A 49,082-nucleotide genomic window follows, 5' to 3' on the forward strand; every position below is an offset into this window, starting at 1 on the left:
GGCTACTTTCAGGTCGTGTAAACAAGCAATTAAGAGTTCTTCTTTGCCATTTGGGAAATGATGGTATATCGCTCCTTTTGAAACGTTACAGGCTTTTAAGATTTCATTGAGCCCTACTGTTTTATAACCCTTTTGCTGAAAAAGCATTGTAGCCGTATCAATCATTAGCGACTTTGTATCCAAATTTAATGTTTCCTCCTAAGATACCGACTGGTCTGTTTTTGATTATAACAAATTTTCCACCCCTAATGTAAATGTTTTTTGGATCCCATTTTTTTCACTCGTCATCTTTACAACACAAGTGCCGCCTAACCCTTTATTAAAGACATCTATATTATGTCATTATCCCTACTTATGATACGGTTCCCAGCGCTGTCTGCAACGTCAAGTTTCAAGGCCATCCATTTGCCGGACAGCCCGTTCTGTCTTGAAATCTAATCTTTGCCTGTCAATAGTCGTCTTCCGAGCTGCAGTCTCGCTTCAAGCTCGATCCTTTGTTTGCAGTCTTCACAGCAATGCATTCCTTTACGATTTCGTTTCACGCGGTCGTAAGCTTGAGTTCCCTCGAAGACATCAAACATTCTTCTGCAGCTATAACAGGTCGATTGCAAACGAAATCCGTTGAACTGGCCCTCCACCTAAATCCCTCCCGTCCATCACAACAAGGTCCGGCACTATTGACGTGGTAACCGCGACGCGCTATAACTGAATAATATCTAAATCGCACACTGTGTTATTTATTTTAATGCAGTGTGCTAAATAAAACAAGAGGTGTGAGCCTTGCCGAAAATTGTGGACCACGAACAAAAAAGAAAGCTCATCGCCGAATCGGCATGGAGCATTATTGAAGCAAAGGGGATCGAGCACGCGTCAATCCGCGCCGTCGCCGCTGCGGCCGGGTTATCACCCGGCGCCTTGCGGCATTATTTTTCAACGCAGGACGAGCTGCTGCTATTTATCGTGGATTATTATTTGACGAGAGGAGTCGACCGAGCAGAGGGGCTGGAGATAAGTCGTATTCCGATGAAGGCCGCGAAGGAAGTGATTTTAGAGTTACTCCCTATGGACACGGAAAAACGAACTGCAGTCGGCGTCTGGTGGGTGTTCGCCATCCGCTCCCTCACAAGTTCGGCATTACAGATTAAAAAAGACGAGCTCACGGACGGACTTCACTACCTGACTAAATCCGTCCTCGATCTTCTGACTGGGGCGAAGCTTCTTCCCTCGTCGATAGACATCGAACTCGAAACGCTTAGACTGGCCGCAGTCGTCGAAGGCTTGACGATCCTCGCATTGCTTCGCCCGGAGATCTATGCACCAGAGACCGTGGAGCGAATCGTCGCCTGTCATCTCCGGGAGCTTTGCATGCGCGCCATGAATGAATAAAACGGGAAGAGACAAGCCATGCATCGGCCGATTAGTGTGACTTCTTGCGGGTCATATTTCAATACTTCCTCTCTCGACCAGCTCTCTGCGCATCAGATATCTAAGAGGACGCCTTCCTGGTTTGCAGTTCATTACGGAAACGCCGGATGTCCCTGACCGGAGGATGGCCATACATACGCGCGTATTCGCGACTAAAATGCGAGGGGCTTTCATAGCCGACCTGGAACGCCGCATCAGCCGCTTCTATTGCTGTTGAATAGAGCAAACGGCGCGCCTCCTGAAGCCTGAGCTGCTTCTGATATTGGACCGGGCTCAATGCCGTTACTTCCTTGAAGTAATAATACAAGGACGAGGCGCTCATACCGGCCTCCACGGCTAATTCTTCAATGGGCAAGGGCATCGCGAAATCGCGGTTCATCCGCTTGATCACCTTCGCGATACGCTGCGCATGGCTGCCTATCAAAGCAAACTCTTTGAGGGCGGCGCCCTGTTCATCCTGAAGAACCCGGTAAATAATCTCTCGTATCGCATACGGCGCAAGTACCGGAATGTCGCTTGGTGTATCTAACAGCCGGACAAGCCGCAATAAGGCATCATGCAGCGTATCGCTCATATCGTTTATGTACAGTCCGCGCCGCCCGGATTCGGGCTTGGGCCTCTCGACTGTAACGGATGCCTGGATAACCTCAAGAATTTGGTCCATGTCAAATTGCAACTGAAGGCTTAAATACGGCGTTTCCGGTTCAGCCTCCAGGACCTGTCCGGTAATCGGCAAATGTACGGAAGCCACCAAATAGCCGTTTGGATCATACCGGTAACTCTCTTGCCCCAGCATGACGAGCTTCGAGCCCTGGACCACAACGCACAGAGAGGGCTCATAGACCGAATAGACCGGCTCGGATGCCAGGGACGAACGAATGAAACGCAAGGCGGGAATCAACGTCTCCTGTGTGCCGTCTTGTTTTGCGAACCGCTCGACCACTTGCGCTAAATCTTCTTTCCGCTTCACGGACCTTTCATCCATTTGATCGCCTCCCCTTTATTCGATTAACCCACTCAACTTTATACTATTTTGGAGAATTAGGCAATTACAGCGAACCATCCGGCTACCGCCCCGCTTTCGATTCGGTTCATAATGGAGTTGTGGCTATGTGCTCCAATTGGAGGTTATGGCATTGCGTGCCAGCCACCATTCAAACGTGGAAGGAGAGAGTGAAATGAATACCGAACATGTAGATTCGCATCCCTATGCCGGCATGTGGGTGACCGCGGACGGCTATATCCGGCACGAGCTGCTGCCGAACGGAAGGTACGACGAAGCCCGCGGCGGCCGCAAGAGCGCTTATCAAGGAAGATATACCATCGAAGGCGATCATATCGAATATGTGGATGATACAGGTTTTACGGCCGATGGCGATTTTGTCGACGGGGTGCTGTACCATGCAGGTATGGTGCTTTATCTGGAAGAACACAGAGGGGGGAGCGAGGAATGATGTCTGCACGTGATGGAAAAGTTGTTGTCATTACAGGGGCAAGCAGCGGGATTGGCGAAGCAACGGCCCGTCTGCTGGCTAGCCAAGGCGCTCATATTGTCATCGGAGCCCGGCGCTTGGAAAGACTGGAAGCCCTGGCATCCGACATTCGCGCGGAAGGAGGTTCAGTCGCCTATCAACAGCTCGACGTAACGGACCTTGATCAGATGAAGGCGATCGTCCTCATGGCTCAAAAACGGTTTGGGCGGCTCGATGTTGTCGTAAACAATGCTGGCGTGATGCCGCTCTCACCGCTCGAGGCTTTAAAGATCGATGAGTGGAACCGAATGATCGACGTTAATATCCGCGGCGTTCTCCATGGCATTGCTGCCGGACTACCCATCATGAGGGAGCAAGGGTTCGGCCAATTCGTAAATGTGGCTTCCATCGGTGCCTATGAGGTGTCCCCGACCGCGGCGGTCTATTGCGCTACCAAATATGCCGTTCGGGCGATCACCGAAGGATTGCGGCAAGAGGCCGGGAGCAATATCCGCGCAACCCTCGTGTCACCGGGCGTGACTGAGTCCGAGCTTGCCGACAGTATCACAGACGAAGGGGCAAGGCAACTAATGAAAGATTATCGCCGCATTGCGCTTCCAGCCTCTGCCATCGCCCGCTCCATAGCTTACGCCATCGAGCAGCCGGAAGGCGTCGATGTAAATGAGCTTATTATCAGACCGGCTTCGCAGCTTACTTAAATGTCTGTATAAATAACTAGTTCCCCTTTCTTCTTACGAGCTTAATGAAAAAATGAGTAATTAGACGTACAAATGTCAGAAAACATTACATTTATCATATTGATTTCACTTCTCTTTCGATTATAATGTTAATTAAACTAACATAATAGAAAGGGAAGTGCGAGAGATATGATTAGCAAAAATAAACTACGCATGATTAGTGGAGCATTTACAGCAGTACTTCTTCTTTCCCAGCTGGCAGCACCTGGGTACGCGGCAAACGCCGACACAGAACTGGATGAATTTGCTTCGCAGAAGTGGGCTCCGAACGGCTTCCTTACATCCTCTAACAGAGAAAGCGCAGTTAAAGCAAATGAATTCGTGCATTTGCTAAACGAAGTTGCCGATGCAGCGGGGTACGATCAAGACATTACAAATACCTTGGACTCCACAGTAATCAAACGTGAGAATGCCGCCGCTTTGCTAGACCAAATTATAGATGTGCCTTATCCGGAAGATCCCTCTTTTCTTGATGTGAAAGACATCGCCTACCAGCCCTCCATTAAAGTAATTGCAACATCGGGACTTATGAAAGGAACATCCTCTAGCAGCTATGGCTTCGGCAAAGCGCTGACACACTCTGAGGCGGCTATCATTGCTTATCGACTCTATCAATATTTGCAGCCGTTTAATCCTGTAGAGGCTTCAATCGCCTCGATCCAGGACGCGCTTAAATCGGGCAGATTGACCTCAGAGGAGCTGGTAGAGCTTTATTTGAACCGAATGGAGCAATACGACGACAACGGTCCACAGCTTCATTCAATCATTGCAGTTAATGAGGCTGCCATCGAGCTAGCAAGAGGGCTTGATGAAGAACGGAAGAAACAAGGAGCGCGCGGACCGCTGCACGGTATACCCGTCATCCTGAAGGATAACTTCGATACGGCGGATATGCCGACAACCGGCGGCTCTCTGGCACTGAAGGACAGCACTCCATCCGATGACGCTTACCAAGTGATGAAACTCAAAAAAGCTGGCGCGATTATTTTGGCTAAAGCGAATTTGCATGAATTTGCTTTTGGCTATACGACGTCCAGCTCGCTTGGAGGACAAACGCTTAACCCTTACAATCTGGAAAGAGTACCGGGCGGCTCCAGCGGCGGAACAGGTGCTGCTATTGCCGCCAGCTTCGCGGCTGTAGGGATGGGGAGCGACACCGGCGGCTCGATCCGGGTGCCTTCCTCTTTCAACAGCCTGGTCGGCATTCGCCCTACCATTGGACTAACCAGCCGGAACGGCATCATGCCGCTTGCTCTAACTCAAGACACAGGCGGCCCGATTGCCAGAACCGTAGCGGATGCAGCTGCCGTTCTTGATGCTACCGTTGGTTACGATCCGAACGACGAAACGACCGCAAGCAGTATCGGCCATACCCCGGACTCCTATTTAGATTATTTGAATGCGGACGGCCTGCAAGGGGCAAGGATTGGTATCGTACGGGAAGTATTCGGTACCGATCAGGAAGTGAATGCCGTGATGGACAATGCGATTGACGAATTGAAGCAATCCGGGGCGATACTCCTTGATAACGTCGCTATTCCGAACTTTGCGGAAATCAACGGCTTCGAAAGCTTAAGCAACTGGGAATTCAAGTTCCAGTTTAACGATTACCTGGAGTCGCTTGGATCCGACCGGCCTTATGATACTTTATCGGATATTATCTCGACGGGCATGTTCGATTCGTCCATCGCCCAGCAACTCAAGGACCGCAATGCTAAAGAAACCCTGGATGACGAAGCATACAAAGATATCATCCTGTTCCGTACGAAGCTGGCTCAACAGGCCGTTCTGAGAATGATGGCGGACCACGATCTCGATGCGCTTATCTTCCCAACCTCGGCTGAGCAAATTGTGAAGATTGGCGGAAACCAGACGATCGGCAACGGATTTAAGCTCAGCTCCTTCACCGGTTATCCGACCGTGACGGTTCCGGCAGGTTTCACGAGCGACAATATGCCAGTCGGCATGGACTTCTTCGGACGTCCATTCAGTGAGCCAACTCTGATTAAGCTTGCTTATTCCTTCGAGCAAAACACACACCATCGCCAGGCTCCCAAGCTTACGCCATAGCGGGCCGCTACTAACGCCAAGGTCAAAAACAGCTCATTTATGATGAGATTAATCATAAATGAGCTATTTTTCTCCCTATCGTCCTCCCTCCCTCAGGTCCCTTCAACTTTACTAGAGAGCACCTGCATCTCTTGCCGAATAAAACGACGGGTAAATCGGCCGATAATGTAACTCGTCTCTTATACGCGTTGTATCGACGATCATGTCCCATGGATCAAATTCCTGTTGCCGTGCTTCTGACGGTATTTCGCTATTATGAAGCTGACGCAGCTCTGCAACGGAGATCGGCGCATCATCGCCCACATTGTAGATTCTGCCATCAATACCTAAGGTGGAAGCTGCGAGCATCAGGGCTTGACTTACATCCGCATGGTGTACCATATGCATGCGTTTGGCTGGATTCCAATTGCGCATGAACGGAAGAAATTCCGCGATATGAGGGTCGCGGTCGCCATAGACAAAAGGAAGCCGTACTATACGCAGGCCCAATCCCTGTTCGCGGTGAAGCTGCAGCAGAGCCGCCTCGGCCGCGACTTTGGTTTGAGGATAAGGAAAGGCAGGCCTAAGCTCGTCTTCTTCACGGTTTGGTCTTGAATAACCTCCAGGACCGTATACGTTATTGGTGCTGGAAAAAACAAATTTCGGCACACCTGCCTGCAGAGCAGCGCGTGCCAGAGCTATACTGCCATCGATGTTTGAAATTCTGGCGGTGTTCTCGTCAACCCCGCGGAACTGTGCTGCCAAGTGAATCACAGCATCGGCGCCACGGATAGCGTCAACATAATCGCCCGGCTGCAACAGATCGCCCTCTATAAGTTCAGCTCCCTGCTGATGAAGCCAATCCGCCTTTGCAGCGTCCCTTACCAATACTTTAACATGATGGCCTCGCTGTAACATACGCGGAACAAAACGGCTTCCTACTTTACCTGTGGCTCCTGTTACAAAGATGTTCATTTTTTCAAATCCTCCTACGTTTTTTAGAAGCTATACTGGCAGTATAATAGAACGCGCACGTAGCTTCCTTCCTGCGTTTATCGTATGATTGAAAGTGTCAGGATAAGGGGGAGTTATACATGGAAGAGATTTCTTCCAGAAGGTCGGTAGGTGAATTCTTGCGTTCGCGCCGGGAACGCCTTACTCCGGAAGATGTGGGGTTAGTATCCTATGGAAGACGACGGACCCCGGGGCTTCGAAGGGAAGAAGTGGCCCAGCTTGCCCATATCGGAACATCATGGTACACCTCTTTGGAGCAAGGCAGAAGTGTCAATCCATCAGAGGATGTACTTAATCACATAGCCATGGCGCTGCGATTGACTGAGGATGAGTGCCGCCATCTCCATCTACTTGCAAGACCGGTACAACAGGAAAAGGCAGAAGATCCGCAATTAAATGCGGGTCTGGAGCAGATGATCAGGGCTCTTGAACCGAATCCGGCGTTCGTACTAGGTAGATGCTGGGACTTGCTCATATGGAACAAAGCAGCTGAGTTCGTTTTCCAATTGCCGTCATTTTCACATCAAATGCAGCACAAGCCCAATTGGATGAGACGTTTTTTGACAGATACCAAGCTGAGATTGGACATAAAGGATTGGGAAACCAAAACACAAATCATGATTGCACGCTTTCGTGCGGACTACGCACACTTCCCTAATGATCCGAGGTTTAAGGAGCTTATTGAGGAATTTATGCAGACCAGCCCGCTGTTTCGCGAGAGTTGGCCGCTGCATGACGTTCAGGTCGTAACAGACGGCCGCAAACGGAGGTACGATCCCCGTATCGGAGAGATGGAGTTTGAACATGTGACCTTACAGCCGCCGACCAATCCGGATCTGAAGATCATGATTTATACAGCTTCAACGGATACTGCTGCACGCCTGAAACGTTTAATGAGCAATCAAGAGTAAAAAAAAACCGCCGTCCGATGCCCGTCAGGGAACGTGAACGGCGGCGATTTTGAGTCATCGCATAAGTGTTTAAAGCCGATATCATTTTGCAAAAGCTAGTAGACCAATTCCGCCAGCACCTAGCCGGTCGAGATTCTGTTCATTACCTTCTATGCTGTACGGCTTCGCTTGTTCAAAATCCTCTCATACTCGTGCGCAGCAATAACTTCATTTCCACCTATATTCATGCTCATCCCCCCCTCTACTACCCTATGTTTCGGAATTCCTTTCTCCTCGGCAAGAAAGTTTCCCAACAGGTCCAGATGTTGCTTCCAACTCGTTTGCCGCTCAAAGTTTCTTTCAGAATTCTTTCATTGCGCCCTGTTATACTTCAAAGGGGCACCCCCGTATCGCTAACGCCACCTTGGGTTGGCTTACTGGTTGAGTACTCCATATTGGTGACCAATCAACTTCTCAATGTTGACATTTTGGAAAGGTGGTAAAGAATGCTACAGGTAAATTGTGAGTGAAATATTGAGGGATCAGAAGGTGAGAGTACAAAGCAATGGCAAGCAGTATGAAAGGGGTATCCATTGATCGTTCATATTGCAATGGGAAGTACTAATTGGCTTTAGAACTTATTATTGTTGTGTTATTCAGAATGAGGAGGACTCGTATGCGTAGTTATTTACATAAAATATCAGTGGTCTTTTTATTATTGTGCTTGATCATAAGCATAGTACCTGCACTAGTACAAACAACAAGTGCCATTCCTGGGACAGGACCCGTCATCACCGATGTAAGCATCGTATCGAATCATGCTGGGGATTCCACAAAAGCCATGATTGGTGATACGATCACGCTCAGCTTTACTACCGATGAGCCGGTCACCAAATTAGGCAGCTTCAAGATCAATGGTAGCAACCCGGATACATTCACGAATGTAGGCAATCGATATACCGCTACCCATCTCGTCGACTCAGGAGATCCGGTGACAGGGGCGCCTGCTACTTTCCAAATCAACGTAAAAAATGCGGCCGGGATCTTCTCCTTAACGGTGGAAGCTACCACGGACGGAAGCACAGTTACGATCATTGGGAAACAGCCCGTCATCACCGATGTAAGCATCGCATCGAATCATGCGGGAGATGCCACAAAAGCCACGATTGGCGATACGATCACGCTCAGCTTCACTACCGATGAGCCGGTCACCAAATTAGGGAACTTCAAGATTAATGGCAGCAACCCGGATACGTTCACAAATGTAGGCAATCGGTATACCGCAACCCATCTCGTCGACTCAGGAGATCCGGTGACAGGGGCGCCTGCTACTTTCCAAATCAACGTAAAAAATGCGGCCGGGATCTTCTCCTTAACGGTGGAAGCTACCACAGACGGGAGCACAGTTACGATCATTGGGAAACAGCCCGTCATCACCGATGTAAGCATCGCATCGAATCATGCGGGAGATGCCACAAAAGCCACGATTGGCGATACGATCACGCTCAGCTTCACTGCCGATGAGCCAGTCACCAAATTAGGCAGCTTCAAGATCAATGGCAGCAACCCGGATACGTTCACGAATGTAGGCAATCGATATACCGCAACCCATCTCGTCGACTCAGGAGATCCGGTGACAGGCGTGCCTGCTACTTTCCAAATCAACGTAAAAAATGCGGCAGGGATCTTCTCCTTAACGGTGGAAGCTACCACCGACGGAAGCTCGGTTACGATTATCGGAGAACAGCCCGTGCCTTCGCCAGTAATCACCAGCCATCCGAGTGATGCAACGGTAGATGAGGGTGGAAGTACAACCTTCTCGGTGACTGCATCCCATGCAACCTCGTATCAATGGCAGGTGAACACAGGTTTGGGCTTCACGAATATTAGCGATGATGCTCCATACAGCGGCGTGACAACAACGACATTAACAATTACAGGTGCTACAGCAGACTTGAATGGTTACGTGTATCAGGTGATCGCAAGTGGAGGTGTCTTACCAGAAGCAACATCGAATAGCGCGATTTTGACAGTGAACAGCGCACCGGAAGCACCCACTATAGTCAGTGCCGTAGCAGGAGATGCTAAAGTCAGTCTCACTTGGAATCTAGTGGACGGTTCGACAAGTTATAAAATATACAATAGCACAACCCCCAATAATTTTGGGGCGGCGGCAGCAACAGTAGATGGATCGGTAAATAGTAGCGATGTAACAGGACTTGTAAATGGTACAACGTATTACTTCGTGGTTAAGGCTGTTAAAGGAAACATGGAGAGTACAAACTCAAACGAAGTGAGCGCAATCCCTACAACCGTTCCAACAGCACCTACGGAGTCTCCATCCATTCAGGAACCAATAAACACAGGAGTTATTGTGCTTGTTAATGGCAAGGCTGAGAATCTGGGCACTGCCACAACAGCTACCGTCAGAAACCAGATCGTTACAATCGTAACCATTGACCAGAAAAAGCTAGAGGACAAGCTCGCGGCGGAAAGCCAAGGTGCGGTGATTACGATTCCGGTCAATACGAAATCGGATGCTGCAGTTGGAGAGTTTAACGGTCAATTAGTAAAATATATGGAGCAAAAGCAGGCTGTCGTGGAAATCAAAACGGAGAAAGCTACCTATACCATGCCTGCACAACAAATCAATATCGATTCATTATCCAAGCAGTTTGGTGAGAATGTAGCACTTCAAGACATTAAGATTCAGATCGAGATTGCTGCACCTTTAGCGGATACCATGCAGGTTGTAGAAACCGCAGCCGTTAAGGGAGAGTTCACAATTGTAGTCCCGCCGCTCCACTTCACAGTTAGAGCTATTTATGGGGATATAACGAAAGAAGTATCCACATTCAATGCCTACGTGGAAAGGACTATCGCTATACCAGACGGTGTAGATCCTAACAAGATCACAACCGGCGTCGTGATTCAGGAAGACGGAACCGTTCGACATGTGCCAACGAAAATTGTCATTGTCGATGGCAAGTATTACGCCAAAGTAAGCAGCTTGACGAACAGTACGTACGCCATTGTTTTGCATTCACTTGAATTTAAGGATGTCGCCCAACATTGGGCAAAGGATGCTGTGAACAACATGGGCTCACGGATGGTCATTGGTGGCATTGGTAATGATCAGTTCAATCCCGATCAAGACATTACCCGCGCCGAGTTTGCAGCAATTGTTGTTCGTGGACTGGGGCTTCCGTTGAATAACGGAGCAGCAGCATTTTCGGATGTAGGGACATCGGATTGGTCTAGCAGCGCGATCAATACGGCTTACTCCTACCAACTGATCAATGGATTTGAAGATGGCACCTTCCGTCCAAATGACAGAATTACCCGAGAACAAGCTATGGTGATTATTGCTAAAGCGATGATGATTACGGAACTAAATGCCAAGCTTTCTGTTCATGCGCCAGATCTGATGCTTCGTTCATATACAGATGCTGCGGATGCGTCCAATTGGGCACTAACCAGCATTGCTGACGTCTTGCAGGCAGGTATCGTATCAGGAAGAAGCAGTACGATACTTGCACCACAAGCTAACATTACGAGAGCTGAGGTTGCAGCGGTTATGGAGCGGCTGCTGCAGAAGTCTGGCCTGATATAGCAGGCCTCAATGCCTCCTCTCCGACACGATTAGAGAAGTAGAACTGTGGGATTCGGCCTTGTCCTCCACAGAAATTGCGGCAAGATGCTCCGAGAGGTGACTAATGGCATAATGGTACACTTATCCAGACCGGATTACAGCGTGTTGCATTATGTTGGCATGGCATTGCAGAACGTAAACTCGTACTTTCGGATGTGGTTGTACCAGCTGATTTCGAATACGGAAAAGCACCGGCAAATGGAAGCAGAAATTAGTTTATGAAGCATATGACAGTAAATAGACCATAGGGGTTCTTGGTTTTAAGCCAAGGCCTCTTTTTTTCTGACTAAAAAAACGAAACGCAGTCATTTTCACAGTTAAATACTATCCATAAACCAGACAAGACCCCTTTTTCGTGGGGTCATTTTCAGTAGGGATGTAATAATGAGAATCGTCCAGACACAGCAGGACTTTGACGTCCTGCGCCCGCGGAAGCACTTCCGCCTGGCCGAATCACTCACCGGCATCCAACGCTTGATCGACCAGAATGCCCGCTTCCTTTTCGCCAAGACCGCCGAAAACACCCCACTTTTCGCCACCGCCGAATGTCATTGTTCCCAATCCTATCTCCGATACCAGCACTCCCGTATTGCCAAGCAAGTTATATTTCATTGTCTTTACTCCCCCCATGTTTTGGTTTACATTAATGGAGACGATGCCAAAGAAGGTCTAGGTATGCTGCGCAATCCCAGCTCGAAAAAAGTCCGAATAATCATCAAAAAGCCGCTGAAAAAGCACTAAAACATGCCTTACAGCAGCCGCACACAGGTGGCGCCTGTGTAATCCTTTACGGTTTCATGAAATGTATAAGCCGGGCTATCTAACGGATTGACCGATCATTTTAATAATGATGCTGGAAATCAGCAGTAGCAGCACAATAGAGCTGTAAACGCCAATTGTATAGCTGGTAACGTAAAGGAGACCGAATCCCTGATAAAAAAGGAAAGTAATGAGATGAATGGTCATGTTCGTAAAACAAAAGGCGTAGCTTCGAATCATCCAGTTCCGGTGCTGGATGATCCGTTTCTTTTTGATCTCTATGAGCGCCATAAGGGTGATAACCAGCCATATCATATTAAGAGCATTGAAACCCATACTGCTTATTTTCCCGCCAGTAGCATAAGGTGCCATGTAGCCGGAAGTAATCACGACAAGAATTACGGACACTAAATAAACATAGCCGTTTATGCGGTGGAATTTGCGGCTTTTTTCAAAAATTCTACGGGAAAAGTTTAGCAGCCCCGTCGCCATGGCGATACAGGCAAGCACAACATGAACTCGCATGACGGTTAACCAGACTGGAAGATTAAGCTCTCGCTTCAGGCCAATTTTACGGCTTAGAAATCCTGTGGCTTCGGGATCGCTAATAAAATGGACCACCAGGGAGTAAAGGATAAATAGAATACTGATACATGCTAAAAGTCTGTATAATGATTTCCGATTCTTCATGTGGTCCAAAGCTCCCTCCGTTTCGCTTTTATTCCCCATTCGCATGTCAGGAAACCCGCTTGCCAGTTAATTTGGATGCCGGCAGTATACCGGCCCTGGCGAATCCGGTCATCTGATCTCCGTCGGCAGCAACTTCGAATTTCAGGTTTAATCGCAGGGGTTTCGTGATGCGCAGTGACCAGGTAAGCTTGTTGCCTTGAAGTAAAGGGGTTATAAACTGGACCGTCTCCTCCCCTTGTGTGGCCTTGCCTTGGATTGTTCCATTCCTTATGGAGATGGAGAGCCTGACCTCAAGTTTCCCAACAGGCGTAGCGATTGTCGTATCCCAATCCCCGTCAAAGCAAGAATCCCCGGATGATTTAATGTCTTTGATGTGAGACATCCCCGCTTTGTTCGTTGCAATGCTCGTTTCTTCATCAATCACTGCTGCATGATAGTCAGGCGCAATTCCCTCTTCACGCCATACCGTTCCTCTCCGTTCATATTCGAACAGTTGCTCTATCGCGTGTGCGATGCGCGGCCCAAGCTTTCGTTCTACCAGATACAGCGCTACATCGAGTCCCGATGTAACGCCGCCGCCGGTAACCAGGTTGCCGCTGTCCACTAAACGTGCCGGAATGGGAGTGGCACCGGTTGCTCCAAGTACATTCATGCCCATATGATGCGTTACTGCCGGTCTGCCCTCCAGGAGTCCTGCCATGGCGAGCAACAGAGAACCGCCGCAAACTGTGGCGACGATGGTGTCTTTTTGTCCAAGTGCCTGCCTGATCATTCCGGTCAATTCTGTATTCACGGCCCGCGACAGAATAGCCGGGGGCGAATCGGGACCATCTCCTCTGACGTCGCCCGATGCGCCGGGTACGAGAATGATGCCCGCTTGTTCCGGGCTCAGTCTGCCGCTCGCTTCAATTTTCAACCCTTTGGTGCCGCTAGCGACGGACCTCGGCCCTTCAGCGGTGACGAGTTCTACACTTAACGCGTTCTCGGCATACATTTCAGCGGCGCAAAAAACCTCGTAAGGCGCAAGGGCATCCAGAAGATCGAAGCCGTCATAAATCACAATTTGAACCGTTAACATTCATAAACCTCCTTGTATTTACAGTCGGTACGTTGATCCTCGAACCTGGCGGGTCGATCATGGAAAAGTTATTTTATCAGAAGATTCTTCAGCCTGTGATCGTCCATCTCAGCCGATTTCACCCCTAGCCGTCCGCTTCCGTAAAAAGATCATAACAAATGAATATCTCAAACAACGCCGAAAAACGGTAACAAAAAAGTAAACATTCCATCACAAAACATGAGATTGCGTTTGCTCTTGTAAATAAAATGATAAACTAGGCTCAAAGGTGGGATATTCATGAGCGGAGTCATTACGATACTGGTTGTAGACGATGATCAAAGCATTGTCGAACTATTGAGAGACTTTTTGGTGTACGAAAATTTTAAAGTAATAACCGCTTGCGATGCCGTTCAAGCATGGGCCATATTTGAGCAAAGCTCCATTCATTGTATTGTTCTTGACATCATGATGCCGGGACAAAACGGATTGGAGTTATGCCGGCGGATTCGGACGGAGAGCAACGTTCCTATCCTTTTCTTGAGCGCACGCAGCGATGATGTGGATAAGATTCGTGGGCTGACGCTCGGCGGCGATGATTATATTATCAAAACCGCTTCACCCGGTGAGATCGTAGCGAGAATAAAGGCTGTATTGCGGCGTTCCGCTTCTCCGCTGCAAATGGAGGACAGGGTCCTGGATTTTGGCCCTATCAAACTGAATTTATCTTCAAGAGAAGTGGCGGTAGATGGAAAAAATGTCATGCTCACACCCAGGGAATATGAGCTGTTACTCCTATTTCTCGAGCACCCCAAGCATGTTTTTACCTATGAACAGATCCTTTCAAAATTGTGGGATGGAGTGGGCGATAAGCATACGATTCGGGTCCATCTCGGTCGTCTGCGCGAAAAAATCGAATCCGATCCGAATCACCCTCAATACCTGGTCAACATCTGGGGAGTAGGGTATCGCTTTGAGGGGGGATAGTATGGGAACTCTTCGCATTCGTTCGTTTACCATACTGATTTTTATCGTTCTACTGTTAGTGCCGTGGATCTTCTTTGTTTCTGCCCGCTTCCTGGAGACAGGAACGCTCAGCTTCGCAAATGGAGGGCCACAGGGTGAAATATTGCAAAAAAATTTGACTGCGACCATACACCTGATAGAAAGCAACACGGACAAGTGGAGGGATCCAAGTTGGCAAATTGAATTGCATAACCAATTGGAGCAGACCCGGATGGAGGCGGTGATTGTATCCGCTTCAGATCATGAAATTTACCGGTCTAATCCAAAGAGCTCCAGCAGATTGTCGTCAAGTGAACGGTTCTCTGTCATAGAGGACGGCCGGTTACTTGGAAAGGTTGTCCTTTATATACCGAAATCAAATACCATGCCAATCATCTCCATGTTGGCCGGATTATTGCTGGCTTTCTTTATTATCGGTATTGAATTCCGAAGATTCCTTCTGAAGCCTCTCGAACGGATGAGCATTGCAGCTAGACAAATCGCCGCTGGGGATTGGGAGGTTGAATTGCCTCGGTCCAGAATCACCGAAATCTCAGAGGTACGGGATGGTTTCGATGTGATGGTGAGAGGACTCCGGGCATCTTTTCAAAAACAAGCGGAATTGGAGGAAGAACGCCGATTCGTGATCACAGCAATCGCGCATGATTTACGAACCCCATTGTTCGCCTTACGAGGTTACCTGGACGGTCTGGAGCAAGGCATCGCCCAGTCTCCAGATCAAATAACTAAATATATAGCAGTATGTAAAGAGAAATCGGCGCAATTAGACCGATTAGTAGAGGACCTTTTCACATTTGCAAAGATGGAGCATGTAGAGATGAAACGCCACAACAAGATAATGGATCTTAAAATCATCATCCAGAAGTCCATTGACAGTCTAAGTCCTTTAGCCCGGCAGAAGCACATCTCGATCTCAAGCCATCTTTCAGATGACTGCTTCATTAAAGGCGACATGCAATTATTGGAACGTGTGATGAACAACTTGTTGGATAATGCCGTCAGGTACACACCATCCTATGGCGAAATTACTATCCAGTGTTATCAAGTGGATAACAAGATAAAGTTTACGATACATGATACGGGGCCAGGCTTCTCCTTGGAAGAATTGCAGCGAATTTTTGAACCTCTGTATCGTGGCGAAGGATCTAGAAATCGCTCAACCGGGGGCAGCGGACTAGGATTAGCCATCTCGCAAAAAATTGTAAGGCTGCACGGAGGTGAACTTTCCGCCGATAATCATTCGGAGGGCGGCGCACTGTTAACTGGCTGGGTACCTGTAGCTCTATGAAATAAGGCAGCGGCGGCCATTACGCTTTGATACCCCCGCGCTTAAACATATCTGGAATCTCGGGGTTCTCAACCATGCCATAAGGTATAGGAGCGAATAGGCGCATTAAACTGCACACAAAAAGCACTCTGCCGAGTGCTTTTTGTAGATATGGCTATCCTTCAGCTGTGTTTTCATCCTTTCACGGATCCGATCGTAATTCCGGAAACGATCTTGCCGGATACGAATAAATACAGAATAAACGTAGGTAAAAAGACGATCATCGACGCTGCGAATATCCCGGCATAATTGCCGGAATTGGTATATCCATTAACGATAGACTGAAGCGCGAGAGCCAGTGTGTGCGTTTTGTCGTTGTTTGCGAATATGAGTGCAAAAAAGTAATCGTTCCAAACCGACATGAAGTTAAAGATCGTAAGCGTCAATATCCCAGGCTGTGCGATCGGCATAATGATTCGTATAAAGGCTTTAATCGGACCGCACCCGTCAATTGCGGCCGATTCCTCCAGTTCTTTCGGAATCGAAGAGAAAAATCCAGTCAGCAAAAACACGCCGAAAGGCACATTCACAAAAATATAGATCAGGATCAATGTCAGAATGGAACCCGTCAACTTCAACGAAACGAACAATGAGAATAAAGGAATAGAGATGAGCAATCCAGGGATCGATAAGGCCGAAACGAACATCGTATCCACGAGTTTTTTTCCTCTGAACGTCACGCGCCCCAGAATATAAGCGGCAGGAGCCGCAACTGCGACGATACCGAAACATGCCGCCGTCGTATAAATGACGCTGTTAAGAAAATACCGGCCTATGCTTTCTAATTCGAACAGATTCGTATAATTCGAGAAATGAAACCCGCTATGAAGCAAGCGATTGGTGAATATTTCTCTCGTCGTGCTGAAAGATGCGAGAAACGTATAACCGAACAGCACGAGCGTAAACAATAACCAGAAAACAAGCGGAATATAAGCAACAACCCGAATCGATTTTTTGTTTTTCACATCGTCCCCCCTAGTACTCCAAGCGATCTTTGCGGAAAAATAAATTGATCAAATAGGATAAGGCAAGAATGGCCAACATAATCATCACGCCGATGGTTGCACCCGCACCGACATTGAATGCTTCCTGCTGGTACGCGGTTTTATCGGCCCCGAATACCTTTAGATACATATAATAGCCCGGCGTCATCGTTTGGGGGTTCTTCAATCCGAATACGGCTGACCAAACAAAGAAATTAAGCGCCGAAATAGTCCATAGCACCAAAGTCGTTCGAAATACGTCGCGCAGCAGCGGCAGCGTAATCATGAAAAATTTACGAAAAACCCCGGCTCCTTCAAGCAGCGCCGCTTCGTAATAATCCAAGGGAATCCGATCCATCCCCGCTCCGAGAATAAGCATGAAATAACCGATGGATCCGAAGCAGTAAGCCAGAAGCATGGATAAGAAAATATGCTGATCGTCCGTCCACTGGATGCTTGCAAGCCCCGTCAATCCAAAAAACTTAAAAAAGCCGGTCAAAAATCCGAAACTGGAGTTAAAAATATACTGCAGCCACACGACGGATAACACGACAACCGATACGGTATTCGGAAGAAAAATGAGCGAGCGCCAGAAACCTTTGCCTCGAACCCCCGAAGAAATAATGGCCGCGAATAGAAAAGCCAGAATAAAAATAATTACCCCACCGGCAATCCATATGACAATGACATTCCGCACGGAACCTACAAAATAAGAATTGTGAATCAAAGCTTCATAATTATCCAAACCCACGAAACGCCATTCTGCAATTTTGCTCGATAAAGCGGGGATCTCATAAAAGCTCATAAGAGCAGCCCGAACGGTCGGGTATAAAAAGATCAATAAGTAAATCGTGACAGCCGGAAAAAGGAATAGGGCGATTACCGACTTTTTGAGCTTCAACGATAACACCTCCTAAAGCTACATGCCATATTCCTAAACGATAGCGATATGCGGTAACCGCTACGACTACCGCATATCGTTTAAGGCACAGATGTAATGTTATTGTCCCGCGTAATATTTTTTGGCAGCTTCCATCATTTTCGTTACATACTGCTCGGCATTGATTTTACCTGTGATTAATTCCATAAATACCGGTATGATCGATACGGAAGCGAAATCTCCGGCATTGTTGATTCCGCCTCCCCAAGGTATATTGACACTTGCGTTTTCAAACGCTACAGAAGCATCCTTCAGAGGCTCCGGCCATGCCGTATCGATCGTAGCCGGTATAGCCAACGCTTCCTTCACCATACCTTCTTGTGCCTTTTTGCTAACCAGGTATTTGACAAGCTCGAACGCCGCCGGGATGTTCTTGCTGTTTTTATTCATTAATATTCCTTGTGAACCGAAGGTAAGCCCTTGCTGCCCGCCTTTTCCGTTGCCGTTCGACACGTTCGGAAATTGAAATGATCCCCACTTGAAATCTGGTCCGGCCGTGTTGGATACTTCGATTGGCAACCATGTCCCGTTCAAATAAGTTGCCGATTGTCCTAGAACGAGATCCTGCTGAGCCGCGGGATACTTGCTGCCGGCGATTTTCTCCGAGAAATACCCCTTCTCCCTCATCATCACGATATCATTCGCGAATTGATGAACGATAGGATCGTTCCACATTTCGCCCGTTTTGTCTTTGACCAATTGATCCACCCAATCGCTGCCCATCGCGCTGCTCAGGTAACCTCCGATAAACAGATCGCGGTAGGCGTCATCGAACGTAATAGGCGCTACTCCGGACTTTTTAATCATTTCGCAGACTCCAAGGAACTCCTCCCAAGTGGTCGGGACGGCGGTAACCCCGGCTTTTTCGTATACTTCTTTATTGTAAAAGAACAGCACCGCGTAAGGCTGTTGCGGAATCGCATAACCCCCCTCTTCCAGCCCTACGCTCGAGGACAACGTATTGACCCAAGTCATAAGGCTCGGTTGGATGGAGTCCTTCACTGACTTGTCCATACCGAGGGCGTTTTCCGATAGCAAATCGTCGAGCTTAAAAACATGCTCTTTCAAGGTCGCTAATCCGCCGCCGCCTGAGGGATCCCCTTCCCAGATATCCACTTGTTCGCCGCCATCCAATGCGGGTTTAATCAGTTTGAACAAATCTCGCCCATTGAATTTCACTTCAACCTCCACCTGAGGATTGGCTGCCTTAAAATCGGCTACCGCAGCTTCAATGACTTTGGCTTGCGGTTCCGAACTGCTCCACATGGACCAGAACACGACTTTCCCCTCCAACTTACCGGCACTCTTCCCCGAATCGGAAGAAGACGGATCGACGCTCTCAGCACTGTCAGCAGGAGCCGTAGGGCTTTCATTGCTTGTTTTGTCGGATTGGCCGCATGCAGCGAATAGTGATACGAATAACGCGAAGAAAAGTGACAACATCGAAAATTTTCTCAACCTTCTGTTCATCTGAATTGCCTCCCGGGTTCATAATCTTGCGTACTAGATCAGTATACAAAGAGGGTACCCGCCCTAACATTGACGGGATTGTACAAAATCTGCATGAAATTATCCGATTTCTTCGCACGCAAAAAGAGCGCCACAGATTTTACATCATGTGCGCTCATTTCCGATAGGTATAGCTCTAATTCGGCCGCGTCAGGGGGATAACTCGCGAAGTGCGGCAGATGTCGTCTCCAGTTTATCCTGCCATTGTTCGACGGTTGCCGTCCCCTCCATGATATGGCCGATCGTATCCCACAAGTCGTCGTTAATGTTGATTGTCGTGCGAGGCGTCGCTTTCCATTGGTAAATAATAGGGGTTACTCCGCGTTCCATAATTTTTATTGAATCATAGAAAACGGAAGAAATATAGGGTTTAGCTATCTCAGCGCCGTTTTTCAATGCCACGATATTTTGGGTTTTCTCCGCATTCAGCCTCGCGACGTCCTCTTTATACTGATACTTTAGAAACTCTTTGGCCAGTTCGATATTTTTGGCTTTAGCCGGAATGTACATACTATCGAAGAAAATCGTTACATACGGTTTATCCCCTTTCTTAAATACCGGGGGGGATAGGAAACCGAATTCGAATCCGTTTTCCCTGGGCGAATCCTTCATTTCATTTTCGATCCAGGTGCCGCATGGAATGAATAACGCTTTTCCTTGGAGGAAATCGGCTTGGGCTTGGATGTGATTAAGCGCCACCGTGCCGGGCATCAAATACCCTTTTCGGGCAATCTCTTCGTAAAGCTCCATCGTTCTTCGTACGGCTTCGGTCTTAAACGCTCCGGGTTCGTAATGTTCAGCTTTCCTGATGGCCTCCATTCCGCCTTGAGACGCTACCGCGGGCCAAAATACGGATTCGTTATAACCTGCATAAACGCCTTGGTAAGTGAACAGGTAACGTCCGTCCTCCCGGGCAATTTCGCCGAGCTCCATAAATTCGTCCCACGTCTCAGGTACTTTCCAGCCTTTTTCCTCGAATAAGTTTTTGTTGTATATCAAACCTAGCGATGAGGTGTGGAACGGGGCGTAATAAATTTTACCGTCGCCTATCGGCTTCGCATATTCCAATATGCCATCGATCAGTTTGCTTTTCAACGGTGTATCCTCATCAAGCGCCTGGCCTTCGAATACTTCCGTCAAATCGAGAAGGAGCTTGTCTTCCATCATGGCCTTAATCGTTTGGGTACTCTCGCTCTGGGGGACGTAAATGAAGTCGGGAGGATTTCCGGTAACGATTTGGGGCTTCAACATTTCCATGATTTTAGGACTCGAAATCAGATTGACCTTAATGTCCGGGTAATCGTGCTCGAATTTCTGGATGACCGCAGTCCAATAGTCCTTGCTTTGCCCACCTTCGAATACGGCGACGTTCAATTCCTTTTTGGCGAAATCTTTCTTCGTCTGCCGAGTGTCAGCCTGATCAGGCTGATCTTGCGTTCTGACACAAGCCGCAAGGACAAGCAACGCGAGTATGACGTACATACATAAGGGTATAACTCGTACCTTTCCCAGTCGCCTCATCTGCATACCCCCTTCTCTTATGGAATAGCGGAAAACTTCTTGCGGTATTCGGACGGACTGACTCCGACCGTTCTTCGGAATAAACGATTGAAATAGAACGGGTCGTCGATTCCGACGGCGGCAGCAACCTCTTTGACCCGGCAGTCCGGCAATTTCAGCAGCTCCATGGATTGGACAATTTTGAGCTCGTTCATATATTGAACGATGCTTTTACCGGTATCCCGTTTAAAGATGCGGCACAAATAGTTGACGTTCATGTTAACTTCTTTGGCGAGTTGATCGAGCTTAATCTTGCCTTCGATTTTCTCATGCAGGATGCCGATGACGTGATGCACTTCTTTTCGGTATGAGCGGCTTTTGATCACTTGAAAACCGTTCAAGATTTCCTGCAAAGCTTGTTCGGTAATGGCTATGAATTGTTCGGCGGTCTCCGCTTGTGTGATCGACCTTTTTATCGAATCAGACAGTATGACAATAATGGGTTCCAGGACCGATCTGTCGTTAGTTCCGGTGACCGCTCTCCATTTCGTAATCCGATATTCCAGATCGGCGAGCAGCGTCAAGAAGAATTGCTTGATCTTGAGCGGCTCGATCTTCATTCCATTGAGCTGTCCCGCCAAGTCGGCCATGAATTCTGATAATCGCTCGGAATCCCCCTCTTCTACCGCGCTCGTGATAGATTCCGACCACAGTCCCGTCGTGATAGGCCATTGGGACAAATCCACTTGCGATGCGATCAGCATCGAGCCGGCGCCGCTATAGAATCTTGCTCGGGATGCACGAAGGCAATGGTCATATTGTTCTTGAAGCGAACGCATTCCCTCGAAACGTTCGCTCAAAGTCGAGCTGATGCTTAAATTCAAATACAAATTCAATACGTGCACCAGATCGCGGAAGAGCATCTGCCACGCCTCTTCGCTAAACCCGATGCCTTGTTCGTAAATCATGACCGCATAGGTCCCGTTCCCGATTTCCACGCAATCGCTTCGGCACTTATTGGATACCGTTTCTTTAATGATATTGGCAACGGAGAAATCGAGCAGTTTCTTGTTTTTAATTTTTCCGTTGCTCGATGCGTCTTCATAGTGATCAATTTTCAAGTAAATCAATCTTCCGCGCAGCGCATGCAAATCCAGCCCGTACTTTGTCGCCTCAGCCCCCGCAGACGAATCGTTCGGATCCCGATTCTCCAGCAACTCTTTCCAAAATGCATTCTTTTGTTGAGCATACGTTTCATTCAGCCTGATTTGCATGGAAATGTTTGTTTCTTTAAGCTTCCGTTCCTCCGACAATTGCTCAGAAATCTTGATCAACAACGTCAGCAGCTCTTCTGGCTTTAGCGTGATTTTCAGCAAATAATCCGCGGCGCCCAGCTTCATCGCTTCGCGAACGTATTCGTAATCGTCATAATTGCTGAGTACGATAAATTTCCCCGTGTAGCTTCGTTCGTGTAGTTTCTGAATCAACTCCAACCCGTCCAGATTCGGCATCTTCAAATCCGTAATGATAATGTCGGGATTGCTCTTGGCGACCTGTTCGAGCGCCTGCAATCCGTCTCCTGCGGTGCCGACGAGTTCGAATCCGTGTTGTTCCCATTTCATAATCGTTTGAAGCGTAATCCGTACAATTTTTTCGTCGTCAACGACCAACACCCGTATCATGGTTGTCCTCTCCTATCGGCATAATGAAGGGAATCGTAATGAAGATCGTTGTCCCTTGATTGATCTCGGAAGTTATTTCCAGTCCGTAAGACTCACCGAAATGCAGCTTGATTCTTTCACGCACGTTGCCGACCCCAATATTGGCCAGCCTGTCTTTATTAGGATTACCGTCGGACTCCAATAGCCGATTCAGTTTGTCTTCCGGAATTCCTTTGCCGTTATCCTGCAAAATAATTTTCAGAGTATTGCCGTACCGTTCGGCGGCAATAACGATTCGCGGTTCTCGATCTAGGCCTTCGAATCCATGAATAATAGCGTTCTCGACTAAGGGCTGGAGCATAAATTTAAGGACTTGAGAATGCAATAGATCTTCCGGTACGACATATTCCATCTTTAATGAAGTCCCATATCTGACTTGCTGAATAATCAAGTAATTGCTAAGGTTTCCAAGCTCATTCCTAAGAGATATCCTCTCGTCTTTTTGAATAATCGTGCTCCTGAGCAGTTCGGCCAAAGCCCCCAAGCCGTTGCTAACGCTATCGGCCTGACTTAACAGCGCTGTCCACTTCAATGAGTTCAGCGTATTGAATAAGAAATGGGGATTGATCTGCGCTTGCAGCATTTGCAGCTCGACCTCTCGTTTCTTGGCTTGTTCCACATTCACTTTATCGATTTGCATGGATAGCTCTTGGGTCATGTTATTAAATTTATCCGATAGATATCCGATTTCGTCTTGCCCGTCGTCACTAATCTTGGCATGCAATTTACCGTTCATCACCTGATTCATTCCCGAGATCAGTTTCTTTAAAGGCATGGAAACGCTTGCGGAGATGAACATTGTAAACAAAAAAGCAAATAGGATGCACAGCAGCACGATCCAAAGAATTTCCTTCTGAATGTCTTTAGATTCCGTGTTGAGATAATCGTAAGGCACTAAGCCGATAATTTTCCAGTCCAGCTCTTCATTGTGCGAATAGACGGCAAAATATAGTCCCGTTTCTGTAGACACCGTCCCCGTCACCTTCGGCGGCTCAATCCATTTGAGGAGGGGGTCTTCGGGCGATATCCCATCTCCAGTTGGAAACAGATGATTCTTACTGGAGAGCAGGGTCCCGGATCCGTTCACGATCACCTGGTCGCTGCCCTCTCCCATATCGACGCTGCCAAAAATAATTTGGGAGAACAGATTTTCATCGATTCCGACGAACAGATAGCCGAGCGGCCCCCCCGTTCCGTTAATCGCCGGTATTCTTCTGATCAGCATGAGGGTATTTTCACCGTTGGCTGTCATTGCGACTGTCCATGTATCGGCTTTTATATTCCTTTTTGCAACGTCCAATAACCGGGGGATCTCCCCGTTTTTAAGCTCGCCGTAACCGTAATCGTATAGGACTTGGTCGTCGCCCGTCTGAATCTGCAGAGTCTTAATCGTTGCAAAAAGCCAAAACTTATCCTGAAGCACGGTGTTCTCCATATACCAATGCAATTCCCTGATCTTCATGTCGTTCAACTGATCGTAATTCTGCAGCGCATCCTGAATATTCACGTTTAACATGATTTGATCAGCCAAGTTCTCGTATTTCGTCACTTCCGTACGAATATTGCTCGTCAACAGCCGTAGGATGTCCGAAACGAACGTACTCGTTTTCGCGCTGATCGCTTCATTGAATTTCGTATAAGACAGGACTCCGGTCAGACCTAACGGCAGAATGGATAGAAGCAAAAAGGTAACGATAAGCCGGACTTGTATGCGGGATTTACGTGAAATCCGAACAATACGATGCAATAAATCCATAGGGCTTCCCCCTGTCACAGCAATGCGTGCTAGCCAATATTATAACAGAATAATAGAGAACCTATAGAACTAGGTTCTCTATTATTTAAGTGAGGTTGATCCGGGATTACGGCACCCGTACACCCCCGGTACGATATATTTTAAACTCCTTGATGCCCGGGGTCGCCGAAGCCGCATCGACAAGCAATCTCGCTTTTTTCGTCGTAAACTCCGGTATATCGATTTCTTTGCCGGCGCCTATCGTCGTGCCCTGATAAACATTGAGCCAAGATGAGGACTGATCGTCCCATTTCTGGATACGGAAAGATGTGATGCTGTTTCCTGATTCCGAAAGCACGATTCGATTCACTTTGGTTCCGCCATCGAACTCAGCTTGAAGCCATGCGCCGCTCGTCTCGTTTTTCGCACTCCAGAACGAATCCTCTGTTCCGTCCATCGCCCGCGAAGCTTGAACATCGTATCGGTAAGTGAAATTGTTCGCCGCCGTGCCGATCAAGTAGGTCGTATATCCGATTGGATTGTAGCTATTGGTGGATGCGGAAGCCTTCGCCGACATGGCCAGGTTCTGATCCGCAAACAAACCGAACTCTTTAATGGTAGGTTGAGCGAGCATGGAAATGATCGATAACCTTATTTTCGTCGTTCGGATGTCGGGAAACCGGTTCGTAGCTTGACTGCCAATCGTCGCCCCTGTATAGGCTGATCGCCAGACTTGATTTTCCTCATCCCAATATTGGATCGAATACCCTGTAACGTGATTGCCGGCTTCGGAAATAACGGCTCTGTTTACAGTCGTTTCTCTGGCAAAGCTCACCTCCAACCAAGGCGAAGCATCGTTAACCGCCGCCGTCCAACCCGTAACGGCATTTCCGTCTACCGCATTCTGTGGCAGACCGGTACTTATTGCGGAAGAGGCTTCAACCGTCTGGAATAAGGCATGATTTACGGGTCCGGCCTCAAGCGTTTCACTGCCGCTCGGCTCCAGTACATAAGGCGTATCGGCAAGGGCTGCAATTGTAACGGTACCGTTAACGACAGGAATGCGGTCGACGAACGATTTACCGACCTCCGTTAATTCATATCGATCTACGGCGGTAAAGCCGGTCCAACCGGATGGCATCGTCCACGTTCGTGGATTGCCGGTCTCGCTGTACACATAGATTTTGTTCTCGTTATCCGGCGATGGGATAAATCGTTCTCCGCCAGTAGCGATGAGAACGTTTCCTTGCTTCAAAGTAAATAGACCGGTTGCTTTATCCAATCTGGCAACCAAATCGTTGCCCCAGCGGACTTGGTACTTCGTCGCGTCTTCCACATACTGCTGAGCGCTATATTTACGCAGGGTCGCTTGGATGATATTCAATAAATAATGATCCTTAACGAGAGAATCGGCCATCAGATTGGCCTTCCCGCTTAAGTTGCCGTATCTCCCCCGACTGGATACCATATAACCGAACAACATATCGTAATCTTCGCCTGGATCTCCGTTAATCGCTTCGTCTTCGAGGAAATTGCTTTGCAGAATCGTCACACCTGCATTGATGAAATGATCGATGCGGCTCGTTGTCTTATACTTTTTAAAAGAAAACCCGCCGTTTCTGCGTTTTTCCGGAGCATAAAACTCGGTTGTGGCATACGTTCCATGCAAAGCCCATTGATCGACTTCCTTTTTCATGGCGTACCACTCGTCGTTCGTGGTATACCCGACATCCTCGCTAGTGTGAGGCAGCATCACATCCTGATAGACGATCGTCGGAGACCAGTACGCATTGACGAATTGGTCAATACGCGACAAAGCCGTCCCTTTCACCAAATCCTTGAAGTGGCTGATATACCAATTGTTCCACCCGAAATAATTATTGGAAAGTTTACGATTGCCTACGGAATCTTTAGCTGCAATGTCAGGGATCGTCTGATAGGAATTGCTTAATTCCGATATATCGTCCGCATTGACATGGAAAGATAGATCCGCGTTGTACTTTATCATTTCCCGACGCGCCCAATCCATCTCGGAACGTCCGCCCAAAGCCGGGTTGAGCGGTTGAGACGCCCAGTCGGGCCAGTTCCAGTCATGTCCTCTATATTGCCAGCCTACCGTCTCGTAGCTTTGCCGGGACAACCCGTCCGTCTCGTAGAACAATTTGCGCTGCTGTGCGACCAGAATGGGATAGCTCGTCATCCTCATCGTCTTTTCCGGGATCGGCTGATCATCGAAAGGGAAGGCCAAGTGTGTCTGGCTCCAGTTCCCGCCGTTCTGGTAATGGTCCTCCAAAGCTGCCGGCATCGGCGGCAGTTCTCCTCTGACCCACAGTGCCCCGTCCTGCCAATCCTTGGCTCCATCCCCGTTGCGGTCCCCGGAGATATAGGTCTTGCTTTGAAACCACACGCCCGGCTTGATCGAGTGGAATCGGTAGTTGTATTCGTTATCGTAAATGGCTGCGTATTTGGAAGGTCCCGAACCCGCGATTTGCATTCTGAACGGCGTAATTACCAGGTTGTTATACGCAGCCCCAGCGGCTTCGGAAGTATAAACAAAACTCCACGGACTCGATTCGTTGGCAACGGCGAGCGCGCCTAGAGCGCCGATTTTGTCGGTTCCGCCCCCTTCGCCGGCAATTCCACCGGAATAATAGGCCGCACTAGCCCCGGTCTGGGCTGCTGTTACCTTCATGATCGGAGACGTAATTCTAATAGTTTGCACATTGGGCTCTCCTGCGCCGGTAATCCCCGTGATACTCCTTACCAATGCATTGCCTTCCAACGTAAAGCGATAAGCGAGGTTCACCTGAAAACCCGGGATGTTCACGACATAATCAGCAGAGTCTGGCGTAGAGGAAAAATCGGTTACGGCTGCGACGTAATCCGTGCCGTTGATATTGATGCGCGGGGATGAAAAACCGTCAGCCCCGTACAGCATGGCCCCGCTTGCATTCAATTTGTACGACATCGGCTGCGGAAAATCTTTGTCCAAACTAACGGTAATCGTCCCATTCGTGATGTTTTGCGTTCTCGCAGGTACCGGAATATCCTGCTCGACCACGTTTTTGAAGCTGGCGTTGCCCTCCGACCAGACGACAAAACCGATTTTGCCCGCCCCGGTTGTCGTCAAGCTCGTCAACGTGCCGGAATACACCTGATTGTTGTTCAACCATACCGTGATTTGTTTCCCAATAAACTGGATTTTGACATCATACCAAGTACTGCCGTTTAACGGCGGCGTCGTGAAGAACACGTCCGGCTGAGAGCCCGATGCATCGCGGATTCGCCAATGGCCCGCGCTATCCGAATATTCGTAGCCGACCCACATGTAGCTGCTTTCAGACGTATATCTGAAAATTCCTCCGGCGTTGCCGATTCCCGGAAGGAGACTAAAGGAATACGTGCCATCATTCACGTTGTAAGAATTCATATCGACCATATGGATGTCTTTGTTTACCGGCGCGGCGATATTCATCTTCCCTCCGCTTACGGACACGGTCCCCGGAGCTATGCCTACGGTTGTGTTGGTCCAACCTCCCATGCTGTTGTTCGCAAAGCTCTGCGTGTATTGAAGCGAGTTCGTATCTTGCTCGACCACGTTTTTGAAGCTGGCGTTGCCCTCCGACCAGACGACAAAACCGATTTTGCCCGCCCCGGTTGTCGTCAAGCTCGTCAACGTGCCGGAATACACCTGATTGTTGTTCAACCATACCGTGATTTGTTTGCCAATAAACTGGATTTTGACATCATACCAGGTACTGCCGTTTAACGGCGGCGTCGTGAAGAACACGTCCGGCTGAGAACCCGATGCATCTCGGATTCGCCAATGGCCCGTGCTATCCGAATATTCGTAGCCGACCCACATGTAGCTGCTTTCAGACGTATATCTGAAAATTCCTCCTGCGTTGCCGTTTCCCGGAAGGAGACTAAAGGAATACGTGCCATCATTCACATTGTAAGAATTCATATCGACCACATGGATGTCTTTGTTTACCGGCGCAGCGATATTCATCTTCCCTCCGCTTACGGATACCGTTCCCGGAGCTATGCCTGTGGTTGTATTGGTCCAACCACCCATGCTGTTGTCGTCAAAATTATGCGTGTAGGTCGCTGCGAATACAGGTACCGGAACCGCGGTCATCGCTAATCCGAGTACCAGCGCTATGAGTGTAAGCGTTTTCCATTTCCTGATTGCGAGGCTCATTCCCTATCATCCTCCTTAGATTGTTCTGCTGATAACTATAAAAGAAAAATAGCTATACCGACATTTACAAAGATGAAAAAAAACTGTACGATTTTGACTTTTTGTGGCGTCCGGCAGGATTGGCAGCTATTGGTGAAACCGCGCCGAATTTCCAGTCGATAAAAAAAAGCTGCTATCTTGAAATGGCAAGCTATTAAGAAAGGACGCAACCCAAGTTCCTTGGATGCGTCCTAAAAATTGAATTCTCTTATGCCGTCTTATTCTCGAAGAGGATGACCATTTTTTGCTGCCTAAATATTCAACAGAAGTATTAAGCTGCTCCGATACAAAGCGCACAGGAACGAAAGTGCTGTTATTTCTCAGTACTAAAGGAGCGTCGGACATCATTTTTTCACCGGATTTAAAGTAGTCTGCACAACTATCAACAAACAATTTGAATATTTCGTCTTTCGAAGAGAAGTATTTATACATTGTCGCCTTACTAATATCCATATGCCTTGCAATATCATCCATATTGAGCTGGCTGAATCGGTTCTTTCTAAAAACAGGCTTTATTTTCTCGAAGTATTTGTATTTAATTTGAGCCTTCTCCATCTTTCCAGCCTCCCCTATTAACCATTCTATCGTAGCTCACATTTCCATTTAAGTAAACTTTATTTAACAAAACGAACAAAGTAAACTAATTTAGTATTTATAGTTTACTTTGTTCGTTTTTTATTGTATATTTGGGACATACCAATAACTTACAATAAGGGGAGAGGTAAGATGCGTGTTTTTGTAACTGGAGGTACAGGATTACTGGGCAGTAATTTAGTTCAGCTTCTAGTGGATAATGGTCATCAGGTCAAGACACTTTCTCGATCGGCAAAAAAAGCTGAAACGTTACTTGGCGGATTGAATGTTGAAGTTATTACGGGGGATATGATTGACATTGAACCATGGGCGCATTATCTGAAGGATTGCGATGTTCTCTTTCATACGGCCGCCTATTTTCGCGAAACGTTCCGCAGAGGAGATCACTGGACCCCTTTAAAGAAAATAAACGTGACCCAGACTGTTCGGTTATTTGAATATGCAGAGAAATACGGCGTAGAGAAAATTGTCCATACCAGTACGAACGCGACGGTTCGTAAACGTGAGGACGGAATGCCTAGCGATGAAAGCGACCGGATGAATCCGGATGAAGCACTTAATTTATATGGGAAAAGCAAAGTCATCGGTGACCAGGAAATTGATAAATTCTCACAGGAGCATCGAACACCAGTCGTTACTATTTTACCCGCATGGATGTTCGGACCCGGCGACTCAGCACCAACCGGCAGCGGCCAGTTGGTATTGAATTTTCTCGCCAGGAAGTTACCAGGGTCCTTCCCATCCGGCATAGATGTCGTGGACGCCCGGGATGTCGCGCTTGCGATGATTAAAGCAGCCGAATCCTCTATAGGCAACGAACGGTATATAATATCTGGTCACTATACGAACTTAGAAGAATTGTTCATCGTTCTTCAGAAAGTTTCCGGAATTCAAGGGCCATCCAAAAAATTCCCGATCCCCATGGTCTACCTGTCTACATGGATAAAGGAACGAATAGCAGCTTTGCAAAATAAAGAAACGGATCTGTCACTAGAGGAGCTTCGTGTCATGACAGAAATGAAGCAAACAAGCGGAGCAAAGGCAATCCGTGATCTGCAGATTACCTTAAGACCGCTTGAAGATACTATGCGGGATACGGTGGACTGGTTTAGAGCCAATGGCATGAATGGATAATGGAGAGACATGGTATGAAACTTGTCGTATTTGGTGCAAGCGGCAGAACTGGCCGACATATTGTTGACCTAGCAATACAAAATGGGCACATCGTAACTGGATTTGTCCGATCTCGCAGCAGCCTCCCTCTAAGCCATCCAAACCTTGTTGTCGTTGAAGGCGATATCCTTCATTCGGAACTTCAACTAAGGGATGAACAGGAGGATGAAGGTAGTAACGATTTTCGCCTGGAAGGGTGCGGCTGCATCGTCGTTCTCGAAGCGGGAGACGACGTCCGCGACCTTGGCAACGCCGGCAGCTCGCTCGGACAAACCGAGCGAGCCTGCCAACTGCTCGCTCGTCCACATTTTTTGAACTGGCCCGAACTTTCGCCAAACACATGAACAATGAAGGGAATTTCGAGCTTGCTGGGAAGCTATCTTCAGCTGGAAAATCATCGAGCTCCTATTAAACGGAATCAACCACAACTATCGAGGGACTTCGGCCCCCAGACTACAGCCCGCCGCTCTCCAACTTCCACACGTCGAGCCGAAGCAGTTTCGCGGTTCCGCTCCGTGCGTACAGATCCAGCCCCGTGTTGTCCAGATGCGGATAGATCCGGTTGGAAGCTGCGACGCGACCATCGTTGCCAAACACTTCAATCGAGGAACGATCGACGAAAAGGTGCAGCTTCACCGTGCCATCGGCCGCCGGTTTCAATACGCATCTGCTAATGCCGGTTACGCCGCCGCCGGATTTGTCCCGATTAATGCTCAACTCATTTTCTTCCGAATTGTAGATGACCAGCGTCTCCTCCTTGTGCTCCTCCGACGCTCGCACTTGCAGAACCACTTCCGCAGGGTTCTCAAATCGAAAACCGCGATAATCTCCACACTGTCACCGTGCACATGTCCTAGCAGGCGTCCCGTTGAATCGGTTGTAATGTCGCATTCGCCGTACCCGATATGACTATGGGACTCTGTGCGGCATATAAAAAAATGCATCGTTCGTGGAGTTTACTGCATCAACCGATAATAACCGTTCAACCACTTCATCATCAATCCAATCCAAAGCCAGAAACAAATGATTACGGTTAGCTGTATCTCGCACCGGCCTATCTCCCCAATCATATAATCGCACTCAGAACGAACGAGATGCGCTCTCCTGGAACGCCGGAATAAAATCGATCTGAGAGTAAATGACGGAAGGAAGATGGATCGATGAGATGGCGAACGAGTAATCCAGCTCCGAGATCTTAAAGAGATGCGCGGCCCTGATATGGACTGTTTGCGAATTTCGCAAATAAGACGTTAGCTGAAATTATTGCAATATATATCAAAGGAGCTAATTTGAGATGACCTGGAAAGAAATTTATCAAGAGATTTTAACAATCAAAAAGATTAATAAGTACGTTTGGTTTCGTGGTCACTGTGATGTTAAATATGAGTTGAAATCTTCATTATTTAGGAAGAAATTAGAGTCTGTTGAAGGTTAACAGGTATATTAAGAATGTATACAATTGACTTTAAATATAAACAGGAAGATTTCTTAGAGCTATCTGGTGTGAATCCGCTAACCATCTTTCCAGATTTAGAGGGACTAGCCGAACATCTCTCCTACATTCGCATGCTGAAGTCTCCACAATCGATTCAGTTCCATACAATCTCTCTCCCCGTAATTTTTCCGTTGTACTTGTGCGATTTCGACTTACTTGTTTAAATAATTCTCCCTATATTGCCCGGGCGTACAGCCTTCCAGCTTGCGGAAATACCGAATGAAGTTCGCCGGTGTATTGTATTTCAGTTTCTTCGCGATTTCACCTATTTTCATGTCCGTTTCAATCAACCACTTTTTCGCCATTCTCATCCTTTGTTCCGACAAGTAATCGCTGAAATTAATGCCGGTTTCCTTGCGGAACACTTTGGTCAAATAGTTGGGACTGTAGTTCATGCGCCGTGCGCATACTTCCAACGTCAGATCGGTGTCAAATTCGGTTTCAATCATACGGATGATCTCGCTCGATATACTTTGATACTGCTTATCGCGCCGCTGTTCCAGATGCTGTACCAGTGGCAAAATGACCGTTTTTTCGAAAAACAGTTCCACTTGTCCTGCAGTGTTTAAGCTAAACAGTTGATTAAACAAATCCGATTCGGACGTGTACAATGTGTCGGGATTCACTCCGGTGTCTTTGATCGTTTGCAGGATTTGAAGGAGCAGACGAACAAAAGACATAAAATAGGCCTCATATGTCCTTTCGTCAGCGGCAATGGCGGTTATCAGTTGCGACAACAGCTGTGCCGTTTGGTCCCGGTCCGCCAGTTTGAGTGCGTCAAGAAACTGCTGCTCGAGCGCATCAGGGTAATGCTGCGGAACACTATGCTCCGGTTGCACTTCCTCAATAAACAGAATCGATTCCTCGCCGAGCTTCATTCGATATTTCAACGCGGTCAAAGCTTCCATGTAAGCTTCGCGAATACTCTTTAAATCGGTGAAAACGCGGCTGAAGCCGATACTAATCTTGAGTTCCAAATAGCGGTTGATCATGCTCATAATGTCTTGCGCCAGCAAGTCCAAATATGTTTTAAACGGCTGCTCGCCCGATACGGCTCGGCCCAGCAATGTCACTTGCGAATCGCCCATCACGACAGGAAGCAGCCGGCATTCAGCGGCGACCAGTTCAGAGACGATGTTATTCAAGGCAAACATGAGCAAATCCCGGTCCTGCTCCTCGAATCGCGTACCTTTAAGTGTATCGATCTGAATCGCCATCACGCACATGTCACTCCAGTCAAGCGGATGAACGAACATCGCCAGCTTGTCTGAAATTTCGGCACGAGACATATCGCTCTGAAACAGCTTGAAAACAAAGTATTCCTTCATCTGAAGAGATTGACCTTTCATTTCTTGTAAAAGGCGACCCTCCCTCTGCAGAAGACCATGAAAACGGTCGTTCATAAATTCGAATTCATTTGCGGTCTCTGCCCCCCCGACGACTCCGGATGCGTCCCGCATCACGTCATATAAGCGACGAATGGGTCTATACATTTTTTTGGAACCCAGATAGGAAATAAACAGGGCAATCAGTAAAATGCCTACACATATTAACAAAGTAACCCAACCAATATCCTGCGTTTCTTTGTTCAATTCATCGATCGATACGACGGACAAATATACCCAGGAGTTGTAAGACGACAAGCGGTAACTGACGCCGACCCTTTCGTTGTCCAAATGCGCGCTATAAAAACCTTGTTCTTCTGAGCCGTTTGCCAGTTGGCCTCGGAATGGCAGCTCGTCATACCGTTTGCCTAGAGAGGTATCATCGTTGCCGGCGAAAACGTACTTCGACTCGTCCATGATCAGAACATGGCCAAGCTTCGTCTCGCTTCCGATTAGCTTATTGATCTCATAAAGCGGAATGGTCATAACAAGCAGTCCGGTCGGATGTGCGGAAAAGGTCGGAATTTTTTTGACTAACTGCATCCCGGAAGGAGCGGAGGACCAGAACGACGTTCTCGGATCCTCCACCCATTTGCCGTAATCCTTCACGTCGTTTGCGGAGAGAGCCGACAATCCGGTCTCGCTGACCGACCAGTTGCCTGTCAGACTGACCAACTGGGTGCTCATGGCTACAAGTTGACTGCTCTGCAGTTTACTCATGGCATTCAGAAGGTCGCGTACCTTGTCCACGCCGCTTGCGTCGCTTTGCAGGTTTTCCCGCAAAGTGCTGATGACAAGTGGCTGGTTCATATATTGAATGGCCGAATAGTCGACCAATCGCAGCAGTTGCTCGATTTGCGATTCCGTTTGCTGCAGGAGTTGCAGGTTGCTTTCGTACACTTTTGCCTGCAGCGTGTGGGAAGCTGTGTAATACGAATACGCGCCCAATACGATAACCGGGAACGTTCCGAGCAGCAAACTGAACCAGATAAGCTTTGACAGAAATGTCGACGCATATTTTTTCATGGATTAAGCCTCCGCGAACTTTGTCTAATGCACGGTCCATACATGGCCGTACGCAACTTCTTCGCAAACTGCGCGAAGAATAACGGTTTAAAGCGCCTTCCGTCCGGAAAATTCCGGCGGGAAGGCGCCTAAGAAGGAATGCGGTTGAATGAACTGTTATTTGCTCTGAACTTTATTGTACTCCTGCGTGAACTCATCAATCATTTTATCGCCGCCTTGCTTACGCCACTCATCTGTCGCTTTGGTAAACTCGGCCTCATCGATGGTACCCATAATGAATTTAATGCTGGCATCGTAAATGATGGTGTCCAGATCGGTTCCTCTCTCTGCCTGAGTCGGCGATAGGAATGGTTCGGTTACATCCGTCACTGCATTCGGGGCTTGATCTTTATACATTTGCTTTACTTTTTTCATTACATCGTTTTCTGTCGGCCATGTCAAATCCGATGGCGCAATACGAAGCTGACCCAGATCGGCCACTTGGTTGCTATACAATTCTTGATTCGAAATGACAGGATTTCCGTTTTCAACCTTATGATGCACGCCTTCTACACCGAAATCGAACAATTTCTCTACATCCAGGTTCAATACCTTGTCAAAATAGGACAAGATGTTTTTCAGATCCGCTTCCGTCTTCACACTCGATTTTGGGAACATAAACTGGCCGTAGTAGCCTGAGTTAGCAGGCAGTTTAACGCCATTCGGTCCTTCAAGTCCAGCCACGAAGTCAATTTTGGCTTCAGGGATCAGCTTGTACAGGGAAGTAAATTGCGAATTAGCGTCATCGATGCTTCCATTGACCATTCCCGCCTTGCCTTGGTTGATGAAGTCGCGCACCTTGGTTCCTTTAATTGCACCAAAGTCCTTGTTGACCAGCTTCTCATCGTACATTTTCTTAAGCAGTTTGAGTGCTTCCGTGTATTCCGGGGTCATGAAATATGGCGTCACTTTCCCGTCCTTAATCCCAAACTTGTTAAAACCTCCAAGCGCCGTAACGAGGTCAATCATTGTATCATTAACCAAGCCGTCGGAAGATAAAGCCAAGCCGAACGTATCGTCTTTGCCGTTCTTGTCAGGGTCATTCAAAGTAAAGGCTTTTGCGATATTATAAATATCATCGACTGTCTTGGGCTGTTGCAGACCAAGATTGTCCAGCCAATCCTGACGGAATAGGAAACCTTTACGCGCTACCGGGCGTTCACGGTAAATGCCGTAGATTTTACCGTCTACGGAAACGTTATTGGCGATCGGGTCTTTCCAGTACTTTTGCAGATTCGGGTAATCTTTAACGTAAGGCCCGACTTCCCAAAAGGCGCCGGAACGAATCGCGTTAATAACGGCGGAGTTTTTGGTGTTGGTCACAACGAGGGCTTGCGGCAAATTACCGGAGGCTAGCGTCACATTCACCTTGTCATCGTATGCCGAGCCCGGAACGAAAGCAACATCCAGTTGGGCGCCGGTCAGGTCTTCCAGTGCTTTGAACGCAGGATTGGAGCTGTCTGTCGCCGGAGGTTGAGCGGCAAAAAAAGGAACCATGATGCTGAATTTTACATTTTGCTCCGGTAGACTGCTGTTGCTTGCCTGTTCGTTTTTATCCGAATTTCCTCCGCAAGCGGTTAATGATGCGATGGCAATGGCCGTTGCAATTCCTGCCGCCCCCGCCTTTCTCCAATTGTAAAGCTTCTTTCTCTTCTCCATCGAGAACCCTCCATAAACTGAAATTTATAAAATGACAGCCTGCCTGTATCATATCATGGACAGATCTATCCTTTTACCGAACCAAGTAAAACGCCTTTAGTAAAATGCTTCTGGAGAAACGGATATAGCAACAGAACGGGCACGGCAGCAACTACAATAACCGCATATTTGATACTGTCCGGAGGTACGACGACTTCCGATAAAGCGTTGGCGTCGGAAAATCCGCCGGCGGAGAGAAGCACAATCTGCTGGAGCCACACTTGAATGGGCCACAGGCTGGACTTGTTAATGTACAAGACGGCTGTAAAATACGAGTTCCAATAATAAACGGCGTAAAAAAGAGCAAAGGTTGCCATCGCCGGAAGCGACAATGGAACAACGATTTTATATAGAATCCGAAGATCGTTGCAGCCGTCTATTTTTGCCGATTCCTCCAAGCTCTCTGGAAGTTGCTGAAAAAAATTGCGGAGCAAGATCAAATTGAACGCGCTAATCGCGGAAGGAAGCCATAACGACCAGTACGTATCCAACAATCCCATGCTCTTTACGACAAGATAGGTTGGGATCATGCCGCCGTTAAACAGCATCGTGAAAACGATCAGCATCAACAGTTTGCTGCGTCCTCGAAGTGTTTTTTTGGAAAGCGGATACGCCATCAATGTCGTCAGCACCAGATTTATAACGGTACCAACGACAGTAATGAAGATGGAATTCAACAAACTTCGGTATATGATGGGAGAGGCAAAAATGTATTGATATGCATCCCAGGATATTCGCGTCGGAAATAGCACGATCTTTTTGGTAAGCAGCTCTTCCGAACTGACCAGCGATCCTGATATGACGTATATAAAAGGCAGGATGGTTACAAGTCCGACGATTATAAGCAATGTATGGTTCGTGGCGTCGAACACTTTGCTTCCGATTGAACGCTCCTTCATGCTAATATACCCCTTCCTCTCCGACTTTTTTGGCCAACGCATTCGCAGAGATGACGAGGATCAGACTGACCACCGATTTAAACACTCCAACCGCGGTACTGTAGCTGAACTGAGCGTTTTTAAGCCCCGTGGTGTAGACATACGTATCGAAAACATCGCCAACAACGCGATTACCCGAATTCAACATGAGGAAAATTTGCTCGAAGCCCGTATCCAAAAAGCTACCGAGTCGCAAAATAAGCAAAAGAATGATCGTCGTCCGGATGGCGGGAAAAGTGACGTGCCAAAGCTGGTGCCAGCGACCCGCTCCATCCATACGAGCCGCCTCGTACAGTTGCTGATCAACGCCTGCAAGCGCGGCTAGGAAGATGATTGTTCCCCACCCCGTTTCCTTCCAGATCGCCTGCGACGTAATGATCGTGCGGAACCATTCCGTACTGAGCAGGAAATTAATCTTGTCTGACCCCAGCGACGCGAGCGCCTCGTTGACTATGCCGCCTTCTGTCGTCAACATCGTATAGGTCAAGCCCGCCACTACGACCCAAGATATGAAATGAGGAATATAAATGACGGTCTGAACGAAACGTTTGAAAACTTGTTTCCGCACTTCATTAAGCATAAGCGAAAGAATGATCGGCAGAGGAAAGAAAAAGAGCAGGTTGTACACCGCGAGCAACAAAGTATTTTTAAACAGCTGCCAAAATGTCGGATCCATGAAGAAACGGTGAAAATGCTTAAAGCCTACCCAATGACTATGCAAAATGCCCGCAAATGGTTGATAATCCTGGAAAGCGATTACAACGCCTAACATAGGCAAGTACTTAAATAAGATAAAGAACAAGACACCGGGCAGTAACATCAGATACAGCAGTTGTTCTCTCTTGATATCTGATACAAGCTGCATGAAATAACTTCGTCTTTTTGATTCCAACTTTGGGAGGCGTCGCCCCTCTCCAGCACGAGCCGCGATTCGATCCATCTCTCCATCTCACCTTCCTGTTCCTATAGCCAAATTGTAGGGGCCGGCTGACGTTTCAGTCGATATTCATTTCATTGCCAAGTTGATGATTTGCACTGAATTAGCCGGTTTTCGCCAGCGAACGGAATCATTTCCTGTCACGTTCTAATCAATTTCTTCAAGGTGTATCCGTACTTTTTGAGGAGAGAAAAGCCGTGTACCTCTTTAAAACTTTATGGGTTCACGGCTTCCTGATCGACTAGAGGATGCAGCGCTTGGGCAGCCCTTCGTGAATGATCATGCCATCGCAGATGATTTTGCAAAATCCCGGCTGCATATGAACATCGATCATACGGCCTCGATACGGGTATCCCGTAATGGACACATTTCCTTCGAGCGGGGGTTGCGGCTCCACGGTCAATGTCCCGTCAGCGCCTGGCTTCAAACCGGCCATACCGAATAGTATGGCTTCAGCACCGGACAATCCCGCGATGACGTTGGCTCGTTTGTGAGCAGGGACTGCCGGGCGGTCGCAATAGTGCTCCTGAGGAAAATACGGTAAATGACGCCCCATCCACAAAAGTCGCTTCAATACATCCCACGCCAAGCCGGCTTCTCCGATTTCCCACAACGTCAGTGCCAGTATGGTGGCTTCTCCCGTATAACTGCCTCCTCCCGACCAATCGGGATCATTGAGCTCGTAATGTACCGTGTCTTCGGCGGAAATACTACTAACGCCGTATGGGGCGAGGAAGGCTCCCTCCCGCAAGTGAGAGAGCAAGGCTGTCTTCATCGATTTGGTGCAAACGCCCATTCGAAGTGTATCATAGGCCTGGATCGTGTATACTCTTTCTAAATGACCATCCGGGTATCGACAGACGAACCACCCTGCCTCCTCGTCCCACAACTGATCTCGAATTGCACGACGAATTTGTTCCGCTTTATTACGCCAAGCCACAGCTTCCCCGTTGTTCAGACGCTCGGCAAAATCGGCGAGACGATCAAAGCACCAGGCCCGCTCGGCATTCGGGCTGGAGATGACGTGCTCATGCGCAGCGCTGCGCATTTCAAGCAAGTTGTGCTGCTGGCCATAATCGAGCAACTCGCCCCAGGCAGGCAGTCTATCCTCATCGCTCAGGAGCAGCTTCCTCATCTTGCCGTACAGCTCCAAGCCTTCCCCGTGCTGCTCGACGTTGCTCCAGATCAAATTGAAGAAAGACCATAAGCTGTATGCGTACGGAACGTCTTTTCCTACCCCGCTCGGCGAGAATCGCGAATGCTCTTCTATTCCGCTGTTGGCCATAAGCTTCGCCAGTTCCATTATGCTATCGCTGCCGATCATTAGCGAGAGCAGTCGGCCTGCATACCCGCCAGTGTCCCAGGGATAGCAGCAGATGCCTGCTCCTTCAATGCCCGATACGACCGGGAAAGGCTGCATGGCAAATCCGGGGTGCTCCCAGAGACATATCAGGCCGCTGACAAGAGAACGCAAATAATAATCCTTCAGACCGGGAATATCGCTATCCAGCCGCGGCACCGATGCGCAGAGGCGATCAATTCGGTCTTGCCAAGCAGACTCTGTCCACTTCTCCCAAGCCGCCAAACTCTGTGGAGTCATCGTTGCTTCTCCGCTGCGTGTCAGCACGACACCCACTCGGAATTCCGCTTCTTCCCCCGATCCCAACAAGGTCGGCTCCTGTCCTTCTTGATATAACGTCATCCGCACTTTTTCGTTTTCCCATACGCCTTCCCGGATCAGGTGCGCAACCTCACCTGGTGCCGGATGACCGTAATCCCAATCGTCCAACGGTTGAAGATTCAGCCGCCCCGGGGTCAACTCGGGCAAAACGGAAACCTCAATACTCCGCTCCGTACGATTCGTGATTTTTATGGATACAAAGAATCCAGCCTGATCCGACAGCGGCACGAGCCGGCTGCTGACAAATAAAGAAATGAGCCGATCCTCGTGAAAATAATGATACGTCCCGCTCCGCGCGATGCGATCCGGCCGCCACTCTGCACCTGCGAACAACAGTCCGCAGTCCCCTTTGCCCAAATTGCCAGTGTCGCTTACCTGATGCCCGTCCGCTTCAATGTTCAGCAACAGCTGTACGTCTCGCGCCGCGAAAGGCGGGGAAAACAAACCTTTTACGCCTGCTACTGTATTCGTCAGCGGAGCGACCGTGCTATAACCACTTCCGACCCAGATATGATTGGACGGCGCCAGACTCGCCCGCAAATCGAACGCAAAATCGTTTAATTGATAACTCATTGTCTATCCATCCTTTGTCACGTTTATCGTCAGATGATTGCAGTGAGATCATAAGCATCACTGTCAGAAATGCTTAGCGAATCTCGCCTCTTCTATAATGTAAGGATCAAGGCCATTCAGGTCGATAATCATGAAATGGGGAATAGATGATGTACCTATTCAATTTCTAGTTGATTGAACGTTTGCAATCATCTTCGTATGCGGAGTATTCATTTTCTATTTAGGAGGACCCATCCTCTAAGACAATAAAGATCCGGTGACCACTCATACCTTCCCACCCTGCTTACTAGAATTTCACCAATTCATTTACTTGAACTGGAAGGCCTGTGCGGATAGAGCGATTCGCCGCGATGCCCGTTAGTATTGAACGTGCTCCGTCAACGTGGTTTGCCGCCCGATGAAACGGATCTTCGACCGGCGTACCAAAAATATCGTTTAACATAACGGTATCGCCGCCACCGTGTCCGCCGATTCCTTCTTCGGCTTCCACTTGATACGGAGCGCCGAACATGGGGTGAACGACGATCTTCTGTCCAAGCAGAGCTCCTTCATCGGATTTTTCCCCGCCTGCATTCACGTATGACTGTTCAACGATCTCCATTTCCAATCGTCCCTTGCTGCCGTTAAAGGCGATACGGTAGCCTTCCCATGGCAGATAGGCATTCAAGGAGTAAGTCAGGATGGCATTGTTTTTGTAACGGACCATGACCCCCATCGTATCTTCGATATTAATGCCGTCGCCGAAGACGCTCTGATCCCGGAGATAGCCGTCCTCATGCTCCGCATCCCAGTAAAGTGCCTTATGCTGTTCGTTTTGGTCCATATGCAACGCGAATGGGTCGTCCTTGGCCAGAGGATTGCCGGTTGCCCGGTCATAAAACTTAGTGACGCCGCGGCGTTCAGCATTTTCTTTGCCGTAAAATCGCAGATCGCCAAACGCGAAAACCGTCTCAGGCTGGGAATCGATCCAGAAATTGACCAGGTCGAAGTGATGAGTCGATTTATGAACCAACAGCCCTCCGCTGTTGCGCTTATCCCGATGCCAACGGCGGAAATAATCAGCCCCGTGCCGGGTGTTCAGCAGCCATTCGAAATGGACGGAAAATACTTCGCCGATCACCCCGTTCGCAATCAATTCTTTAGCTTTCGTATGATGCGGCGCATATCGGTAGTTGAAGGTCACACGCATATTACGCCCGGTACGCTTGACTGCATCGAGAATTTCCTGACACTTCTTCTCGTCGACCGTCATTGGTTTTTCCGTCACAACATCGCAGCCTAACTCCATCGCGCGAATAATATAATGATGATGCGTACGATCAATGCTGGTCACGATGACGGCATCCGGCTTTTCCACAGCGATCATTTCTTCGAACTGTTCGGTCTTATAAGTGTTAGCAGCCTGATAATCGTACTTTTCCGTCAGCAATTTATTCGCATAATCCATTCGCGTCTGATTAACGTCGCAAAACGCAGTCAACTCCGACGTTTCCCGATAATCAGTAGCAATCGCGGCAAAAAACAGCTCCGCTCTACCGCCGGTTCCCACTTGGACAAAACGTTTTTTTCTGCTCATTCCTCTTCATCCTTTATGTGCAATTTGGTGTGAAACTAGATCGCTAACATTCCTATATGCAGTGACCTCTGCCGCTCATAAACAATCGTAATGATTAATGAGGATTCAGGTCGATATTCATCATATGGTTTCCTGCACATTTCCGGACGGAAATAATCATTTTCTGAATGGGATACTCATGTTGTGATGCACACTTCAGCTGGCGGCTGCCATTATGAATGTCGGGGATTTCTCGAAGATAGGCTGAAGCTCACGTTAAATATGGAAGAGACACATATTACGCATGTAAACGATGGTTTTAACTTCCTAGGCCATCGGATTATTCGCGAACGGGGAGCCCGGGGACGAATGCGCCCTATCTCATCCATACCATGGGAGAAATACCGCCGCATTACCGAGAAACTAGTCAAACAACTGTCAGGCAACTACGGTATGAACAAAATGGACTTGGTTGAAAGCCTTAACCGGCAACTTGTAGGATGGGCAAGTTTTTACCAATATACCGACCACACAGCGACGATATACAGCAAAGTAGATCGCACGGTATTTTGGAAACTCGGATACTGGATGGCACGAAAATACAAACGTGGATTCCGATCGTTAATGCGAGGATATGTCCGATCACCTGAGAAGGGCAAGGCTAAAATCTGGGTTCTATGAGGTCAAAATAGTCAGGGATTCTATGGAGAACTGGCGCTCAGACGGCTAATAACCAGTAGAAAACGTAGGTTCACCTGGCGGAATCCAGACGAAAACCCATACATTCTGCGTTCTGAGTCGACAATTATTTTAATCTAAGGTACTTCGCGCCGTCTATAAAGGCAAATCTAAGGCCATTCTTATGATGTGACCTTTTCTTTGCAGCCCGTAATGTTAAAGAGTTATAACACCGACTCCAACCGTTAATAGTGTGTTATCGAGCCGTACGACAGTTCCCAGAAATAAAAAGAAGGAGTCTGCCCATTGCAAGCATACGTGGAAGTTATATTTCGAACGATCGCCGCTTTTATCCTCCTCATGATCACGTCGAGAATTCTCGGCAAGCAGACGATATCCAATATGACCTTCCATGACTTCGTGAGCGGCATTACGCTGGGCGCTATTGCGGCGAATTTGGCGTTTAATGATAAGCTCAACCATTGGCTCATCGTCGTATCGCTGCTGATATTCTTCGGCATCTCTTTCCTCGTGTCCAAGATCGCGATCAAAAACCGGGCATGGAACCGGTTGGTATCCGGCACTCCAACCGTCGTTATCGAGAATGGCAAAGTTCTCGAGGACAACATGCGAAAAATCCGTTACACGTTGGACTCCCTGGCCCAATCTTTGCGCGAAAAAGATATTTTTAATATGGAGGAGGTCGAGTACGCTTGCTTGGAGGATCACGGGAAGCTGTCCGTCAAGAAGAAAAGCGAGTATGAGTGGGTGACGCGCAAGGATCTGAAGCTACACGCCGCGGCCGTCCAGTCATTTCCTGTCGAGCTGATTATGGACGGCATAATCATGGAAGATAATCTCGCTCACAACGGGCTGACCGCCCAATGGCTGGAGCAGGTACTGCGGCAGCGGGGCAAGTCCGTATCCGATGTGTTTTATGCCGTGAGAGGTACGCAAAATCAGTTGTATTTTGACTACTATCGGGACCGCATTGACACACCTATCGATTAGCCCCGTTTGGGTACGGTTCCCCGCGCTCTCTGTAACGGCAAGTTTTTGAAATAAAACAAAGGCACTCATTAGAGTGCCCCCGGGCTAAAATCCACTGTTTTCAGTTTGTGTTGACCGATCGCTTCGAGACCGATATCAATACTTTCTCCCTATGCATCTATTTTCATGGCTTAAGAACGCAGGAATTGCGACGCGATTTTATGATGTAATATCGTCGAAATTCTGCAAAAGGCGCAGCTCCAGCCCTTTTTCGTTTGTTGTTAGTTCTTGCATGATCGGAATAGTCATATCGGTATTGGGGTTGTATTTCAAGCCCCAGTTCATAATGGCAAAAACGACCGGAAACAGGTCCAGTGCCTTTTGTGTTGGCCGGTACATGGTTTGTGCGCGGTTTGAATCTCCTTCTATCTTGACGAGCAGGCCTGCTTCAACGAGCGATTGGAGCCGTGCGCTCAAAATATTAGTTGAGATGTGCTCGCGTGAAGCAAGAAACTCTCGGTAATACCGCTTGTTATGAATAAGGACATCACGAAGTATGACTAGGCTCCAGGAATCACCCCATATGTCGAGCGCATATACGATTGGACAAACTGTGGAAGATCGCTTTTTCATGAGAATGATTATACAATTTGTGTTTGCGTTTTGCAAATACGCACTTGTGTTTTGCAAGTACGAATTATATACTCGGTGTGTAGTCAACAATTAACGAGGGGAGATAACTTGTATGGATCAAAATTACAGCACTTCATTTACGGTAGACCAAAGCCCCGAAGAAGTCTTCGCCGCCATCACTAACGTCCGCGGGTGGTGGTCTGAAGAAATTGAGGGCAAGACCAACGAACTCGGTGAATTTAAGTACCACCACCAAGACATTCACCGCTGCACCATAGAAATCACTGAACTTGTTCCAGGCAAAAAGGTTGTTTGGCACATTGCAGACAACTACTTTAGCTTCGTAAAGCACAAGAGCGAGTGGACGGATACCGACATTGTCTTCGAAATCACCAAGAAGGACGACGGCAAAACAGAAGTTCGATTTACGCACGTAGGCCTCGTTCCCACGTATGAGTGCTACCCCGTCTGTACGGACTCCTGGGGCATCTACATAAGCGGCAGCCTTCGCGACTTGATCACTAAAGGTAAGGGCCAGCCCAACCAAGCCGAGCGAATTGTAGACAAATACGGCATAGCGAACTCTTAGAAACCCCCTGCCATAAACCGAAGCTCGGCGCTTGGCAATCGAGGCTTTGCCAAGAGATTACGCTGCCTCTTCTGAAAGCGTCGAGCAAAGTATTAGCAATAGCCAACGCAGACTCCTACTCAAAGTTTTTCGCCGTCACTTATGATACGGTTCACCGCATCACTCAAACAGCGATTTCAAATTCGCTTCCACTCGCATCTCATCTCCACGTACCCGTCATGGAGCTTTGCAGTCAATCGCCCGTTCATCTTTAACATGAGACTATGGGCAATAGATAAACCCAAGCCTGTTCTACGAGTTGATCTTGACCGGTCCGCTGTGTAGAAGCGATCAAACAGTCTGTCTATGTCTTGCTCGCTTAAGTTGTCTGCTTCATTCTTGAAGATGAGCACAATATTCCCCTCATCCCCCTTCAAGCTAATCTCTACCTTTCCTGTCGCATGCCGGAGCACATTGCTGATTAGATTTTCGATTACACGTTTGACAGCTGACGGATCCACGTTGGCAATCAACCGTTCATCCGTTATTTGCAGGTCGGGTTCCAGGTCCCGCTCGTCAAATTGGTCATAAAATCCGGTCAGTACTTCCCATAACAATGGATTGATTTGCACCGCTTCAAGCTTAAGTTGATAATCCGTAGATTGCACGAGAGACAACTCGAAGAAATCCTGGAGCAACGTATGTAATCGATCGGCTGTGGAGCGGATACTAGACATATATTCCTGTCGTTTCTCGTCCGTGACAGAACGGACTGCCAATAATTTGGTATACCCGATAATAGCCGTTAGCGGCGTTCTCAAATCATGGGACATATTAGCGATCGCTTGTCTCAATTCGCGATCGCTGCGTATTCGGTCCCTATTCGACTGGACCGTCAGGTCCATTAATTGATTGATATTTCCGGCAAGCTCCTCGATATCCTTATCCACCAACGCAATATCGACTTTCTTCCCGCTCAAGCCTTGATGGAAGCGTTCGACCTGGATCGATAAGCGTCTCATTTCCTTCTTGATCATGACAAGGCGAAGGAGAGAAACAACCATAAGCAGAACCGCAGCGATCGCTATATAGACCATTTCCCTCCCCCTTCACTATCTTTATTTAATCTCTTTTCTCTTAAACACCAGATTCCCGCAGAACACCAGAATTAGAATGGTGCCCACTCCAACCCCTAAAGACTGGATAACATCGGTATAGGTCATCCTGATCCGGAAGGAATCGATAAGATGATGGAAGATCGAATAGCGATACAACGTTTCCAGAATTCCCGGCAACGGTCTCAGAACTTCTGCTACGGAAATTAATAATGCGATTACGACGGAGATAATAATGGTTTTTCCGCTATCCTCGACTAGCAGCGCGATCAGCATCAATAAGGCAACGAGGGCCATCATATGAATGAGGAACAAGCAAAGCGCTCTTGCCAAATAGCCCAATGCCGACGGGTCTGTCATTGCGCCAAATCCGAACAATAGCTTCCCGCCAATGGTTACAAGGAGCGGACATACCAGAGCTAGAATACTTGAACCGAGTGCAAGTATAAGCAGCTTGGCTGCAAAAATATGACTTCTGCGATTCCCGCTCATGACGATGTTCTTGACGACACCTATCGTAAAGTCATTTGCAACAAAAAATCCGGTAAGTGTACTCAAGTATAGCATGAAGTAGAACGGGGTTGTAGCAAGTGCAAGCGAAGAGAACATCTCCAGACCCGCGTCCATAAATATGTTATTCATCTTCCACCATTCGATGGTGATTAGATAGTGCAGGAGGGCAAAAACAACCGTTACGATGATGGTCAGTGTCCAGAACATTTTATTTTTTCCGAGTTTGAACAGCTCCATGCGTAACAAATTAATCATGAGATCCGCCCCCAACCCGTTTGGTAAAATAGCTTTCCAAGTCATCCCCGCCTGGCGCAAAATATTCAATCACCAGGCCGCTGCTTGTCAAAGCCATAGATACCCTTCTGACATCGTGATAGAGGCTGTAAAGCTTGATTGTGCCATCCTGCAGAACTTCATAATCCCGGGTGCCCAGTTCCATATCAAGAACAGTTGCGGCTTTGCTTGCATCATCGACTCGGATACGAAGATGCTGCTTGCACTTCTCATTTAATTGTTCATAAGTAATTTGTTCCAGCAGTCTGCCTCTATGGATGATGCCGTACTTCGTTGCCATCTGATGAAGCTCGCTCAAGATATGGCTGGAGATCAGAATCGTTAATCCCAACTCGCGATTCAGCTTCTTGACCATCTCTCTAAGCTCTACGATGCCCCCAGGGTCAAGGCCATTCGTCGGTTCGTCGAGAATGAGCAGCTCCGGGTCGCCCAGCAAGGCGATTGCCAAGCCCAGACGCTGCTTCATGCCGAGTGAGAAGTTCCTTGCCTTCTTCTTCCCGGTATCCTGAAGTCCGACGAGGGCAAGCGTCTTTGAGATGCATGCCTTGCCCGGGATGCCCCGGAGCAATCGATGGACTTCAAGATTATCATAAGCCGTCATATCGGGATATAATGTCGGACTTTCAATGATCGCCCCTACGCGCTTCCGGGCTTCGATCAGCCCTGCCTCGCTGCTTTCTCCGAACAAGCGGACAGATCCGCTTGTTGGGCGGGCCAGTGCCGTCACGATACGCAGCAGCGTACTTTTCCCTGCCCCGTTTTGCCCGATAAATCCGTATATATCTCCCTTTTCCACCACCAAGTTCACATGATCCAGAGCGGTCTGTTCCTTGTACTTCTTCGTCAAATCGATGGTTGCCAGAACAGCCGGTTCCACTAGGTTCTGCCCCCTTTTAGCCGGTAATACACCCTCATCCCTGTAAGGCATGCCGCACATAAGAAGACTATCGCTAACAGGATCGCCAAAGCCGGCCATAGGCGAAAAACATCCAGGGTCGTCGTACTATTATTCTGCAATTCCGGAACAATAAACATTAACCATCCTATCCCTGCAATAAGAATCAATTGAGGGATTAACCGCAGATAGTATCGCAAAGCTGAATGATGTTGGCGTCGGTCAGACCACTTTTTACTGCGCAGGATCCCCCTGATTCCCAAGCTTATATATAACAAGGTAAGAAAACCAAGCGAGTAATCAATTATTGTAGGGACCGAAGCCTTCATTGCAGGTGCTTGTCCCTCGGTCAGCTGTATAATCCCTGAGCTCATCTCATATGCATGCTCGAAGGTAGTTGTGAAGCTATTAAGCATTACTGCTACTGCATAACCGCTGCTTGGTAGGATGCTTTGTTGACCTTGATAGCTTGATAATGCTCCACTATGCTGTATTCGTTGCGGCTTAATATCCGAAGAACTAAACGACCAGCCCAGACCGTAATGTTCACTTCCAGGCTGCGGGGAATACGATTCATCCAGTAAGGATGAAGACAATAATCGTTCTCCTGATGCGCTTACCCCGTCATTGGTGTGCATAGAGAGCCATTTTCCCATATCCGCAGCCGTAGTAACAATCCCGCCTGCACCGGTGAACATTTGCTCCAACTCAGATATTGGGATTGCCGTTCCGTAGGCCGTGACATACCCGCGAGGTAACCCTGGAATCGCATCGCCAGAATTCACAGGCGAGAGGGAGTCGTTCATGCCGAGCGGAGCGAACACCTTCGTGTCCAGATATGTGGCGAACTTCATGCCGCTTACGTTCTCTACCAGCCATGCTAAGATCCAATAGTTCGCATTGCTATAGGAATGTCGTTCCCCGGGATTGGATTGAAGCTTCCACGAGTGAATACGCTTGACGCCTTCCTCCAAAGTATCCGCCTTAGGCACAATGGTTGGAGTGGAAATCCCGGAAGTGTGGCTGAGCAGATGGCGTATCGTTACTTGCCCAAATCTGTCGTCATCCATCGTTAGCTCAGGTAAATACCGGATGACCGGATCATCCAGCTTGACTGCTCCTTCATCGATAAGCTGCAGCACTGCAAATGCGGTAAATGGTTTGGATACAGAACCAATTCGCAGTAATGAGTTTTCTGTAAGGGGGTTTCCTTCGGAATCATGCCCATAGCCTTGCGCTTGGATAACTTCGCCATCCTTAACGATGACAATCGAAGCACCCGGCAGTCCATTCCGTTTCAAATAACGTTCAACATAGTTGTCGATCGCGGCCTTGTCGAGTACAGGCGCAGCATGGGTTGATGGAGGAAGGTATAGAAACGGGGCCAAGAGCGCTATCGTTATGACGACCATTAAAAACTTTTTCATTGCACATTCTCCTTTTCGATCTGATGTTCTTCATTCTAATCATCAGATCCTAATAGAAGATTAACCGAAATCTTAAAAAATCATTAATCATCCTCTCAATCGGTAACCCATCCCCCAAATGGTCT

The 49,082-nt window shown here is 48.1% G+C and carries 39 protein-coding genes (1 of these 39 cut by a window edge); 13 read left to right on the forward strand and 26 right to left on the reverse strand.

Annotation, left to right across the window (positions count from 1 at the left end; genetic code table 11):
* Window positions 1–183: the beginning of a TetR/AcrR family transcriptional regulator gene (locus IEY46_RS28475; RefSeq protein WP_188997534.1), read on the reverse strand. Its footprint begins 372 nt before the window's first position; 183 of the gene's 555 nt are visible here — the first part of the coding sequence; its start codon is at window positions 181–183; its stop codon lies beyond the left edge, outside the window.
* A 597-nt stretch (window positions 184–780) separates the two neighbouring features.
* Here IEY46_RS28475 and IEY46_RS28480 point away from each other — a divergent pair.
* Window positions 781–1,386, forward strand: a complete 606-nt coding sequence (locus tag IEY46_RS28480; protein WP_188997535.1) for a TetR/AcrR family transcriptional regulator — start codon at window positions 781–783, stop codon at window positions 1,384–1,386.
* Window positions 1,387–1,486: 100 nt separating this feature from the next.
* On the opposite strand, the gene IEY46_RS28485 is transcribed toward IEY46_RS28480, so the two are convergent.
* Window positions 1,487–2,410 (reverse strand): AraC family transcriptional regulator, encoded by a 924-nt coding sequence (locus IEY46_RS28485; RefSeq protein WP_188997537.1) that lies wholly within the window; start codon window positions 2,408–2,410, stop codon window positions 1,487–1,489.
* A gap of 193 nt (window positions 2,411–2,603) precedes the next feature.
* Between IEY46_RS28485 and IEY46_RS28490 the strand changes: the two genes are divergently transcribed.
* From IEY46_RS28490 to IEY46_RS28500, 3 genes are all read left to right on the forward strand, one after another.
* The gene (locus IEY46_RS28490) at window positions 2,604–2,879 is read left to right on the forward strand and encodes an Atu4866 domain-containing protein (RefSeq protein WP_188997539.1); all 276 of its coding nucleotides are present in this window, start codon (window positions 2,604–2,606) and stop codon (window positions 2,877–2,879) included.
* Complete coding sequence (locus tag IEY46_RS28495) at window positions 2,879–3,616, forward strand: SDR family oxidoreductase (protein ID WP_188997618.1); 738 nt, start codon at window positions 2,879–2,881, stop codon at window positions 3,614–3,616. The genes IEY46_RS28490 and IEY46_RS28495 overlap by 1 nt, the downstream gene beginning before the upstream one ends.
* A gap of 168 nt (window positions 3,617–3,784) precedes the next feature.
* Window positions 3,785–5,725 carry an amidase family protein gene (locus IEY46_RS28500; protein WP_229750605.1) on the forward strand — a complete coding sequence of 647 codons (1,941 nt, stop codon included), beginning with the start codon at window positions 3,785–3,787 and terminating at the stop codon, window positions 5,723–5,725.
* A 111-nt stretch (window positions 5,726–5,836) separates the two neighbouring features.
* Here the strand turns inward: IEY46_RS28500 and IEY46_RS28505 are convergent, their stop codons facing one another.
* A complete protein-coding gene (locus IEY46_RS28505; protein ID WP_188997540.1) occupies window positions 5,837–6,679 on the reverse strand; it encodes an NAD-dependent epimerase/dehydratase family protein in 843 nt (280 codons plus the stop codon).
* A gap of 119 nt (window positions 6,680–6,798) precedes the next feature.
* Between IEY46_RS28505 and IEY46_RS28510 the strand changes: the two genes are divergently transcribed.
* Both IEY46_RS28510 and IEY46_RS28515 read left to right on the forward strand, forming a co-directional pair.
* Entirely contained in the window at window positions 6,799–7,629 is an 831-nt protein-coding gene (locus IEY46_RS28510; protein WP_188997541.1) for a helix-turn-helix transcriptional regulator, read from the forward strand.
* Between the two features lie 655 nt (window positions 7,630–8,284).
* Complete coding sequence (locus IEY46_RS28515; RefSeq protein WP_188997543.1) at window positions 8,285–11,221, forward strand: S-layer homology domain-containing protein; 2,937 nt, start codon at window positions 8,285–8,287, stop codon at window positions 11,219–11,221.
* Between the two features lie 492 nt (window positions 11,222–11,713).
* Here the strand turns inward: IEY46_RS28515 and IEY46_RS28520 are convergent, their stop codons facing one another.
* The 3 genes from IEY46_RS28520 to IEY46_RS28530 all read right to left on the reverse strand — a co-directional run bounded on the left by IEY46_RS28520 (window position 11,714) and on the right by IEY46_RS28530 (window position 13,787).
* Window positions 11,714–11,872 carry a hypothetical protein gene (locus IEY46_RS28520; protein ID WP_188997544.1) on the reverse strand — a complete coding sequence of 53 codons (159 nt, stop codon included), beginning with the start codon at window positions 11,870–11,872 and terminating at the stop codon, window positions 11,714–11,716.
* Between the two features lie 204 nt (window positions 11,873–12,076).
* Entirely contained in the window at window positions 12,077–12,709 is a 633-nt protein-coding gene (locus IEY46_RS28525; protein ID WP_188997545.1) for a DUF2306 domain-containing protein, read from the reverse strand.
* Window positions 12,710–12,755: 46 nt separating this feature from the next.
* On the reverse strand, window positions 12,756–13,787 hold the full coding sequence (locus IEY46_RS28530; protein WP_188997547.1) for a DJ-1/PfpI family protein: 1,032 nt from the start codon (window positions 13,785–13,787) through the stop codon (window positions 12,756–12,758).
* Between the two features lie 279 nt (window positions 13,788–14,066).
* Here IEY46_RS28530 and IEY46_RS28535 point away from each other — a divergent pair, with 279 nt between their 5' ends.
* Window positions 14,067–14,753 (forward strand): response regulator transcription factor, encoded by a 687-nt coding sequence (locus IEY46_RS28535; protein WP_188997548.1) that lies wholly within the window; start codon window positions 14,067–14,069, stop codon window positions 14,751–14,753.
* Between the two features lies 1 nt (window position 14,754).
* Window positions 14,755–16,080: a sensor histidine kinase gene (locus IEY46_RS28540; RefSeq protein ID WP_188997550.1), complete on the forward strand. Its 1,326-nt coding sequence runs from the start codon at window positions 14,755–14,757 to the stop codon at window positions 16,078–16,080.
* Between the two features lie 173 nt (window positions 16,081–16,253).
* Here IEY46_RS28540 and IEY46_RS28545 read toward each other — a convergent pair whose 3' ends face one another.
* The 8 genes from IEY46_RS28545 to IEY46_RS28580 all read right to left on the reverse strand — a co-directional run bounded on the left by IEY46_RS28545 (window position 16,254) and on the right by IEY46_RS28580 (window position 29,305).
* Window positions 16,254–17,084 carry a carbohydrate ABC transporter permease gene (locus IEY46_RS28545; RefSeq protein WP_188997552.1) on the reverse strand — a complete coding sequence of 277 codons (831 nt, stop codon included), beginning with the start codon at window positions 17,082–17,084 and terminating at the stop codon, window positions 16,254–16,256.
* Window positions 17,085–17,094: 10 nt separating this feature from the next.
* Window positions 17,095–18,003, reverse strand: coding sequence for a carbohydrate ABC transporter permease (locus tag IEY46_RS28550; protein WP_188997554.1), 909 nt, complete (start codon window positions 18,001–18,003; stop codon window positions 17,095–17,097).
* Window positions 18,004–18,102: 99 nt separating this feature from the next.
* Complete coding sequence (locus IEY46_RS28555; protein WP_188997556.1) at window positions 18,103–19,512, reverse strand: ABC transporter substrate-binding protein; 1,410 nt, start codon at window positions 19,510–19,512, stop codon at window positions 18,103–18,105.
* A gap of 189 nt (window positions 19,513–19,701) precedes the next feature.
* Window positions 19,702–21,072 (reverse strand): carbohydrate ABC transporter substrate-binding protein, encoded by a 1,371-nt coding sequence (locus tag IEY46_RS28560; protein ID WP_229750606.1) that lies wholly within the window; start codon window positions 21,070–21,072, stop codon window positions 19,702–19,704.
* A 17-nt stretch (window positions 21,073–21,089) separates the two neighbouring features.
* The gene (locus IEY46_RS28565; protein ID WP_188997560.1) at window positions 21,090–22,733 is read right to left on the reverse strand and encodes a response regulator transcription factor; all 1,644 of its coding nucleotides are present in this window, start codon (window positions 22,731–22,733) and stop codon (window positions 21,090–21,092) included.
* A complete protein-coding gene (locus tag IEY46_RS28570) occupies window positions 22,711–24,528 on the reverse strand; it encodes a cache domain-containing sensor histidine kinase (RefSeq protein ID WP_188997562.1) in 1,818 nt (605 codons plus the stop codon). Before IEY46_RS28570 ends, IEY46_RS28565 begins: the two co-directional genes overlap by 23 nt.
* A gap of 106 nt (window positions 24,529–24,634) precedes the next feature.
* Window positions 24,635–28,711 (reverse strand): discoidin domain-containing protein, encoded by a 4,077-nt coding sequence (locus tag IEY46_RS28575; protein ID WP_188997563.1) that lies wholly within the window; start codon window positions 28,709–28,711, stop codon window positions 24,635–24,637.
* Window positions 28,712–28,837: 126 nt separating this feature from the next.
* On the reverse strand, window positions 28,838–29,305 hold the full coding sequence (locus tag IEY46_RS28580) for a TetR family transcriptional regulator (protein WP_188997565.1): 468 nt from the start codon (window positions 29,303–29,305) through the stop codon (window positions 28,838–28,840).
* A gap of 171 nt (window positions 29,306–29,476) precedes the next feature.
* Here IEY46_RS28580 and IEY46_RS28585 point away from each other — a divergent pair, with 171 nt between their 5' ends.
* Window positions 29,477–30,478: an NAD-dependent epimerase/dehydratase family protein gene (locus IEY46_RS28585; RefSeq protein ID WP_188997567.1), complete on the forward strand. Its 1,002-nt coding sequence runs from the start codon at window positions 29,477–29,479 to the stop codon at window positions 30,476–30,478.
* Window positions 30,479–30,492: 14 nt separating this feature from the next.
* Window positions 30,493–30,861 carry an NAD(P)H-binding protein gene (locus IEY46_RS28590; protein ID WP_188997569.1) on the forward strand — a complete coding sequence of 123 codons (369 nt, stop codon included), beginning with the start codon at window positions 30,493–30,495 and terminating at the stop codon, window positions 30,859–30,861.
* A 109-nt stretch (window positions 30,862–30,970) separates the two neighbouring features.
* Here the strand turns inward: IEY46_RS28590 and IEY46_RS28595 are convergent, their stop codons facing one another.
* The 7 genes from IEY46_RS28595 to IEY46_RS28625 form a co-directional block, all read right to left on the reverse strand.
* Window positions 30,971–31,309, reverse strand: a complete 339-nt coding sequence (locus IEY46_RS28595) for a glycoside hydrolase family 32 C-terminal domain-containing protein (RefSeq protein WP_268239548.1) — start codon at window positions 31,307–31,309, stop codon at window positions 30,971–30,973.
* A gap of 855 nt (window positions 31,310–32,164) precedes the next feature.
* Window positions 32,165–34,423: a helix-turn-helix domain-containing protein gene (locus IEY46_RS28600; RefSeq protein ID WP_188997572.1), complete on the reverse strand. Its 2,259-nt coding sequence runs from the start codon at window positions 34,421–34,423 to the stop codon at window positions 32,165–32,167.
* A gap of 156 nt (window positions 34,424–34,579) precedes the next feature.
* The gene (locus tag IEY46_RS28605) at window positions 34,580–36,121 is read right to left on the reverse strand and encodes an extracellular solute-binding protein (protein WP_188997574.1); all 1,542 of its coding nucleotides are present in this window, start codon (window positions 36,119–36,121) and stop codon (window positions 34,580–34,582) included.
* A 65-nt stretch (window positions 36,122–36,186) separates the two neighbouring features.
* Complete coding sequence (locus IEY46_RS28610; RefSeq protein ID WP_188997575.1) at window positions 36,187–37,059, reverse strand: carbohydrate ABC transporter permease; 873 nt, start codon at window positions 37,057–37,059, stop codon at window positions 36,187–36,189.
* Between the two features lies 1 nt (window position 37,060).
* Complete coding sequence (locus tag IEY46_RS28615) at window positions 37,061–37,963, reverse strand: ABC transporter permease (RefSeq protein WP_308422851.1); 903 nt, start codon at window positions 37,961–37,963, stop codon at window positions 37,061–37,063.
* Window positions 37,964–38,276: 313 nt separating this feature from the next.
* Window positions 38,277–40,289 carry an MGH1-like glycoside hydrolase domain-containing protein gene (locus IEY46_RS28620; RefSeq protein ID WP_188997578.1) on the reverse strand — a complete coding sequence of 671 codons (2,013 nt, stop codon included), beginning with the start codon at window positions 40,287–40,289 and terminating at the stop codon, window positions 38,277–38,279.
* 286 nt (window positions 40,290–40,575) lie between these two features.
* Window positions 40,576–41,865: a Gfo/Idh/MocA family oxidoreductase gene (locus IEY46_RS28625; protein WP_188997580.1), complete on the reverse strand. Its 1,290-nt coding sequence runs from the start codon at window positions 41,863–41,865 to the stop codon at window positions 40,576–40,578.
* Between the two features lie 348 nt (window positions 41,866–42,213).
* Between IEY46_RS28625 and IEY46_RS37150 the strand changes: the two genes are divergently transcribed.
* Both IEY46_RS37150 and IEY46_RS28635 read left to right on the forward strand, forming a co-directional pair.
* Window positions 42,214–42,525, forward strand: a complete 312-nt coding sequence (locus IEY46_RS37150; RefSeq protein ID WP_373288911.1) for a group II intron maturase-specific domain-containing protein — start codon at window positions 42,214–42,216, stop codon at window positions 42,523–42,525.
* Between the two features lie 303 nt (window positions 42,526–42,828).
* On the forward strand, window positions 42,829–43,533 hold the full coding sequence (locus IEY46_RS28635) for a DUF421 domain-containing protein (protein ID WP_188997581.1): 705 nt from the start codon (window positions 42,829–42,831) through the stop codon (window positions 43,531–43,533).
* A 198-nt stretch (window positions 43,534–43,731) separates the two neighbouring features.
* On the opposite strand, the gene IEY46_RS28640 is transcribed toward IEY46_RS28635, so the two are convergent.
* Entirely contained in the window at window positions 43,732–44,145 is a 414-nt protein-coding gene (locus IEY46_RS28640) for a winged helix-turn-helix transcriptional regulator (protein WP_188997583.1), read from the reverse strand.
* A 112-nt stretch (window positions 44,146–44,257) separates the two neighbouring features.
* On the opposite strand from IEY46_RS28640, the gene IEY46_RS28645 reads away from it, so the two are divergent.
* On the forward strand, window positions 44,258–44,734 hold the full coding sequence (locus IEY46_RS28645; RefSeq protein WP_188997584.1) for an SRPBCC family protein: 477 nt from the start codon (window positions 44,258–44,260) through the stop codon (window positions 44,732–44,734).
* Between the two features lie 176 nt (window positions 44,735–44,910).
* Here IEY46_RS28645 and IEY46_RS28650 read toward each other — a convergent pair whose 3' ends face one another.
* The 4 genes from IEY46_RS28650 to IEY46_RS28665 are packed head-to-tail and all read right to left on the reverse strand — an operon-like array spanning window position 44,911 to window position 48,957.
* Entirely contained in the window at window positions 44,911–45,810 is a 900-nt protein-coding gene (locus IEY46_RS28650) for a sensor histidine kinase (protein ID WP_188997585.1), read from the reverse strand.
* Between the two features lie 21 nt (window positions 45,811–45,831).
* Window positions 45,832–46,596, reverse strand: coding sequence for a DUF2705 family protein (locus tag IEY46_RS28655; protein ID WP_188997586.1), 765 nt, complete (start codon window positions 46,594–46,596; stop codon window positions 45,832–45,834).
* Complete coding sequence (locus IEY46_RS28660; RefSeq protein WP_188997588.1) at window positions 46,589–47,512, reverse strand: ABC transporter ATP-binding protein; 924 nt, start codon at window positions 47,510–47,512, stop codon at window positions 46,589–46,591. The genes IEY46_RS28655 and IEY46_RS28660 overlap by 8 nt, the downstream gene beginning before the upstream one ends.
* On the reverse strand, window positions 47,512–48,957 hold the full coding sequence (locus IEY46_RS28665) for a serine hydrolase domain-containing protein (RefSeq protein ID WP_188997590.1): 1,446 nt from the start codon (window positions 48,955–48,957) through the stop codon (window positions 47,512–47,514). The genes IEY46_RS28660 and IEY46_RS28665 overlap by 1 nt, the downstream gene beginning before the upstream one ends.
* Window positions 48,958–49,082 lie beyond the last annotated feature (125 nt).

This window comes from Paenibacillus nasutitermitis, assembly GCF_014641075.1.
GTDB classification, from domain to species: Bacteria; Bacillota; Bacilli; order Paenibacillales; family Paenibacillaceae; genus Paenibacillus_Z; species Paenibacillus_Z nasutitermitis.

What these genes read in the sequence shown, in the direction of transcription:
- IEY46_RS28555 (WP_188997556.1), bottom strand. Translation starts at nt 19,512, where the DNA reads ATGAACAGAAGGTTGAGAAAATTTTCGATGTTGTCACTTTTCTTCGCG.
- IEY46_RS28510 (WP_188997541.1), top strand. Translation starts at nt 6,799, where the DNA reads ATGGAAGAGATTTCTTCCAGAAGGTCGGTAGGTGAATTCTTGCGTTCG.
- IEY46_RS28485 (WP_188997537.1), bottom strand. Translation starts at nt 2,410, where the DNA reads ATGGATGAAAGGTCCGTGAAGCGGAAAGAAGATTTAGCGCAAGTGGTC.
- IEY46_RS28540 (WP_188997550.1), top strand. Translation starts at nt 14,755, where the DNA reads ATGGGAACTCTTCGCATTCGTTCGTTTACCATACTGATTTTTATCGTT.
- IEY46_RS28610 (WP_188997575.1), bottom strand. Translation starts at nt 37,059, where the DNA reads ATGAAGGAGCGTTCAATCGGAAGCAAAGTGTTCGACGCCACGAACCAT.
- IEY46_RS28650 (WP_188997585.1), bottom strand. Translation starts at nt 45,810, where the DNA reads ATGGTCTATATAGCGATCGCTGCGGTTCTGCTTATGGTTGTTTCTCTC.
- IEY46_RS28565 (WP_188997560.1), bottom strand. Translation starts at nt 22,733, where the DNA reads ATGATACGGGTGTTGGTCGTTGACGACGAAAAAATTGTACGGATTACG.
- IEY46_RS28515 (WP_188997543.1), top strand. Translation starts at nt 8,285, where the DNA reads ATGCGTAGTTATTTACATAAAATATCAGTGGTCTTTTTATTATTGTGC.
- IEY46_RS28665 (WP_188997590.1), bottom strand. Translation starts at nt 48,957, where the DNA reads ATGAAAAAGTTTTTAATGGTCGTCATAACGATAGCGCTCTTGGCCCCG.
- IEY46_RS28585 (WP_188997567.1), top strand. Translation starts at nt 29,477, where the DNA reads ATGCGTGTTTTTGTAACTGGAGGTACAGGATTACTGGGCAGTAATTTA.
- IEY46_RS28505 (WP_188997540.1), bottom strand. Translation starts at nt 6,679, where the DNA reads ATGAACATCTTTGTAACAGGAGCCACAGGTAAAGTAGGAAGCCGTTTT.
- IEY46_RS28525 (WP_188997545.1), bottom strand. Translation starts at nt 12,709, where the DNA reads ATGAAGAATCGGAAATCATTATACAGACTTTTAGCATGTATCAGTATT.
- IEY46_RS28575 (WP_188997563.1), bottom strand. Translation starts at nt 28,711, where the DNA reads ATGAGCCTCGCAATCAGGAAATGGAAAACGCTTACACTCATAGCGCTG.
- IEY46_RS28600 (WP_188997572.1), bottom strand. Translation starts at nt 34,423, where the DNA reads ATGAAAAAATATGCGTCGACATTTCTGTCAAAGCTTATCTGGTTCAGT.
- IEY46_RS37150 (WP_373288911.1), top strand. Translation starts at nt 42,214, where the DNA reads ATGCGCCCTATCTCATCCATACCATGGGAGAAATACCGCCGCATTACC.
- IEY46_RS28655 (WP_188997586.1), bottom strand. Translation starts at nt 46,596, where the DNA reads ATGATTAATTTGTTACGCATGGAGCTGTTCAAACTCGGAAAAAATAAA.
- IEY46_RS28590 (WP_188997569.1), top strand. Translation starts at nt 30,493, where the DNA reads ATGAAACTTGTCGTATTTGGTGCAAGCGGCAGAACTGGCCGACATATT.
- IEY46_RS28500 (WP_229750605.1), top strand. Translation starts at nt 3,785, where the DNA reads ATGATTAGCAAAAATAAACTACGCATGATTAGTGGAGCATTTACAGCA.
- IEY46_RS28490 (WP_188997539.1), top strand. Translation starts at nt 2,604, where the DNA reads ATGAATACCGAACATGTAGATTCGCATCCCTATGCCGGCATGTGGGTG.
- IEY46_RS28495 (WP_188997618.1), top strand. Translation starts at nt 2,879, where the DNA reads ATGTCTGCACGTGATGGAAAAGTTGTTGTCATTACAGGGGCAAGCAGC.
- IEY46_RS28620 (WP_188997578.1), bottom strand. Translation starts at nt 40,289, where the DNA reads ATGAGTTATCAATTAAACGATTTTGCGTTCGATTTGCGGGCGAGTCTG.
- IEY46_RS28645 (WP_188997584.1), top strand. Translation starts at nt 44,258, where the DNA reads ATGGATCAAAATTACAGCACTTCATTTACGGTAGACCAAAGCCCCGAA.
- IEY46_RS28560 (WP_229750606.1), bottom strand. Translation starts at nt 21,072, where the DNA reads ATGAGGCGACTGGGAAAGGTACGAGTTATACCCTTATGTATGTACGTC.
- IEY46_RS28535 (WP_188997548.1), top strand. Translation starts at nt 14,067, where the DNA reads ATGAGCGGAGTCATTACGATACTGGTTGTAGACGATGATCAAAGCATT.
- IEY46_RS28625 (WP_188997580.1), bottom strand. Translation starts at nt 41,865, where the DNA reads ATGAGCAGAAAAAAACGTTTTGTCCAAGTGGGAACCGGCGGTAGAGCG.
- IEY46_RS28640 (WP_188997583.1), bottom strand. Translation starts at nt 44,145, where the DNA reads ATGAAAAAGCGATCTTCCACAGTTTGTCCAATCGTATATGCGCTCGAC.
- IEY46_RS28570 (WP_188997562.1), bottom strand. Translation starts at nt 24,528, where the DNA reads ATGGATTTATTGCATCGTATTGTTCGGATTTCACGTAAATCCCGCATA.
- IEY46_RS28530 (WP_188997547.1), bottom strand. Translation starts at nt 13,787, where the DNA reads ATGTTAACGGTTCAAATTGTGATTTATGACGGCTTCGATCTTCTGGAT.
- IEY46_RS28615 (WP_308422851.1), bottom strand. Translation starts at nt 37,963, where the DNA reads ATGCAGCTTGTATCAGATATCAAGAGAGAACAACTGCTGTATCTGATG.
- IEY46_RS28605 (WP_188997574.1), bottom strand. Translation starts at nt 36,121, where the DNA reads ATGGAGAAGAGAAAGAAGCTTTACAATTGGAGAAAGGCGGGGGCGGCA.
- IEY46_RS28520 (WP_188997544.1), bottom strand. Translation starts at nt 11,872, where the DNA reads ATGAAATATAACTTGCTTGGCAATACGGGAGTGCTGGTATCGGAGATA.
- IEY46_RS28580 (WP_188997565.1), bottom strand. Translation starts at nt 29,305, where the DNA reads ATGGAGAAGGCTCAAATTAAATACAAATACTTCGAGAAAATAAAGCCT.